Genomic DNA, 57,671 nt, shown 5'->3' with positions numbered 1-57,671 from the left:
TGCGCGAAGCCCTGTCACAAGTGGTGGATGCCGGTACCGCCAAGCGGGTCGCCGGCAGTTTCAAACTGCCCGACGGCAGGCCGCTGGCCATGGGCGGCAAGACCGGCACCGGCGACAACCGTATCGAAGCCATCGGTTCCGGCGGACGGATCCTGAGCTCCAAGTCCCTCAACCGCACGGCGACCTTCGTGTTCTACATCGGCGATACCCATTTCGGCACCCTGACGGCGTTCGTGCCGGGGCGTTCGGCCGAAAATTTCACCTTCACCTCGGCACTGCCGGTGCAGGTGCTCAAGGGCATGGCGCCGATCCTCACGCCTTACCTGCAACCGGGCACCCACACCATGTGCCAGCCACCCGAGGTCACCGCCGGCCGCTGAGAGAACTCAATGGAAGGATGGCGGTACATATGTATTTTTCACTCTTGGATTTTGCGAGAACGGTGCCGGCAACGGCGCCGATTCAAACCGATTTTTGCGCTTTTTTTTGACCTCATGCCTACCTAGTCTGGTCGTCCGATTCATGATCAAAGGACGATCAGACAATGCCCATTACCCCCTCGGCGATTCAAGGATCAGACCCGCTCGACATCCCCCCGTTCGACAAAAGCATCCACTTCCATCAGGTCAGAAAGGCCATTCCGGCCTGGCTGCTGAACACCTCCCCATCGCGCGTCGACGCCCTTAAATCCGTCAGGCTGACGTTGCCCGACTGGCACAGGAACGCGTCAACCACCGCTCACCGCAAGCTGAAAAAAGCCATCCAGCTCGGCTGGACCGCGCAAAACACCGCCGATAAGGCATTGAGTGATGTGCAGGATGTTTCCGCCTTTGCCAAACCCCTGTTGGAGCAAGCGCTGAAGGACCGCTTCGGCGTCGATGACGATGTCGAGGACACCTGGCTGCGCCTGTATGCCCCGGTGAAGACGGCCTGGTGGGTGCATGATTTTTCTGGCGGCACCACCAGTCGCACTGTCTCGCTGCTGGATGCCGCGCTGCACAACTTTTCCCGGGACGAGTCGTTTACCCAGGACTCGGAGTTCATCACCCGCCCCGACAAACGCGGGCATTTCAACGTCAAACCGCTCAAGCAAAAACTGAGCATCGAGCAGTTCAAGTCCCTGTGTCGCGAACTGGACATCGGCGCCCGCTACCAACAGCACCTTAAAGACACGTTGCTACCCACCGAAAAAGCGACGAGCAATGTCCTGCGACACAAAGTCATTCTCAGCCAGAAAAGCGCGCTGAATGTCGCCGCGCATATGGCCCTGATGAAGCACGACATCGACCAGGAGGCCTTTGATGTCGTGCAAGGCATGCTCGAAGATCGTTCACGGCTGAAGTGGAACGGCAAACCCATCGCCTATTACAACCTGGCAATGATGGACACGCGTTTGAGCGGCATCATCCTGATCGCCGAGGACACTGCCATCGCCAGCGGCCCGGTCCCGGTGATTGCCTATGTTCCCCATGATCCGCTGCACCCGCTCAAGCAATACCCTTCGTCACTGGAATTCATGGCTGAACTGACACGCCAGCTGCGCGATGGCGCATCCGCCAACAGCTATCAACAGTTCTTCAGTCAATTCGTGCCCCATGAGCAACGCGGGCATTTTTTCGCCGGGTTGAACGCGCGTCTGAGCACGGTGAAGTGGCAACCGGTGGCCGCCGGTTCCAACTTGCCGAGCTGGCGCGAAACCCCTGTGGATAAACCCGCTCTGCAATTCAGTGTGTCGAGTATCAAGACCGACCGCGAGACGACCTTCAACAATGACCTGTGGGGCTACCGTTACCGACAGACCCTCAACAAGGTGTTCAACGATGGCCGGGAGATCGCCATCGCCACCGAATACGCCGACCGCATGGCCCGCTGGGCCTGGTGGGACAACCTGGAAAAAATGCTCTCGGACATCCTCAACGTTGCCTTGCTGGTGGCGACACCGTTGGTGCCTGGCCTCGGTCAACTGATGCTGGCGTACACGGCCTGGCAACTGACCGATAGCGTGGTCGAGGGCCTGGTCGACCTGGCCGAGGGACACTTGGCCGAAGCCGGTGAGCAGGCCCTCGGCGTGCTGGAAAGCGTGGTCCAGTTGGGCGCGTTCGCGGCGGCAGGCGCCGCCGGCAATGTGGTACAGGCGAAGCTTTCGCCGTTTTTCGAAGGCCTGAAACCGGTGCAACTGGCAAACGGTGAGACGCGCCTGTGGAACCCTGACCTCAGCCCCTATCAACGCACCGACGTGGTTTTGCCCGAGGGCGCCCGGCCTGATGACCAGGGTATCCACCCGCATCAGGGCCGGCGCATCCTGCGCCTGGACGATCAACACTTCGAAGTGCTGGATGACGCAGTCACCGGGCAACCACGCATACGCCATCCACAGCGTTTCGATGCCTACGCCCCGACCCTGCGCCACAATGGCCATGGGGCCTGGGTCTGCGAAACGGAAAACCCGCGCGAATGGGAAGGCAAAACCCTGATGCGCCGCCTCGGCCACAGCACCGAGGGTTTCGACGATGAACAACTGGAGCAGATCCGCCAGATCAGCGGCACCGAGGAAGGCGCGTTGCGCCGGATGCATGTTGAAAACGCCCCGCCGCCACCGCTGCTGACCGACACCCTGCAACGCCTGTCTTCACCGCCCATCGCGCCCGCTGCGTTACCCGCTGAAATCGCGCCGCTGTTCAGCGACTTCCCCGAGCTGCCGGCGACCGTTGCCGAACAAATCCATGCGCATGCCAGCGCCACGGAACGTCAGCGGATGACCGAGGAAAACCGCCTGCCTCTGCGCCTGAGGACCCAGGCACGGGAGCTGCAGTTCGAAACGCAAACCGTACGAGCGGCCCAGGGTCTGTACCCGAGCGCGGCCATCACGCCCGACACCGAGCGTCTGGTGCTGGGCACCTTGCGCTTCAACACCGACGCCTTCGGCGACCTGCGCCTGGAGATTCGTCAGGGCACCTTCGATGGCGATCTGCGTTACAGCGTCGGCCCCGAGGACGCCACGCGGGTGCGGGTGCTGATTCGCGACGAGGCCGGGCAATATCAGGTGCGTGATGGCGAGGATCAGCCGATCCATGAAGCCGATGATTTTTTCGAAGCCGTCCTGCAGGCCACGCAAGAAAATGGACAAAACGCCCTGGGCTACAAACCGGGGGATGCTGAACAGTTCAGGGAATGGGTCATGGCCAAATCGGCCCCGCCCAGCGAACGCCGGACCGTACTCGCCGACCCGCCCATTCGCCCGGTGGCCGAGCATGAAACGATGTTGTTGGTGCGTGGAGGGTGGCTGAGCAAGGAAGGCCTGACACTGCACGAACGCATTCAGGATCTTTATCCGCATTTCAGCGAGGCCGAGGTCGACAGCTTCGCCGCTGCCCTGACCGAACAGGGCGAGCCAATGAAGCTTCTTGAGGAACAGGAAAACGATCTCAACCAATTGCGCAATCTCATTGATTTGTGGGAGGCGCAGTCGGCCGGGCTGGATGCCGACAACCCGATGCCTATGCGCCGCGTTCGACGACACATTGCCGATTGTTTACTCGCCTGTTTCGAACGAAAAAATACCGAGCTCGGCAGCCGTACCGAACCCCATGGCTATGCGCTGGATCTGTCGCGGGAACTGCTTCCGATCAATCTAGAGTCCGAATGGCCGGAACGACCGCAGCTGAAAAAGTACCTGGACAAAGTCACTGTCCTGAAACTGGATAACACGCGGTTTTCCGCCAAGGCCAATGGCTTATTGAAAGATTTCCCCAACCTGCGCGAACTCAGCGCCAGCCGATGTGAGCTGACGAGCCTGCCCGAAAACATCGGCACCCTGCAGCGGCTCGAACGCCTGCGCTTGAGTGACAATCAAATCGTGCTGGACGCCACCGCCGTCGAGCAACTCAAACACCTGACCTATCTGGAGATTCTGCGTCTGGACAAAAACCCGCTGGGCAGGCCTGTCGATATCTCGCGCATGCCCCGGCTGAAGGTCGTCGGGCTGCGGGACACGGTCATGACCACCTGGCCCGAAGGTACGTTGAACAAAACCAGGCCCCGGGGTTTTCTGCTGGACCTTCGGGACAATCCGATCAGCCTGATTCCCGAAGTGGTCCCAGGCTCACCGCAGGCCTGGGTCGTGGCGCGCACCCGGCTGAATGTCGGCAACCTGTCGGAATCCAACCAGGTTAACTATCAGGCCATTCGTCGCTCGGTGGCGTTGCCTCCGGAGCCCGTGGTGCCCGCCAACAGCCAGGCGGACTGGGTGGTCAATTCCAACTACAGCGCGGACCATTGGAACGACGTGCCCGGCTGGGGCGTCGACCGGGCCAATCACTGGTCGCAGCTGGTCGACGAGCCTCAGGCCAAGCGCTTCCTGGAAGTATTGCTAGATACCCGCCTGAGCCGCGACTTCCAGGCCGGCGGCCCGGCCCGGGATCAACTGGTGCAACGCGTCTGGCGCATGCTCGATGCCGTCTACGTCGACATGCCCCTGCGCGAGAAGCTGTTCACCATGGCTGTCGCGCCGGTGGATTGCGCCGACGCCGGTGCGCAGTTGTTCAATCACATGGGCATTGATGTACTCGCCTACGAGGCCCACGCGTATTCCACCGACCCGGCGCAGCTGGAGCAGAAGCTGGTGACCCTGGCCAAAGGCGCGGCGCGGCTGGAACAGGTCAACGAGGTTGCCCGCGCCGATGTCGCCAGTCGTGGCGGCAACCCGGACGAAGTCGAGGTCTACCTGGCCTATCAAACCGGATTGGCAGAGCGCCTCGACTTGCCCTGGCAGTCGAAGGGCATGCTTTACCGGCCGGTGTCCGGCGTTACTGACACGATGATCGATCAAGCCTATGACACGGTGCAGGCCCTGGGTGAAGGCGACGGTCTGGTGGACCGAATGCTCGAACAGGATTTTTGGCAAACGCATTTGAACGAGCGCCATGCGAGCGAAATGCAAGCCAACAAGACTCGCTATCAGGAGCTGTCGGATCAACTGGACACCCTTCGCGATACCCAGCGCGAATGGGCCGAATCGACGTCGGATACTCAGCGCGCCGCACTGCGCAGCCGGCTCAGGGAGCTGATGAACGACCTACCGGCACCGGACACAGTAGTCTTCGCCGATGAGCCGTTCAGCGATGCGGTTTTCGACCGCCTGCTGGTCGATCTCGGTGACGCCGAGAAAGAGCTGTCGAGGCGTTTGACTCGTCAAGCCATGAAGCGCGCCGGCCAGTAAAAAGCACAAACATGAGTGTCACGCGGCGTTAATGCTGGATGTGCCTGCCTCATCGCGAGCAGACAGAACGCCGCCCGACTCGCTCCCACAGGGGATCGGTGGTTGCCACACGATTTGTGTACGACACCGACCCCTTCGACGTTGCCCTCACTGTGGGACACCCGGGCGTTGAGCGAATCCTTGCGACTGATGCGGTGATTCAGCGCCAGCGATGAATTGCTGGTCTGGCCGGTGAATACATTGCGTTGGCGCACGCGGGTGCCATCGGGCAGCGTGTCGTAAGTGTTGGTGGTGTCGAGCCAGCTACGGTTGTGGCTGATTACCAGGCTGCCGGCACCGTAGTTGTAGAGACCTTGCAGGTCGGCACCGGTGCCGTGGTCTTCGGTCTGGTAGAGGTTGGCGTAGACACTGGTGCTGTTGCCCAGGGTCCAGTCAATGGAGCTGCCGTACTGGAGCGTTTCCCGCACCTGGCGTGCCGACAAACCGAGAATCACCCGTGGATGCAGCAAATAGTTGATCGAGGCGCCCGCCGTGGCATCGCCGCTGCTTTGTTGATCCCAGTTGCTGAACAGTTTGCTTTCCTGCCCGGCGAACAGGTTGTAGCGCCAGCGCTCATCGTGGTTGCGCCAGTTGCTCGGTTTGTAGATCAGCTCCTGAGTGGTCGAGGTGACTTGACCGTCTTCGATCAACCGCACTTCCACTTCATAAATGCCGCCGGGCAATGGCCGCGTGTCGAGGGTCTGCAAACCGGCCGGGACCGCCTGTGTATTGATCAACAGGCCATCGCGATAGATCTCCACGGACGCCTGGCGGTTGGCCGTGACATACACCGGGTATACGCTGGGTTTCGGGCTGTCGATGGCCAGGCTGTCAGAGCTGCCATACATCACGCCCACGGCGGTGTCGGGACTGGTGCCGAACGAACGGGGCTGGCGAGTCAGGCCTTCGGAGTTGGGCGTGAAGTAGCCCAGCCGGAAGAAACGGCCCTCCAGTTCGCGCTGGGTGAAAAGCTCCTGCACGGCGTGATAGGTCTTGTCATCCGGCCCGCCCAGGCGCGCCAGCTGCATGTTGAAGCTCTGGCTCCAGTTGCCCAGGCTGCCGCTGGCCTCCAGACCGAAACGACCACCCAGGTCTTGATCCTGACCGCCGTTGAGATTGAGTTGGTTACGCACCATCAGGCCGCTGCTGCCGCCTTCCGGTTGAGCGTAGAAACGCTTGGCTTCGCTATCGCGCTCGGCATTTTCGGTGACGATCGACAGCAATGAATTTTCCAGGTTGTAGTGAACCGCCAGCATTTGTTCCGGGCATTGCCCCTTGCACGCCCCGAGGGCCACGCCGGGCTTGAGGATGTAAGACCAGGCCTGGCGCTCCCCTGCACCGAAACGGCTTTCACTGGTGTCGGTAAAATCGAGCAACGTCACCCGGTCATCGCGGGACAACACAATCATCGCCTCGCCGAGCGGTTGCTGATCGAGTTCGACCCGAACCGCCAACGGAACGTCGAAGAAATGCTCCTCGAACTCTGCCGGCAAGCCTTTGGCCTGAGCCAGCAAAGTTCGCGGCGTATGATCAATAGAAGTGGGCGCCGCAAATGCACTGCTACATAACAGCAACGCAAGCGCTGCCGCGATGGGCGTCATCGGGAACATGAACAAGTACTCTGATTACGAGAAAGTCAAAGCCCGGTCGACAGACAGAGTTGTTTGTCGACCGGTTACGTTACTTGAAGCAAGTAAGCGTTTTACCGTCGTGTTTAAACTTAGACGGAAGGTTCAACCACCAACATGACAACGCCGGTGTAGTCGCCCGAATCAGGTTTGCCACCGACCGCACTGATCTTGAACGGCGCGCGATAACGAGTATTGGATTCGGTATCGCCCACAACTTCTTGCGAAGTGGTTGTCAACGCTTTGCCGTTGAGTTCGACTTTCAAATCGATTGCCTTGTTACCGGCAATCAGCTTCGGCACGCCTTCGAGTCGGGCGTTTACCTTACCGGCGGTGTGAAGGACATCAAAGTGCCCGTCGACGGTTCGCATGGAGCCGGTAGACGGGTTGTAACTCATATCCTGGTCTTTGTTGACCAGATCCGAATCAACCGGGACCGCGTAGAAGTCGTCGGCCGGCACGTGGGCAATCAGGCTGATGGAGTGCTTGGCTTCAGTGGCGGCAAACGCCATGGAAGAACTCAGTGCCAGAACAGCCAGAGGAGCAGCGAACGCGATTTTCTTGAACATCTTTCAGTACCTGTCTTTTAAAAAGGATTAGCGCAGAAAGTTCAAGTTGAGCAAAACCGTCACGAGCAGCTAGTTGCTCAACTGAACTTTCAACGCCGAAAGATGATCGATCAATTTATCTGGAAAGTAAGCAGGCAAATTCCTGCAAGTGCGTAGCCAAAGCACTATCAAGGCAGCAAGAAAAAACCTGAAATTATTTAATTTAGAATGTCTGACTGTAAGAGAAATACTACAAGCCGGACACTAACGACAATGACTCGCAGACACTACCCAAGTTACTTCTGTAAGACCAATACCACAAGCCCCGCATTCAATAGGCCAAAAGATAATATTAGAGAGTTAACACTAATTTAAACTTTTTCACCCGTTTTGGTCACACTATTTTCGCGCTGTTGGCTGGCTCAGCGGCTCGACGATCGGGGCGGCCATCGGTCGGTGGGGATTGCTTTTTTCTTAAGATATATCTTAAGTTGTATCTAAACACGACGAGAGAAAGCACAAATGAGAGACCATCATTCCCCCTACCGCGAACACGGCGACGGCCGCGACGGCTTCGAGAAACGCCCCGGCCGCGAGCGCGGTGGGCGCGGCCCCCGGGTCTTCGCCCCCGGTGACCTGAAACTGCTGTTGCTGGCGCTGATCGCCGAACAGCCTTGCCATGGCTACGACCTGATCCGCCAGATCGAAGGCATGTTCGACGGCGCCTACAGCCCCAGCCCCGGCGTGATTTACCCGACCCTGACCTTTCTGGAAGAGAGCGAAATGATTCAGGGCGACGCTGAAGGCGGGAAAAAACGCTATTGCGTGACCGACGCCGGGCGTCAATCCCTGGCCGAGCAAGCCGTCGCCCTTGAAGGCGTGCGGGTGCGCATCGATGTCAGTAAACGTTCCCTGCGTGGCCATGATCGCCCACCCGAAATCCACGAGGCGGTGCACAACCTGCGCCATGCCCTGCAACTGCACCACGGCCGCTGGAGCGCAGAAGAAATCCGGCGTGTCGCGACCCTGCTCAACGACACCGCCAAAGCCATCGTCGACGGCCCCGCCGTTCAAGCTGCCCAGGAGAAAGCCGAATGACTGAAGTCGTTACCCAAGCCATTCATCGCGTCATGCACGAAATCAAACGCCGGCGCCTGGAAGTGTTGCGGGTGGTCGACCTGACCCCGCGCATGCGCCGGATTACCTTGGGCGGGCCTGAGCTGGCGGGTTTTGTCAGCCTCGGCACGGACGATCACGTCAAACTGCTATTCCCGCAGAACGCGGCGGAACAGGCAGCGCTGGAAACCCTGGTACTCGGCGCCGGCAAAAGCGACGGACCGATGCCGGCCATGCGCGACTACACCCCGCGTCGCTATGACCTGGACACGCTGGAGCTGGACATCGACTTCGTGCTGCACGGCGACGGCCCTGCCTCGACCTGGGCCGAACAGGCCAAGCCGGGGCAGTTCCTGCACATCGGCGGGCCGCGCGGTTCGATGATCGTGCCGGACATGTTCGACAGCTATCTGCTGATCGGCGACGAAACCGCCCTGCCCGCCATTGCCCGGCGTCTTGAAGGCTTGCCGGCGAATCGGCGCGCGTTGGTGATTATCGAAGTGGAAAACGGCAAGGAGCAGCAAGTGCTGGAGAGCGCTGCCCAGGTCAATGTGATCTGGGTGCTGCGCGAGGGTGGCAAGGACCACCTGCTGAGCACCGTACGGCAGATCAAGGTGCCCACTGGCAGCCTGTATGCCTGGGTCGCGACCGAGACCAAGGTGTCGCGGCAGATCCGTCGAGTGTTGCTCGATGAGCATGGGCTGGATGAGCAGTTCGTCAAGGCCGTGGGTTACTGGCGGTTGGATAACACTGACGAAGAGTGACCGGCTTTAGGGCCCCATCGCGAGCAGGCTCGTTCCCACATTGGATCTGTGTGCAGCAAACCTTTGTGGGAGCGGGCTTGCCCGCGATAGCGGATTGGCAGGCACTTCAAAGGCGCCTTTCAGGCCGTCATCGCTGGCAAGCCAGCTCCCACAGGGTTAACGCCGTCGATCCAGGCCAACCATCAACAACGCAATCAACACAAACCCCGCCAACAATCCCCCGGCATTGATGAACACCTGTGGATAACCCAGCTTCTCCACATCAACGAACGGATAGGGATAAACCGCCAGCAAATGCCCGCGCAGCAGCGAATAGCCGAAGTACAGCAGCGGATAAATCACCCACAACGCGATGTGTCCCAGCCGCAATAGGCCCTTGGGCACACAACACCACCAATACACCAGGAACAGCAGCGGCATGATGTCGTGCAGCAGCTCATCGGCCAGCCACTGCCAGCCCTGGGGATGCCACAAATGGCGCAGTAACAGGTTGTAGGCCAGGCTGACCACGGCGATGCTCACGGCAACGCCGCTACTGACCGACGATTGCAAAAACCAGCGCCGTGCAGCGGATTCGCGGGACGTCAATTCACAGGTCAGGACCGTCGCCACCAGCGTATTGCTCAGCACGGTGAAGTAGCTGAAAAAGCTCATCAACCCACCCAGCAGACTGGCGCCCAGGGTCCACCGCGAATAGAAAATCAGGTACATCTGGATGCTCAGGCCGGCCCAACCCAGGACCGCTGCCACGGCAACAAAATGACGTCGCGCGACAGACCCGGTCGCCATCGGGTTGACCCTGTTCAGAGCGGGCGCTTGGTGCGCATCAGCTTGACGTAGAGGCGCTCGACCTTCTCCCGTGCCCAAGGGGTTTTACGCAGGAACGTCAGGCTCGACTTGATGCTCGGATCACTCTTGAAGCAGCGAATATCGATGCGCTCGGCCAGCCCGGACCACTCATAATGCTCAACCAGGGCGTTGAGGATCTGTTCCAGGGTCACGCCGTGCAGCGGGTCAGTGTTGTGTTCGGTCATGCCGGGCCTTCGAGCAGAGTGAGGATTGGAAGCCGCGCACCTTAGCCGAGGGCTTCTTCGGGTGGAAGCGCTCTATCAACTGTAGGTGATCTTGGGATCCTGCAGGAGCGAGCTTGTTCGCGAAAAACGCAATGACACCGCTGGGCATCTGGTTTTGCGCGTTTTCGTTCAAGTCCACCGCGAGCAGGCTCGCGCCTACACTGTTACGGATTGCGAAAGAATGCATCTCAACAAAGCGCTTTCTCTATTTGTAACAGAACATTATCCTTGCACCGGCCTTAGCTGAAACGCTTCCGCTAATACGCATCTTGCCTGCCGTTTCCAATCATCCCCAGAAAAAGATCAAGAATTTCCCCTCTATGCCTGATTTACAATCTCCGAAAGACAGCGCTGTCTTTACGCCTGTCGCCTGCCGAAACGCCTTGAACCTGATCGGCGGATTGACCGCGATGAGCCTCGTCACCTGCGCCCAGGCTGCGGCAGCCTTTGATAGCGACTCACCGTGGATGCTCGGCGATTGGAACGGCACGCGCACCGAACTGGCGGAAAAGGGCTACGAATTCAAACTGGATTACACCGGCGAAATGGGCAGCAACCTGCACGGCGGCTACGACCATGACAGCACCGCGCGCTACAGCGACCAGTTCGGCCTCGGTACGCATCTGGATCTGCAGAAGATCCTCGGCTGGAACGACGCCGAATTTCAGCTGACCGTGACCAAACGCAGCGGCAACAACATCAGCAACGACCGGATCAACGATCCGCGTGTCGGCGGCTTCACCTCGGCTCAGGAAGTCTGGGGGCGTGGCCAGACCACGCGCCTGACGCAGATGTGGTATCAGCAGAAATTCCTCGACCAGACACTCGACATCAAGGTCGGCCGCTTTGGCGAAGGCGAAGACTTCAACAGCTTCCCTTGCGACTTCCAGAACCTGGCGTTCTGCGGCTCCCAGGTCGGCAACTGGGCCGGCGGCATCTGGTACAACTGGCCGGTCAGCCAATGGGCGATGCGGGTCAAATATCACCTGACGCCCGAGCTGTACGCACAGGTCGGTGCCTACGAGCAAAACCCGTCGAACCTTGATCGTGACAACGGCTTCAAACTCAGCGGCAGCGGTACCCAAGGCACGGTCCTGCCGGTGGAGCTGGTGTGGACGCCGAAGCTCAACGGCCTGCCCGGCGAGTACCGCGCCGGTTACTACTACAGCAGCGCCAAGGCCACCGACGTCTACAAGGACAGCAACGGCCAGCCCGCGGCCCTGAGCGGTGAGGCCTACCGCAGCGCGTCGAGCAAACACGGCGTATGGCTCGGCCTTCAGCAGCAGGTCACCAGCGTCGCCAGCGATAACAGTCGCGGTTTGAGCCTGTTCGCCAACGGCACGATGCACGACAAGAAGACCAACGCCATCGACAACTATGTCCAGGCCGGCCTCGTCTACAAAGGCCTGTTCGATGCCCGCGCCAAGGATGACATCGGCTTCGCCATGGCCCGCGTCCACGTCAACCCGGCGTATCGCAAGAATGCTGAAGCGACCAATCAGGCCCACGCCGTCTTCGATTACGACAATCCGGCCTTTCTGCCGCCCCAGGACACCGAATACAGCGCCGAACTCTATTACGGCGTGCACGTCACCCACTGGCTGACCGTGCGCCCGAACCTGCAGTACATCCGTCATCCCGGTGGCGTGAACCAGGTCGATGACGCGCTGATTGGCGGGATCAAGATCCAGTCATCGTTCTGACCCACGCCACAAAACCTGTAGGAGCGAGCCTGCTCGCGATGGTCGTCAACGATAACGTTGGTTGCCTGACACCCCGCGTAGTTTTCGGGTCCATCGCGAGCAGGCTCGCTCCTGCAGGTGGTTGCATCAATCAAACCGTTTTTATCTGAACCATGCCCGCGCCGGATCGTCATCTACAGTGAACTGGCGCGGGACAACTTGAAACGTCACGGAGAATCACACTATGAGCACTGAGGGTGCCTTGGGTCGAAGCCGTCTATTGCCGACCTTGCTCGGCATACTGCTTCTGCTAATGGGCCTGGCCATGCTGGCCGGGGGGATCAAGCTGAGCATGCTGGGCGGCTCGCTGTACTACCTGCTGGCCGGTATCGGCATTGCGTTGACCGGCGTTCTGCTGATCGCCGCCCGTCGCGCAGCCCTGGGCCTGTACGCGCTGGTGCTGTTCACCAGCACCGTCTGGGCCTTGTGGGAAGTGGGCCTCGACTGGTGGCAACTGGTGCCGCGTCTGGCGCTGTGGTTCGCCCTCGGCATCGTCATGCTTGTGCCATGGTTCCGTCGTCCACTGCTGCGTGACGGCCCCGCGACACTGGGCACCGGTGCGTTGAGCGTGGCCGTGGTGCTGGCCGGTGCCACCGCCCTTGCCAGCCAGTTCACCCACCCCGGTGAAGTCCTCGGCGAGTTGGGCCGCGACAGCGCCGACATGACCAGCACGGCGCCAACCATGCCCGAAGGCGACTGGCAGGCCTATGGCCGCACCGAATTCGGTGATCGCTACTCGCCGCTCAAGCAAATCACCCCCGGCAACGTCGGCAAGTTGCAGGAAGCCTGGCGCATTCGCACCGGCGACCTGCCGACCGCCGATGACCCGGTGGAACTGACCAACGAGAACACCCCGCTCAAAGCCAACGGCATGCTCTACGCCTGTACCGCCCACAGCAAGGTGCTGGCGCTGGACCCGGACACCGGCAAGGAAATCTGGCGCTTCGACCCGCAGATCAAGAGCCCGGTGGGCTTCAAGGGCTTCGCCCACATGACCTGCCGTGGCGTGTCGTACTACGACGAAGCCGCTTACGCCAAGTCTGAAACCGCTGCGTCCGCCGTCATCTCCGAGGCCGGTAAAGCCGTTGCCCAGGCTTGCCCGCGTCGCCTGTACCTGCCGACCGCCGATGCGCGCCTGATCGCACTGAATGCCGACACCGGCAAGATCTGCGAAGGCTTCGGCAACAATGGCGTGGTGGACTTGACCCAGGGCATCGGCCCGTTCACGCCGGGTGGCTACTACTCCACCTCGCCGGCCGCGATCACCCGCGACCTAGTGATCATGGGTGGCCACGTCACCGACAACGAGTCGACCAACGAGCCGTCCGGTGTGATCCGCGCCTACGACGTGCGCGACGGTCACCTGGTGTGGAACTGGGACAGCAACAACCCGGACGCCACCGAGCCTTTGGCACCGGGCCAGACCTACAGCCGCAATTCGGCGAACATGTGGTCGCTGGCCAGCGTCGACGAAAAACTCGGCATGGTTTACCTGCCGCTGGGCAATCAGACGCCTGACCAGTGGGGCGGGGACCGCACCCCTGGCGCCGAAAAATTCAGCGCCGGCCTGGTCGCTCTGGATCTGGCCACCGGCAAGGTGCGCTGGAACTACCAGTTCACCCACCACGACCTGTGGGACATGGACGTCGGCAGCCAGCCAACCCTGCTGGACATGAAAACCGCCGACGGCGTGAAACCTGCACTGATCGCACCGACCAAGCAAGGCAGTCTGTACGTCCTCGACCGTCGCGACGGCACGCCGATCATTCCGATCCGTGAAATCCCGGTCCCGCAAGGCGCCGTGAAGGGTGACCACACCGCACCGACCCAGGCCCGTTCGGACCTGAACCTGCTGGCCCCGGAACTGACCGAAAAAGCCATGTGGGGTGCCAGTCCGTTCGACCAGATGCTGTGCCGCATCCAGTTCAAGGAACTGCGTTACGAAGGCCAGTACACCCCGCCATCGGAACAGGGCAGCCTGATCTATCCCGGTAACGTCGGTGTGTTCAACTGGGGCGGCGTGTCGGTCGACCCGGTTCGCCAGCTGTTGTTCACCAGCCCGAACTACATGGCTTTCGTCTCGAAGATGGTACCGCGCGCCCAAGTCGCGGCCGGTAGCAAGCGCGAGAGCGAAACCTCTGGCGTGCAGTTGAACACGGGCGCCCCTTACGCGGTGATCATGCACCCGTTCATGTCGCCGTTCGGCGTGCCATGCCAGGCGCCGTCCTGGGGTTACGTGGCCGGTATCGACCTGACCACCAGCAAAATCGTGTGGAAACGCAAGAACGGCACCAGCCGCGACAGCTCGCCGCTGCCGATCGGCCTGCCCCTCGGCGTGCCAAGCATGGGTGGCTCGATGGTCACTGCCGGCGGCGTCGGCTTCCTCAGCGGCACCCTGGATCAGTACCTGCGCGCCTATGACGTCAACACCGGCAAGGAACTCTGGAAGTCGCGCCTGCCGGCCGGCGGCCAGGCGACACCAATGACCTACACCGGCAAGGACGGCAAACAATACGTGCTGCTCGTGGTCGGCGGTCATGGTTCGCTGGGGACCAAGATGGGTGACTATGTGATTGCGTACAAACTGCCCGAGTAAGTTTTAGCGGCAGTAAAACGAAAGGCGACGCCCTCACAGGCGTCGCCTTTTTTGTGCCCGCAGATTTCATACCACCACACGCCCCACCCCTGTAGGAGCGAGCCTGCTCGCGATGGTGTATCCGCTACGTTGGTGTCAACTGACACGCCTTCGAGAGCAGGCTCGCTCCTACAGGTGGACGTGTCGCCGTGAAATCCAGCTAACCTGAATCCCTGCTGAATACACCTTTGAATGACTGGTTAATGCCCAGGCATCATTGAAACCACCGCCAACCTGCCCCATCTAAGACCCATACTCCATTGCGCAGGTGCCCCATGAGCGACCAGCAAGAATTCCCTGAAGACCCGAGCGAATACGCCGACCCCGAAAACGCCACCCAACACTCCACCGGCAAAGGCCTCGCCCTGCCTGGCCAGAACCTGCCGGACAAGGTCTACATCATCCCGATCCACAACCGACCGTTCTTCCCGGCCCAGGTGCTGCCGGTCATCGTCAATGAAGAGCCCTGGGCCGAAACCCTGGACCTTGTCGCCAAATCCGATCACCACTCCCTGGCCCTGTTCTACATGGACACGCCCCAGGAAGACCCGCGTCATTTCGACACTTCGGCCCTGCCGCTCTACGGCACGCTGGTCAAGGTGCATCACGCCAGCCGCGAAAACGGCAAGCTGCAGTTCGTCGCCCAGGGCCTGACCCGCGTGCGCCTGAAGACCTGGCTCAAACACCATCGCCCGCCGTACCTGGTGGAAGTCGAATACCCGCACCAGCCCACCGAGCCGACCGACGAGGTCAAGGCCTACGGCATGGCGCTGATCAATGCGATCAAGGAACTGCTGCCGCTCAATCCGCTGTACAGCGAAGAGCTGAAGAATTACCTCAACCGCTTCAGCCCCAACGATCCGTCGCCGCTGACCGACTTCGCCGCCGCCCTGACCTCGGCCACCGGCAGCGAACTGCAGGAAGTGCTCGACTGCGTACCGATGCTCAAGCGCATGGAAAAAGTCCTGCCGATGCTGCGCAAGGAAGTCGAAGTCGCGCGCCTGCAGAAAGAAATCTCCGCCGAAGTTAACCGCAAGATCGGCGAACATCAGCGTGAGTTCTTCCTCAAGGAACAGCTCAAGGTCATCCAGCAGGAACTGGGGCTGACCAAGGACGACCGCAGCGCCGACCTCGAACAGTTCGAACAGCGACTGGTGGGTAAAGTCCTGCCGGTGCAGGTGCAGAAGCGCCTGGAAGAGGAAATGAACAAGCTGTCGATCCTCGAGACCGGCTCGCCGGAGTATGCCGTCACCCGCAATTACATCGACTGGGCGACCTCGGTGCCGTGGGGCGTGTACGGCGAGGACAAACTCGACCTCAAGCACGCGCGCAAGGTGCTGGACAAGCACCATGCCGGCCTCGATGACATCAAGGACCGCATCCTCGAGTTCCTGGCGGTCGGTGCTTATAAAGGCGAGATCAGCGGCTCCATCGTGCTGCTGGTCGGCCCGCCGGGCGTGGGCAAGACCAGCGTCGGCAGATCCATCGCCGAATCCCTCGGCCGGCCGTTCTACCGCTTCAGCCTCGGTGGCATGCGCGACGAAGCCGAGATCAAGGGCCATCGTCGCACCTACATCGGCGCGCAGCCGGGCAAACTGGTGCAGGCGTTGAAAGACGTCGAGGTGATGAACCCGGTGATCATGCTCGACGAGATCGACAAGATGGGCCAGAGCTACCAGGGCGACCCGGCCTCGGCGCTGCTGGAAACCCTCGATCCGGAGCAGAACGTCGAATTCCTCGACCACTACCTCGACTTGCGCATGGACCTGTCGAAGGTGCTGTTCATCTGCACCGCCAACACCCTCGATTCGATTCCCGGGCCATTGCTCGACCGGATGGAAGTGATTCGCCTGTCGGGCTATATCACCGAAGAAAAAGTCGCCATCGCCAAGCGTCACCTGTGGCCGAAACAGCTTGAGAAGGCCGGCGTGTCCAAGGGCAGCCTGAGCATCAGCGACAGCGCGCTCAAGGCATTGATCGACGGTTATGCCCGCGAAGCCGGTGTCCGTCAGCTGGAAAAAAACCTCGGCAAACTGGTGCGCAAAGCGGTGATGAAGCTGCTCGACGACCCGAATGCCGTGATCAAGCTCGGCCCCAAAGACCTTGAAACCTCACTGGGCAAACCGGTGTTCCGCAACGAGCAAGTGCTGTCGGGCATCGGCGTGATCACCGGGCTGGCCTGGACCAGCATGGGCGGCGCCACCCTGCCGATCGAAGCAACGCGCATCCACACCTTGAACCGTGGTTTCAAACTCACCGGGCAACTGGGTGATGTGATGAAGGAATCCGCGGAAATCGCCTACAGCTACGTCAGTTCCAATCTGAAGTCGTTTGGCGGTGATCCGAAGTTCTTCGACGAGGCGTTCGTGCACCTGCACGTACCGGAAGGCGCCACCCCGAAAGACGGCCCGAGCGCCGGCGTGACCATGGCCAGCGCCCTGCTCTCGCTGGCGCGTAACCAGCCGCCGAAGAAAGGCGTGGCGATGACCGGCGAACTGACGTTGACCGGGCACGTGCTGCCGATTGGCGGGGTACGTGAAAAAGTCATCGCGGCGCGGCGGCAGAAGATTTTCGAGCTAATCCTGCCGGAGGCCAACCGGGGCAATTTCGAGGAACTGCCGGAGTATCTGAAGGAAGGCATTACCGTGCACTTCGCCAAGCGCTTTGCGGATGTGGCGAAGGTACTTTTCTGATAGTCCTGTAGTGACTGTTTGATTGCTTTCGCGGGCAAGCCCGCTCCCACAGGATTTTGCGGTGAACACAACATGTGTGAGCACCGCTGAACACTGTGGGAGCAGGCTTGCCCGCGAAGGCGTCCTCCCTGCCACCACATCCTTCTGCGACTGTTACACCCTGTCTCATCTCAGTTATGCTCACCGTTCGTCGTGAACGCCGGAGCCACTGACCTTATGTCCCCCACTCGCCTGTTTGTCCCCCTCGCCCTCGCGCTGCTGGCCGCCTGCGCCACGCAACCGAAGCAGAATGTGACCGTGGAAAAACAAAGCGAATGCCCGGTGAAGCTCACCAGCGGGCAAAACCTGATCCTGACCCTGCCAAGCAACCCGACCACGGGTTACCGCTGGGCCATCCAGGATTCGGCCGGTGGCGTGTTGCGTGCGCTCAGCCCCGAGGTCTATACCAACCCGGAAGATGCCGGTGTGGTCGGCGCCGCCGGGATTTCCACCTGGCGCTTTCAGGCCTTCACCACCGGGACCGGGCGTTTGCGTCTGACTTCGCAACAGCCTTGGGCGCCGGAAGTGCTGCCGGTGGACGCCTTCGACTGCAACATATCGGTTAACTGACCGTGGGCTGGCTGATTCTGGCGCTCATGGGCGCGGTGACGTTCCTCTACGGCCTGAGCGTGCACGCCGCGCTGCTCTGCCTGTTGGTCAAGCCACTGCCCGTCCTGGCGCTGCTCGGCTGGCTGCACGATGCGCCACCGAGCGAGTATCGGCGCTGGATCAGCCTCGGATTGATCTTCTCCCTGCTCGGCGATGTGCTGCTGGCGTGGCCGAGGGACCTGTTCGTATTCGGGCTCGGGGCGTTTCTGGTTGCGCATCTGGCTTACCTGAAAGCGTATCTGAGCGATTGTCGGCGCCTGGCCTTGTTGCCATTGATCCTGGCCTCGGGTGTGGGCGTCGTGCTGCTGGGGATTCTGATCGCTCACGGGCTCGGGCCGTTGCTGATCCCGGTGATCGTCTACGGCCTGGCGATCAGCGCGATGCTCTGGCGTGCGCTGGCGCGACTCGGCACCGATGTGCCCAAGCGCTCGGCGCTGCTGGCAGCGGTTGGTGCAGTAGCGTTTGTGTTTTCGGATAGCGTGATTGGCATCAGCCGCTTTGTCGTGCCGTTCAATGCCGCGCCTTATGTGATCATCCTCAGTTATTGGCTAGGGCAATGGGGAATTACGGCGTCGGCGTTTCCTCAAGAGTTCGCTCACCCACGACCCTAACACCGTCTGTCGGAACTAGTATTTCTGACAGTTAAGATCCCCGCACGCCTTCGTTAACTTAATTACTCCATTAAAACGGAGTTAATTATTATGGAATTTTCATCAAACAAAACAGATCGAAAAACCATTAACGGCTTCGACGACGTCATTCAAACAAAAGACAAGCCCACTGGTATTTTTGCACTAACTATAACCTCGCCTAAAAATAATGAGTCCATTGGTGATGAAGATCTCTATTGGGCTGGAACAGGCGGCACGCCTGGAAAAGCGGTATATATCGAAAGATCTGACAGCCCGAATGTATGGCATTGGGCTGGCGATGTTGGCCCATCAGGAAACTGGAGTAAAAAGATAGACGGCTTCCCTCACCCTGCACTCACTATTCGCGCGCGCCATTTTGGGTCAGATGAGATCTCCAACTCAGTAACATACAGCGTTTACGCCTCCCCACCCGTTATATATACGCCAATGAACACAGCGCCTATTTTTGACAGGAACCAGCAGTTCGCAGGCAAAGCACTTGCCAACTCCATTATCGAAATTGAAGCATTCCATCAAAGTACGCCAAACCAAGTCCACTTAGGATCCGGCGTCACGAATCTCGGGGAATGGGGACTTGAATGGAGGGTAGTTACAAACTGGAGTTTAACTAGAGGTGTTTACACCTTGAAGATAAGACAAACATGGGGAGAATTCGGAGAATACATTTCAGATTGGACCACCTCAACTCAACATCCTGCCCACTTTCCATAAAGCACTCACCAGATTATTGCGCTGTTTTTATCTCTCGGCTATGGAGGTAACGGGACATTACAGCGTCGGCGTTCACTCATAAATTGCGCTGCCCCCATCGCGAGCAAGCTCGCTCCCACAGGCACAGCGCCGTCCTTGTGTGAGTGAGCTTGCTCGCGATAGCAATATCACTGAACACACAGACTTTGCAGGCTGCCTGGCGGTTTATCAGACAACCCGCGCATCCCCGCGCCAACTTGGCTAAAATGCCGGCCTTTTCCACCTACGCCGCTGGAACCGCCGTGAGCAAAGAACCCGATCGCCTTTTCGCCCAGCCTTTGGCCCAGGTGCCTGACTTCGCCTTTAACGAGGACGTGGTGCGGGTGTTCCCGGACATGATCAAGCGCTCGGTGCCAGGTTATCCGACCATCGTCGAAAACCTTGGCGTGCTCGCCGCGCAGTTCGCCCAGCCCAACAGCGTGCTGTACGACCTGGGTTCGTCGCTGGGTGCCGTGACCCAGGCCCTGCGCCGTCATGTGCGCACCGATGGTTGCCGGGTGATCGCTGTGGATAACTCGGCGGCCATGGTCGAGCGCTGCCGCGAGTACCTCAACGGTCAGGACTCCATGTTCCAGGAATTGCTGCCGGTCGAAGTGATCGAAGGCGATATCCTCGCCCTCGACTTCCAGCCAGCCTCGGTGGTGGCGCTGAACTTCACCCTGCAATTCATCGCCCCGGAGCAACGTACGGCGTTGCTGTCGCGCATCCGTCAGTCGCTGCTGCCCGGCGGTGCCTTGATCCTCTCGGAAAAACTGCGCTTCAACGACCCCGAAGAGCACGCGCTGCTCACTGATCTGCATGTCGCGTTCAAACGCGCCAACGGCTACAGCGAACTGGAAATCGCCCAGAAGCGCAGTGCCATCGAAAACGTCATGAAGCCCGACAGCCTCGAAGAACACCGCGAACGCCTGCTGGCCGCCGGGTTCTCGAAAGTCGTGCCGTGGTTCCAGTGTCTTAACTTTGCCTCGTTGATTGCCTTGCCATGATTGATCTGTCCCCCCTCGCCCGCCGTCTGGCCGGTACACCGCTGGCCGACTGGGCCAACACCCTGCAGGCACAACTCGACAAGAAAATGGAAAAGGGCCACGGCGACCTGGAGCGCTGGCAAAGCGCGCTCGACGCCCTGCCGAAGATCCAGCCGAGCGAAGTCGATTTGCTCAACGGCTTGAAACTCGACACCGATTGCGACGATGAAACCCGCGCGCAAATGCGTACGGCGTTGATGGGGCTGTCGCCATGGCGCAAAGGGCCATTCGATCTGTTCGGTGTGCACGTCGACACCGAATGGCGCTCGGACTGGAAATGGTCGCGAGTGGCTCCGCACCTGGACCTCAAGGGCAAACGCATCCTCGATGTCGGCTGCGGTAACGGCTATTACATGTGGCGCATGCTCGGCGCCGGCGCAGACAGCGTGATCGGTGTCGATCCGAACTGGCTGTTCTTCTGCCAGTTCCAGGCCGTGCAGCGTTTCCTGTCCGAGCCGAATGCCTGGCATCTGCCGTTCCCGTTCGAAGACTTGCCGCCGAACCTGGAAGGCTTCGACACGGTGTTTTCCATGGGCGTGTTCTACCACCGCCGCTCGCCGATCGAGCACTTGCTGGCGCTGAAGGATTGCCTGGTCAAGGGCGGCGAACTGGTGCTGGAAACCCTGGTGGTCGAAGGCGACAAACATCAGGTGCTGGTGCCGGAAGACCGTTATGCACAGATGCGCAACGTGTGGTTCCTGCCGTCGGTACCGGCGCTGGAATTGTGGCTGCGTCGTGCCGGTTTCAGCGATGTGAAGTGCGTGGATGTGAGCGTGACCACGGTCGAGGAACAGCGCGGCACGGAGTGGATGAAGTACCAGTCGCTGAGTGACTTCCTTGATCCCGAAGATCACAGCAAGACCATTGAAGGGCTGCCGGCGCCGATGCGGGCGGTGATTGTTGCCAGAAAATAATGCAGAAACTTGTAGGAGCGAGCCTGCTCGCGATGGACTTGAAAGCGCCGCGTTCATTCAGAAAGCCCGCGTTATCGTTGTCCACCATCGCGAGCAGGCTCGCTCCTACAGGGGGTCGGTGTTTAGTCTGAAGGTTTGGCGCGCCGCGCCTTGAAAAACTCGCTCAACACCGCCCCGCACTCCTCGGCCAACACCCCGCCTTCATACAACACCCGGTGATTCAAGAAGCCTTGGGTGAAGAACTGCCCCTGGCTCTGCACGATCCCCGCTTTGGGCTCCAGCGCGCCATACACCACCCGCGCAATCCGTGAGTGCACGATCAGCCCGGCGCACATGCTGCACGGCTCCAGGGTCACGTACAGCGTGCTGCCCGGCAGGCGATAGTTGCTCACGGCCTGGGCGGCGGCGCGGATCGCGACCATCTCGGCATGGGCGCTCGGGTCATTGCCGCTGATCGGGCAGTTGAAGCCGCGACCGATGATTTCGCCGTCCTGTACCAGCACCGCGCCCACTGGCACTTCGCCGAGAGCGGCGCCCTGGGCAGCCAGGGCCAGGGCTTCACGCATGAAGTCGCGATCACGGCTGCGGTCGATGATGGCGGCGGGACGAATCTGTCGCATCACGCCACCTCGATGGCGGCCATCAGGCCGGTTTCCATGTGGTCGATCACATGGCAATGGAACATCCACACACCCGGGTTATCCGCCACCAGCGCCACTTGCGCGCGCTCGTTCTTGCCCAACAGGTAAGTGTCGGTGAAGTACGGGATGACCTTGTGCCGGTTCGAGGCGATGACTTTGAAGCTCATGCCGTGCAGGTGAATCGGGTGCTGGTATTGAGTCATGTTTTTCAATTCGAAGAGGTAACTCTTGCCCTTCTCGAGCCTGGCAATGGGCCGGTCGGCACAGGTCTTGTCAGTGATGTCCCAGGCTTTGCCGTTGATCTGCCACAGGCTCGGCGGCTTGCCATTATCGACGTTGACCGACACCGAGCCCACCCACTCGAAATTGAAGTTGAGTTTCTCGGCATTGGCCAGGTCCGGTTCGGCCACCGGGTTTGGGGGCAGCGCCGGTGGCCAGTCGGTCGGCGCATCGGTATTGGCCACGGAGCGCAATGTTGCCAACCGTACAGGGCCGTTGCGCAGCGACAACTCTTCACCGGCCGGCGGGGCCTTGATCGCCAGGCAAATGCGCATGCCGGGACCGAGCCAGTATTCCTTGCCGAGCGGACGCGGCTCGACCGGATTGCCATCCAGCGCATAGATCTGCGCTTCGACGTCAGGGATGTTCAGGCGATAGGTCAGGGTGTTATCAAGGTTGAGCAGGCGCACGCGGGTGATCTGTCCGGCGGGCAAATCGATGACAGGTTGAGAGACCCCGTTGATGGTCGAAAGACGCCCCGCCGTACCGCCACGGGCCGCCTCGCGAGGAACGCTGAACGTGACGAAAGCGCCTTCATCATCGACGTGCCAACTCTTGAGGCTCAAGGTTTTTTCGTACTTGAAACCGGTCGGCTCGCGCTCTTCGATGATCAGCGGGCCAACCAGTCCACGACCGAGTTCCTCGCTGCTGCTCACATGGGGGTGATACCAGTAGCTGCCAGCATCCGGCACGCGGAATTTGTAGTCGAAGTATTCGCCCGGCAGCACCGGCAGTTGCGAAACATACGGCACGCCGTCCATTTCCAGCGGCAGGCGGATGCCGTGCCAGTGGATGGTGGTGGCAACCGGCAGGTGGTTGATGAAACGCACCCGCAACCATTCGCCTTGACGCACGCGCAACTCGGTGCCCGGCGCCGACGGGCCGAAGGCCCAGGCTTCGGTTTTGTGTCCAGGCACCAGCTCGACGTCCAGCGGCGCGGCGATCAGCTCGTAGTCATGGCCCGCCTCGGCGTCGGCCATTTTGCCCAGCCAGTAACGCGACGCGCCGCCGGCTCCCACGCCAACCACTACAAGACCGGCCAGACCACCGAGTATTTGTCGACGGGTAAAGGACATGGACTCAACTACCTCACGTATCAGCTTCGGGCCCTGGGCCCGCAAAAGGCGAATACGATACACCTGCAATTGCGAAACAGTAAGGGTGATGTGTGGCCGCACACCCGCTGTGGGCATAACTATGTAGTGCACTTGCCTCGAAAAAACCGGCCATCCTCGACATCCCGTTATCTCATGGAAAGAGAGCGCATGAACCCGAACGAAACACAGCCGCTGCCCAATGCCGCCGACAAAGCCGCGCTCAAGGCGATCGCCACCACCGTCATCCAGACGTGCCCAAGCCTGCAAGACACGGCGCACGAAGTCGCCAGCGACTTACTGAAAAAATCCGGCATTACCGACCTCGATCCCGATCAGGTGTACTTCCACCGTTTCGACACAGCCGAAAGCAGTTCCAAAGCTTTCACCGGTTGGGAGCACGTCCCCGCCACGCTGACATCCACCATGACCCTGACGCAGTTGGTGATCCAGCGCTTTCGCGTCGGCGACCAGGACAACGCTGACCTGCTGGACGTCTATTCAGGCTTTTATACCGCTGGCCCGAAAGCCGCGAGGTTCAACGAAACCAACGAAGTACGCCTGCACGGCAACGAGGTGCTGAAGGCGTTCTGGGACATCGATTTCAGCACGCTCTATACCAACAAGTTGACTGCGTTCTGGAAGCAGTCCGGCACCGACTTCCGAACCCTGGCCAAATGCAATTTTCTGATACAGGCCGTAAAAGCCAGGGACAAACGGCAGTTGAGCGACGATGACTTCCAGTTCGTCACAAACGCCGTGATGGGACCGATCAACTGGCCCGTCGACCTGCAAATGCTGCGGGCTCAACACCCTTGCGCCGACAGTGTTCGGGCTCTGGACGTCGACGGATACGTGGCCACCAATATCCTGCGTTTTGTCGCGCCCAAGGGTCGCCAGATCGTGTACATGCCCGGTGAAACCGTCGCTTTCAAAGTGCTGGAAACCGCGACGGACATGCACTACTGGATGTTGCAGCAGATGAACGAAGAAGGCGCTCGCCAGGGCTTCATGACCCACTTTTCCCTGGCTGATCGTCAGGCCATCGACAAGAACATCACCGATATCATGAACCGGCTGGTGAGTACCTGGGGCAAGTACGACCATCACCTGATCAATCAAAAAAACCAGGTCATCACCGGCGACGCATTCAGCTGGTTGAGCAACTCGACCCAAAACGCAATGTTCGCCGAAGCCGAACTCTCGCTGACGTCCAATGGCGATCTGCGCAAGAAACTGTGGATCGGTTACCTCAGTGCCGGATTAAAAGTATTTGGCCCCATGGCGGTGGTCGGTTGGCCGATTGCCCTGCCGGTGGTCGGCGCCAGTATTGCCAGCCTGGGCTTGAACATCGATCAGGCAGTCAATGGCAAAACCGCCGGGGATCGCAAGGCCGGCGTTCTTGGCGCCGTGTTCAGCGGCATCGATTTGCTGTTCAACCTCCTGATGCTCAAAGGCCCGGGATCGCTGGAGGAAATCGGCCCCGACATCGAAGCAGCCGAAGCCAGGGAAATGGCCGATCTGGTTGAATCAACCACCCCTGCCGAAACCGCCGGATCGAAGGTCAAACCCATTGAAGGAGCATCAGAGGCTGTCACGGGCTCGACTGAGGGCAGGCCAGCGCCAGCGGTGCCGGACGCCTTCAGGATTAATGAAGTGCTCAGCGACAATGCCCTGGTGCGTGAGCCAGGCAAATTCGAGGGTACGTATCGGCTCGCCTCGAATCCTTCGTCCGCCATCAAACTCAACGGCAATGCCTATTACGTGCGCTATGAAAACAGCCTCAACGGGCGAGGATACTGGGCGATCATCGACCCGGCCAATCCCGACGCCTTCGGGGATTCGATTCCAGTACGGTTTGTGAATGATTCGGGAGAATGGGAAGTCGTTCCAAAACTGGGCCTCAGAGGCGGGATGCAAGCACCGGCCGTCTCCTCCCCCGCCGTCGAGGAATGGTCACAACGACCAGGCGTTCACGTGCCGGGGCTTGACGACCCTGAAATGAGGGCATGGGCGCTTGGCGGACCCGACGTCCGCAGCCCGTTCAGACGGATCTGGTCAGTGGCCGGCATCGACGTGCACAGCGTACTCATGTCCGATGCCGGCGAAGAGGTCGTCACGCTCAGCGAATTCGAGATGGCCCAGGAAGAACCTCGTCGCAACCTGATCAGCGACGCCAAGGCCTGGTACGAGCTTCACCCACCGACGCAGAGCCAACCGGCACTCTCTGCACAAGCGTTTGCCACGCCCGGCGAACTGTTTGAAACGGCCTACGCGAAAAAACCGGGCCTGGTCGTCGGCGAGAGCCGGGGCAGCATCGGCAGCAAACAGTTCCTCATCGAAAACATGCCAACGCTCGCTCAAAAGGGTGTGAAGACTCTGTACCTGCAGGAGCTGCTGGCCAACGTCAATCAACTCGAACTGGACACCTTTGCGCGCACCGGTGAAATGCCTGCCGAGCTGGAAAACTACCTGAACAAACTCGACATCAAGGCCGGCAACGACCCCACAGGCGAATTCAATCTGCTGGCGCTGGTCAAAGCCGCCAACGCCCAAAAGATCCGGGTGCAGGCCCTCGACATGTCGACGACCTACAACATCAACAAAGAAGCGATTGACTGGGAATCCGGCTACCAGATGGCCAGGAGTTTTTTTGCCAGCGAGGTCATCCGGTTCAACGAAGCATTAAAAGAGCCGGCCAAATGGATTGCCTTGGTCAATCAGGAAAACATGGCGACATTCAGAGGCTATCGCGGCATCAGCGAACAGACCGACGCCCTGAGCATTCGTATCGGTGAGGTAGCGCCGGGGCAAGCGCAACCCATCAACACCGATCCGGGGTTGGCTGTGGAGCATGCGGACTATCCGGATTCCCCGGTTTTTTACGTATCGGATGGCATGGACTTCGACAGCGTCCATGCACTGATCAAAGGTGACGTGCTCGTGCAGGTGGAAACTCTATGGGCATACAGGTCCCCGCAACAACTGCGAGCGCTGTTGCCTGAACCGGGGATGTTCACCTTTCAGCGCTACCGCAGCAGCGTCCTTGTGGTATATCGCAATGCCAACAACGGGATGGCAGACAGCGTCATCAGATCCACGCCGGGTGGACGGCTGAATCTGGATACCCCGCTTCGCCCAGCCTACGAGTCCATGACCGTGGACAACCTCGAAGAGCTCAAGCAAGCGTTGGTTGCAAAGGGCATGAAGCCCATGGGCTGGCCCGCCGAACTGGCAACTGAACTCGATTCGTCCTTGTCAGAAACCACTCACCCCATCGAGATACCGGATCACTGGCAAGCCAATGAACTGCTTGAGGGGCGGACACCCGTGAGTGATGCCGGAAAATTCCAGGGCATCTATCAACTCGACTCCAACCCCTCCAGCGCGATCTTGCTCGATGACATGGCCTACTACGTGCGTTACGAAGCCGATCCCAACGGAGGCGGCACCTGGGCCATCATCGATCCTGAAAATCCCAACGCATTTTCAGGTTCCCTCCCGGTGCGCCTCAATGCCGAGGGTCAATGGGAGCTGACGCCCAGAGGCGGGCTCAAGGGGGGTGGCAACCGGCATCCGGGAGGGTCTCGCGCTTCAGCCTCCGCGCCTGCTCCGGCTTCGCCCCCTGTTCAAGAACCATCACAGGCCATCCCGCGCCGCCCTGCCACGCAATACGATGCAGCTAACCGATTCCGTGTCAGACAAGTTGCGATGGGCCAGAAAGAAACCCATGTCAAAGTGGTCCGTCAGCCAGACGGCAGCTTTCGCACAGAGCCCACTTACGAGAAATACATCGCGGCCCCGCGCGCCAAGCTGTCGCAAGACGCCCGTCAATTCTTTTCCCGCAGTGAATTCACCGCCTCATTACCTCCTCGTCCTCCGCTTCCTGGCGTGACGCCAGCAACCACTGCCGAAGAATTGATTCCAAAGGTATTTAAAGCGGCACCGGGCCTGGTCATCGGTGAAAGCCAGGACCGCATTGGCAGCATGCGGTTTCTCATTGAGAACATGCCGGCCCTGGCCCAACAGGACGTCAAGACGATCTATTTCCATCGCCTGCTCAACGATTTCAACCAAGTGGAGCTCGATCAATTTTTCGAGAGCGGGGCAATACCCGATGATCTCAGGGTGTATTTGCAAAAACTGAAAAGCGATCCCACCGGGAGATTCACCCCGCTTGAAGTGGTCAAGGCGGCTCAACAAAATAACATTCGGATTCAGGCAACCGACTGCCTGGCCAGTTACCGTTACCCCGGCTCATCACTCCCCGACATGCATGAGCAAGCCATCAAGACCTACCTTACCCACACCATCATGGAGGCCGACAAAACGATCAACGGAGCAGGAAAATGGGTAGTGCTGACGGACCAGGAAAACGTCAACACCTTTCGCGCAATGCCCGGGATCAGCGAAATGCAGGGCGGTATTGGCTTGCGCATCGAAGAAGTGCTGCCGGAAGAAAGCCTGCTGATTGAAACCGATCGAGGCGTCGAAGTGGGCCGCGGTTTTGCAGACCAGCCCGAGTCCACCGGCGGAAATTACGACACCCTGCACGCTGACTTGAGCTTGCAGATGCCACTGCCGTTGCTCGAAAGGACGCCGGAGGAATTGAGCCGGATGTTATTCAGGCAAGGCATGTTCACGTTTCAGAAATCGAACGGTAGCTGGGCGCTGTTCCATCGCAGCAGAGACGGCCAAGTGGTCCGAACAGCGGTCGAGCGCACGGCTGATGGCAGCTACCTGATCCATCGCCCCGCCTGGACCGAAGTGCATCAAGTGCCTTACGCCAGCATCGACGAGCTGTCCTGGGGTCTTAGCCGTATGGGCATGAACCTCCAGGGGCGCGTGCCGGTGTAACTCATCGGCGGATTCACTGTGGGACTCAACCCCTGAAACGCAAGAAGCCCCCGATCTCACGATCGGGGGCTTCTTTTGTCGCTATCGTTAAGAGCCTGTGTTCACAGGCTCAATTACGATCATTCCCACTCAATGGTCGCTGGCGGCTTGCTCGACACGTCGTAGGTGACGCGAGAGATGCCTTCGATTTCATTGATGATGCGACCGCTGACGGTTTCCAGCAGTTCGTAAGGCAGGTGTGCCCAACGCGCGGTCATGAAGTCGATGGTTTCCACGGCACGCAGGGCCACGACCCAGGCGTAACGACGGCCATCGCCGACCACGCCAACCGATTTCACTGGCTGGAACACCACGAAGGCCTGGCTGACCTTGTGGTACCAGTCGGCCTTGCGCAGTTCTTCGATGAAGATGTGGTCGGCGCGACGCAGCAGGTCGGCGTATTCCTTCTTCACTTCACCGAGGATCCGCACGCCCAGGCCCGGGCCCGGGAACGGGTGACGGTAGACCATGTCGTACGGCAGGCCGAGTTCCAGGCCCAGTCGACGGACTTCGTCCTTGAACAGCTCGCGCAGGGGTTCAACCAGCTTGAGGTTCATTTCTTCCGGCAGGCCGCCCACGTTGTGGTGCGACTTGATCACGTGGGCCTTGCCGCTCTTGGCGCCAGCCGACTCGATCACGTCCGGGTAGATGGTGCCCTGGGCCAGGTACTTGATGTTGTCCAGCTTGCAGGATTCGGCATCGAACACGTCGATGAAGGTGCGGCCGATGATCTTGCGCTTCTTCTCTGGATCGCTTTCGCCAGCCAGGTTGTTAAGGAACTGGTCTTCAGCGTTGGCGCGGATCACCTTGACGCCCATGTTCTCGGCGAACATGGCCATCACTTGCTCGCCTTCGTGCAGGCGCAGCAGGCCGTTGTCGACGAACACGCAGGTCAGCTGGTCGCCAATGGCCTTGTGCAGCAGCGCGGCAACCACCGACGAATCCACACCACCGGACAGGCCGAGCAGCACGTTGTCGGTGCCGACCTGGGCACGCACCTGGGCGATGGCGTCTTCAGCGATTTTCGACGGGGTCCACAGGGCTTCACACTCGCAAATGTCGAGGATGAAGCGCGACAGGATACGGCCGCCTTGCTTGGTGTGGGTCACTTCCGGGTGGAACTGCACGCCGTAGTAACGACGATCGTCGCTGAACATGCCGGCGATCGGGCAGCTTGGGGTGCTGGCCAGGATGTGGAAGTCTTCCGGCATCTTGGTGACCTTGTCACCGTGGCTCATCCACACGTCGAGGCCGAACAGGCCGTCGGCGTCGATGTGGTCTTCGATGCCGTCGAGCAGGCGGCTCTTGCCGACCACGTCTACGCGGGCATAACCGAACTCACGCAGCTCGGAACCTTCTACCTTGCCGCCCAGTTGCTCGGCCATGGTCTGCATGCCGTAGCAGATACCGAAGACCGGTACGCCCAGGTCAAAGACAGCTTGCGGGCAGCGAGGGCTGTTGGCTTCGTGCACGGACTCGGGGCCACCGGCGAGGATGACGCCTTTCGGAGCGAATTCGCGAATCGCTTCCTCGTCCATGTCGAACGGATGCAGTTCGCAGTACACACCGATTTCGCGAACGCGACGGGCGATCAGCTGGGTGTATTGGGAACCGAAGTCGAGGATCAGGATGCGGTGAGCGTGAATATCGAGGGCCATGGGAGAGACTCTGAAAAGCAGTTGCAAGCTTCAAGCTGCAAGCTGCAAGTAATCGGAAGCCGCGCGGTAACTGCATTAACTCAGCACCGCTTGCGGCTTATAACTTGTGGCTTTTAGCTGTCGGCGTCAGCCGACTCGATAGTTTGGCGCTTCTTTGGTGATCTGCACGTCGTGAACGTGGGACTCGGCCATGCCAGCGCCGGTGATCCGCACGAACTCAGGCTTGGTGCGCATTTCTTCGATGTTGGCGCTACCGGTGTAGCCCATGGAAGAACGCAGGCCGCCCATCAGTTGATGGATGATGGCGCTCAGGCTGCCCTTGTACGGAACACGCCCTTCGATGCCTTCCGGAACCAGCTTCTCGGCGCCTGCCGAAGAGTCCTGGAAATAACGGTCGGAGGAGCCTTGAGCCTGGGACATGGCGCCCAGCGAACCCATGCCGCGGTAAGCCTTGTACGAACGGCCCTGGAACAGTTCGATCTCGCCCGGCGCTTCTTCGGTACCGGCGAACATCGACCCCATCATCACGCAGGAGGCACCGGCAACGATGGCCTTGGACAGGTCACCGGAGAAACGGATGCCGCCGTCGGCGATCAACGGAACGCCAGTGCCTTCAAGGGCAGCGGCGACGTTGGCGATGGCACTGATTTGCGGGACGCCGACACCGGCGACGATACGGGTGGTGCAGATCGAGCCAGGACCGATACCGACCTTGACCGCGTCAGCGCCGGCTTCGGCCAGGGCCTTGGCGGCAGCGCCGGTGGCGATGTTGCCGCCGATGACCTGCACTTCAGGGAAGTTCTGCTTGACCCAGCGAACGCGGTCGATCACACCTTTGGAGTGACCGTGGGCAGTGTCGACCACCACCACGTCAACACCGGCGCTGACCAGGGCCGCGACGCGATCACCGGTGTCTTTACCGGTGCCGACGGCGGCGCCAACGCGCAGACGACCTTGATCGTCCTTGCTGGCCAGCGGGTAAGCCTTGGCTTTTTCGATGTCGTTGACGGTCATCATGCCTTTGAGGGCGAACTTGTCGTCGACGATCAGCACGCGCTCGATGCGGTGCTTGTGCAGCAGTTCGCGGACGTCGTTCTTGTTGGCGCCTTCCTTGACCGTGACCAGACGCTCTTTAGGCGTCATCACTTCACGGACGCGGGCGTCCAGACGGTTTTCGAAACGCACGTCACGGGAGGTGACGATGCCGACCAGGTCGCCATCGTGCAGCACTGGAACACCGGAGATGTTGTGCATGCGGGTCAATTCGAACAGTTCACGCACCGTGGCGTCAGCCTCGATGGTGATCGGGTCCTTGACCACGCCGGCCTCGTAACGCTTGACCTTGCGGACTTCGGCAGCTTGCTGCTCGATGGTCATGTTCTTGTGGATGATGCCGATACCACCTTCCTGAGCCATGGCAATTGCCAGACGGGCTTCAGTGACGGTGTCCATGGCAGCGGAAACCAGTGGGATATTCAGCTCGATGCCACGGGTAAGGCGGGTCTTGAGACTGACTTCGTTAGGAAGCACCTCGGAATAACCAGGCACTAGGAGAATGTCGTCGAATGTCAGAGCTTCTTGGCTGATACGCAGCATCGCGGGGGCTCCCGAGCGGGAAAATGGAAGCGCGCCATTATAGTCAGACACCCCCTCGGGTTCAATGTAAAACTCTGTCTATTATCAATGTGGTGATCGACGGGGCATCTAACGCCGTAAATCTATGTAGGAGCGAGCCTGCTCGCGATGGACTCAAGAACGCCGCGGGGAACCAGACTCCCCGCGTTATCGTTAACGACCATCGTCGGAACGCCGCCCGGAGCCGGCTCGCTCCTACACGTGTTCAAAGTTCGACTTTGACCCAACTGACAGGCTGGTCGAGCCAGTCGGCAAACTCGTCGAGAAAGCTCTGCTTGAACCCGGCCTCGGCCCAGTTGTTGAAGATGAAGCCCAGGTTGGAAAAGCCGCATTCCTGCAGGAACAGAAAACCGTTGATGTCGTCTTCGTGCCCGCATTCCGGACAAGTGAAGTTATCGGTACGCCCCGGCATCCAGTCTTCCAGACTTTCGAACAAGGCCTCACCCACCTCCTTGCGACACTCGGCACAACCCGCCTCGCCAAGAAAACCCTTGGCCGGTGTGTAAATGCAGCGCTTGGTCACGATCTCCAGACCGTTGATCTGTTCGCCAAACGGCAGGGCTTCGGGGTGCAGGACCACGTCGCGGGCGCCCTCGGCGATGGCGTGGGCCATGCGGTTGCCGGTGCGACCGCAGGTGGTCAGTTCTTCCTTGATGATGTTCTTGCGCACCAGCCAACGCACAATCGCCCGGGCCCGGGGCTCGTGTACCGGCAGGGTGGAGATTTTCGGGACGATGATGCTTTGGGAATTCATGGGTACAGGCCTGGAGCATTGATAAATGACCTGTAGGAGCGAGCCTGCTCGCGATGGACTCAAGAACGCCGCGGGGAACCTGATTCCCCGCGTTATCGTTAACGACCATCGCGAGCAGGCTCGCTCCTACAGGTAAAGCATTGGCGCGATGCCCATAGAAGGTATAGGCCCGCCAGCGAGGTTTTTACAGTTCCACGACCACCGCCTGCGACGCACGGGTCGCCTTGGCGCGAGCGGCTTCGATCGACTCATCGCGAGCCAATGCCACGCCCATGCGGCGCTGGCCGTTGACTTCAGGCTTGCCGAACAGACGTAGCGCGGTATCCGGCTCGCTCAACGCGGCGCCCAGGTTGGCGAACGCGGTCTGGGTCGACTGCCCTTCCACCAGGATCACCGCCGAAGCCGAAGGCCCGAACTGACGGATCAATGGAATCGGCAGACCCAGAATCGCCCGGGCGTGCAGGGCGAACTGCGACAGGTCCTGGGAAATCAGCGTGACCAGACCCGTGTCGTGCGGGCGCGGCGACACTTCACTGAACCACACCTGATCGCCCTTGATGAACAGCTCCACGCCAAACAGACCACGGCCACCCAGGGCTTCGGTCACGGCTTTGGCCACGCGCTGGGATTCAGCCAGGGCAATCGGGCTCATGGCTTGTGGCTGCCAGGATTCCTGGTAGTCGCCCTTCTCCTGACGATGGCCGACCGGCGCGCAGAACGTGGTGCCGCCAACATGGCGCACGGTCAACAGGGTGATTTCGTAATCGAAGTCGATGAAACCTTCGATGATCACTCGGCCTTTACCGGCGCGGCCGCCTTCCTGGGCGTAATCCCAGGCGTCCTTCACGTCATCGACGCTGCGCAGCAGGCTCTGGCCCTTGCCCGACGAGCTCATGACCGGTTTCACAACGCACGGAAAACCGAGGTCTTCGACCGCTTTGCTGTAATCCTCGAAGGTGTCGGCGAAGTGGTAAGGCGAGGTCGGCAGGTCCAGCTCTTCGGCGGCCAGGCGACGGATGCCTTCACGGTTCATGGTCAACTGCGCGGCGCGCGCGGTCGGAATCACGGTGAAGCCTTCGGACTCCAGCTCAACCAGGGTCGCGGTGGCGATGGCTTCGATTTCCGGCACGATGAAGTGTGGCTTCTCGGCTTCGATCACCGCACGCAGGGCGGCGCCATCAAGCATGTTGATCACGTGGCTGCGATGGGCAACCTGCATGGCCGGTGCGTTGGCATAACGATCCACGGCAATCACTTCAACGCCCAGGCGTTGCAGCTCGATCACCACTTCCTTGCCCAGCTCACCACAACCACACATCAATACGCGGGTTGCAGTCGGCGACAATGGAGTTCCGATACGGGTCATCTGAAGGTCCTCAAAGGAGCGGATCATCAAGGATACGGCGCAATACGCGCGATCCATGGGGAGAAAGCGCGGCATTTTACATGAACCGCAGGGTTTGGCTTCAGCTGACGACGGCCTGTTTGCGCAAGCGCCAGGCCATGATCAGCCACACGGCGGTGACCCCGGCGAACTTCGAACCCAGGGCGGTGAGGATCACACCCGGGGTCAGCGCACCGATCATGCCGAAGAAAATGAAGGTATCGAGGGGAATGCTCAGGGCCGAACTTATCCACAGGCGATCATGCAGCGGACGCTTGGTGACGCTGAACACCAGCCAGTCAATGCACTCGGAAACCGCGAACGCCGTGGCGCTGGCCAGGGCAATGGACGGATCGGAGGTGATATAGGACAGCACCAGCGCCGCCAGCATGGCTGCGATGGCACCATGACCGAAGCGGGTTTGCACCATGTCGCGCAATACGAACACCAGACCACCCCAGGCCGACCAGATGATGTCCAGGTGCGGCGCGGTAGAAAAGGCGTAGTTGATCAGCACGACGCTGCTGATGTAGGCGATGAGGAAGAGCATGGTGCGTGGGACTACCTGTCAATTTTGTGCGCAGGATACTGTAGGAGCGAGCCGGCTCCGGGCGGCGTTCCGACGATGGTCGTTAACGATAACGCGGGGAGTCTGGTTCCCCGCGAAGCTCTTCAGTCCAACGTCGGAACGCCGCCCGAAGCAGGCTCGCTCCTACAAGGGGCCCGCCTCATTTGCCCGATTTTGTGCCGATCATCCACACCAACCCACTGGCCTTGGCTCGCTCATGACACAAGCCCAGCACCGTGCGGCGTTCGTCGTTGGTCATGCGGCTCCAGCGGGTAATCTCTTCGACCGAGCGCTGGCAGCCCGTGCAGATGTCATCGTCGTCCAGCGCACAAATATTCACGCAGGGCGATGACACAGGGCGTTCGGTGGTGGTCATTCTTCCTGCTCAACCAGATCGCGGGCGTAACGCTGGGCGTTATGCACGTAGTGAGCGGCGCTGGCCTCAAGCATTTTCTTCTGCGGTTCGGTCAGTTCGCGCACCACTTTGCCAGGCGAGCCCATGACCAGCGAACCATCCGGAATTTCCTTGCCTTCGCCAATCAGCGAGTTGGCGCCGATGATGCAGTTCTTGCCGATTTTCGCACCGTTGAGAATGACCGCGTTGATGCCGATCAGGCTGTAATCGCCCACGGTGCAGCCGTGCAGCATGGCATTGTGGCCAATGGTCACGCCGGTGCCGATGGTCAGCGGGTAGCCCATGTCGGTGTGCATCACGGTACCGTCCTGGACGTTGCTGTTCTTGCCGATCAGGATCAGCTCGTTGTCGCCCCGCAGCACAGCGTTGAACCAGACGTTGGCGCCCTCCTCCAGTTTGACCTTACCCACCAGCACGGCATTGGGCGCGACCCAGCTCTGTGGGTGGGTCTCGACACGGGCGTCGCCCAGGCGGTATTTCATTGTGTTGTCCTCAAGGCTCAGGCAGCGGCGTGTTCAGGCCATTCGAGTGATGGCATCAGGTATTGATAAAGCTTTTCGGCGGTTGATGCAGGCTGATTTTGGCGTCATAGAGCAGGTTGATCAACTCGACGATCATGATCGCCGTCAGCCCCCAGATCTTGTATTCGCCATAGCGATAACTCGGCACGTACCAGCTGCGGCCCTGATAATCGATGCGGTGGGTATGTTCGCGCGGGTCCTTGCGGAAGAACTCCAGGGGCACGCTGAACACCGCGGCAATCTCGGCATCGTTGGCCTGGTATTCGACGAAGTCGGGAATCACCCCGACATAAGGGGTGACCTTGATGCCGTGCAGGGAAATCAGCGGGCTGAGCGGGCCGATCACTTCGACCAACCCTGGCGGCAAACCAATCTCTTCTTCGGCTTCGCGCAGTGCGGTGAAAATCAGGTCGGGGTCTTCGGGGTCGCGTCGGCCGCCGGGAAAGGCCACCTCGCCGCCGTGGGTCGAGAGTCCGCTGGCACGCAAGGTCAGCAGCAGTTCCGGCTCGTCACTGCGGGTGATGGGCATCAGTACGGCGGCCTCGGGGAAACGTCGGTCGGTCTCCAACGTGCGCGGTGTGTGGTTGCTTACCCGATGCAGTAGCTCGTCCAGCATGAGTGTTCTCGATCTGTGCCTTACCCTGCATCATGCACCAATCGCCTCGGTCGCCCAACCCCCCGGAGAGCGGCGTGTCGCGAAACGACAACTTGCCGACAGACACCGCCGCACGCCAAGATAGGCGCAGCATTCAGGAACTCAAGCATGAAATTTTGCAGTCAGTGCGGCAACCCGGTGACCCAGCGCATTCCCGAAGGTGATTCGCGCCTTCGCTTCGTTTGCGACAGCTGTCAGACCATTCATTACCAGAACCCCAATATCGTCGCCGGTTGCGTGGCGACCTGGGGCAACAAGGTATTGCTGTGCCGACGCGCCATCGAGCCACGCCTGGGCTATTGGACCCTGCCCGCCGGCTTCATGGAAAACGGCGAGACCATCGAGCAGGCGGCGATTCGCGAAACCGCCGAGGAAGCCTGCGCCCGGGTGCGCAACCTGAGCATCTACACCCTGATCGACGTGCCGCACATCAACCAGGTGCATGTATTTTTCCGCGCCGAACTGGCGGACCTGAACTTCGCCGCCGGCCCTGAAAGCCTGGAAGTGCAATTATTCGACGAAGTCGACATTCCTTGGGATGAGCTGGCTTTCCGCACGGTGGGCCGTACCTTAGAATGCTTCTTCGCTGACCGGCGGGCCGAGGTCTACCCCGTGCGGTCCGAATCGATCCCGCCGCTCGCTCAGCCTGCCAACTAAAAAAACATCTATAAATGAATAGTCGCGACACCTTTTGGGGAATCGTTTCAATGCGCTGGTTGCTTGCCCTGTTTTGCTTGTCTTTCATCACGGTATCCCAGGCTTCTGCCGTGGAAACGCTGAACGGCAAGGTCATCGAGAAAGTCCTGGTTCTCAAGTCTGCTCATCAATTGCAATTGATCAATGACGGCAAGCCGATCAAGACCTATCGCATTTCCCTGGGCAAAAACCCCAGGGGGCCGAAACTGATGGAGGGCGACAAACGCACGCCGGAGGGTTTCTACTGGATCGACTGGCGCAAGACCAGCAACAACTTCAATCTGGCGATGCACATCTCTTACCCGAACATCACTGACTCTGCCCGCGCGCGCCGCGAAGGTGTCGCGCCAGGCGGCATGATCATGATCCACGGCACCCCGGATACCGAAGACACCCCGGAAGACCTGTTCCACACCCTGGACTGGACCGACGGCTGCGTGGCCATGCGCAACAGGGACATGCGTGAAGTCTGGAACCTGGTGCCGGATGGCACGATGATCGAGATTCGTCCGTAGCCCTGTACCGAGGGAGCCTGCTCCCTCGGTACAAAAGCCTCCCTGGGTCGATACTGCGCTGACCTGCAGGATCGCAAGTGAATACAGGCAACAAAAAACCCGCTGAAATCGCTTTCAGCGGGTTTTTCATTTCAGCAGCCTGGAAGATCAGAAATCCTCCAGCCGCCACACCTCATAAGCCGGTGTCTCGTAGGGATGGCTGTCTTTCAAGGCAGCCACCACCGAACGGATCAACTCATCGGCCACGACCAGCTCAACCTTCCATTCCTCGGCCTGTTCGACCTGCCCTGCCTCACCCAGGAACGGCTGACTGCCCTCCAGTGGACGAAACTGGCCTTGGCCCAACACCTGCCATGCGCAGTGATCGTAAGCGCCGATCCGTCCGCCACCGGCGGCGAATACGGCACTTTTGACCACTTCGACATGGCTGTCGGGAACAAAAAAGCTGAGCTTGTACACGGCCCTTAGTCCACCCGCTCTTAGTTCACCCACACGCGCGCATTACGGAACATGCGCATCCAAGGGGCGTCTTCGTTCCAGTCATCCGAGCGCCACGAGTTCTGCACGGCGCGGAACACGCGCTCCGGGTGCGGCATCATGATGGTCACGCGACCGTCGCGGCTGGTCAGACCGGTGATCCCGCGCGGCGAGCCGTTCGGGTTGGCCGGATAGTTTTCGGTGACCTTGCCGTGGTTGTCGACGAAACGCATGGCTACGCAACCGGACAGATCGGCTTCCAGCAACGCTTCTTCGCTGGCGAACTCGGCATGGCCTTCGCCGTGAGCAATGGCGATCGGCATCCGCGAACCGGCCATGCCTTGCAGGAAGATCGAGTTCGACTCCTGGATCTGCACCATCGCCACACGGGCTTCGAACTGCTCGGAACGGTTACGCACAAAGTGCGGCCAGAACTCGCTGCCCGGAATCAGCTCGTGCAGGTTGGACATCATCTGGCAACCGTTGCACACGCCGAGGGTGAAGCTGTCGTTACGCTCGAAGAAGCCCTGGAAGGCATCGCGGGCACGGCTGTTGAACAGGGCCGACTTGGCCCAGCCTTCACCGGCACCCAGTACGTCGCCGTACGAGAAGCCGCCGCAAGCGACCAGGCCCTTGAACTCGTTCAGGTCGACACGGCCGGCCAGAATGTCGCTCATGTGCACGTCGATCGCGCTGAAACCGGCACGGTCGAACGCCGCCGCCATCTCCACCTGACCGTTGACGCCCTGCTCACGCAGCACGGCAACCTGTGGGCGAATGCCTTTCTTGATGTAAGGCGCGGCGACGTCCTGGTTGACGTCGAAGCTGAGCTTGACGCTCAGGCCCGGGTTGTCTTCTTCCAGGATCACGTCGAACTCTTGCTCGGCGCAGTCGGCGTTATCACGCAGGCGCTGGATCTGGTAGCTGGTCTCGGCCCACTGGCGTTGCAGCAGGCGGCGTTGACCTTCGAACACGGTGTCGCCATTGAAGACGATGTCGATCTGACCGTTGTTGATCGGCTGCCCGATCACCGCCACGCATTCAGCCAAACCAGCCGCACTGAACTGTGCGAGTACGCTTGGCGTCGCGTCCTGACGCACCTGGATCACTGCGCCCAGTTCTTCGTTGAACAGGATGCCGTTGATCTCGGAGGCATCCTCGGCAACGCTGTCGAGCACCAGGTTCAGGCCGCAGTGACCGGCAAAGGCCATCTCGACCACGCTGGTCAGCAGACCACCGTCGGAACGGTCGTGGTAAGCCAACAGGTGACCGTCGGCGTTGAGGCCCTGGATCACAGCGAAGAAAGCTTTGAGGTCTTCGGCGTCATCGACGTCCGGGGCCTGCTTGCCCAGCTTGCCGTGGGTCTGGGCGAGGATCGAGGCGCCCATGCGGTTCTGGCCGCGGCCCAGGTCGATCAGGATCAGATCGGTGGTGCCCTTGTCCATGCGCAGTTGCGGGGTCAGGGTCTGACGGATGTCAGTCACTGGCGCGAAACCGGTCACGATCAGGGACATCGGCGAAGTGACAGCCTTGTCCACGCCTTCATCGTTCCAGCGCGTGGCCATGGACATCGAGTCCTTGCCCACCGGAATGGTGATGCCCAGCTCAGGGCACAGCTCCATGCCGACCGCTTTCACGGTGTCGTACAGACGCGCGTCTTCGCCCGGGTGACCGGCAGCCGACATCCAGTTCGCCGACAGCTTGATGTCGGAGATCTTGGCGATGCGCGAGGCCGCGATGTTGGTCAGGGTTTCGCCGATGGCCATGCGGCCCGACGCCGGAGCGTCCAGCAGCGCCAGCGGAGTGCGCTCGCCCATGGCCATGGCTTCACCGGTGTAGACGTCGAAGCTGGTGGCGGTGACGGCAACGTCGGCCACCGGAACTTGCCACGGGCCGACCATCTGGTCACGGGCCACGAGGCCGGTGATGGTGCGGTCGCCGATGGTGATCAGGAAGCTTTTGCTGGCCACGGCCGGGTGATGCAGTACGCGCTCGACGCACTCGCCGATATCGAGGGTCGACGGATCGAAATCGTCGCCCACCTCGTTTTCACGCACCACCGAACGGTGCATGCGCGGGGCCTTGCCCAGCAGCACTTCGAGCGGCATGTCCACCGGGCTGTTGCCGAAGTGGCTGTCGGTGACAGTCAACTGCGGTTCAGCAGTAGCTTCGCCGACCACGGCGAACGGGCAACGCTCGCGTTCGCAGATCGCCTTGAAGCGCTCGAAGTCAGCCGGGCCAACCGCCAGAACATAACGTTCCTGGGATTCGTTGGACCAGATTTCGTGCGGGGCCATGCCCGGCTCGTCGTTTGGAATGTTGCGCAGTTCGAAACGGCCACCACGATCGCCGTCGTTGACCAGTTCCGGGAAGGCGTTGGACAGACCGCCCGCCCCCACATCGTGAATGAAGCTGATCGGGTTCTTGTCGCCCAGTTGCCAGCAACGGTCGATGACTTCCTGGCAGCGACGCTCCATCTCAGGGTTTTCACGCTGTACGGAAGCGAAGTCCAGGTCCGCCGAACTGGTGCCGGTGGCCATGGAGGAAGCCGCGCCGCCGCCCAGACCGATCAGCATCGCCGGGCCGCCGAGCACGATCAGCTTGGAGCCAACGACGATTTCGCCTTTCTTGACATGTTCTTCACGGATGTTGCCCATGCCGCCGGCCAGCATGATCGGCTTGTGGTAACCGCGAACCTCATCACCGTGCGGGGTGGAGATGGATTGTTCGAAGGTACGGAAGTAACCGGTCAGTGCCGGACGGCCGAATTCGTTGTTGAACGCCGCGCCGCCCAGAGGGCCTTCGATCATGATGTCCAGCGCGGTCACGATGCGCTCAGGCTTGCCGTATGGCACTTCCCATGGCTGTTCGAAGCCCGGGATCTGCAGGTTCGATACGGTGAAGCCGGTCAGGCCAGCCTTCGGCTTGGCACCGCGACCGGTTGCACCTTCATCACGGATCTCGCCACCGGAACCGGTGGACGCGCCCGGGAACGGAGCAATCGCGGTCGGGTGGTTGTGGGTCTCGACTTTCATCAGGATGTGCACCGGCTCCTGCACCGCGCCGTACTGGCGGGTTTCAGGGTCCGGGAAGAAACGACCGGCCACGGAGCCGACGATCACCGATGCGTTGTCCTTGTAAGCCGACAGAACGCCTTCGCTGTGCATCACGTAGGTGTTCTTGATCATGCCGAACAGGCTTTTTTCCTGGCTCTCGCCGTCGATGTCCCAACTGGCGTTGAAGATCTTGTGACGGCAATGCTCGGAGTTGGCCTGGGCGAACATCATCAGTTCGATGTCGTGCGGGTTGCGCTGCAAGCCGACGAAGGCGTTGACCAGGTAGTCGATTTCGTCTTCCGCCAGGGCCAGGCCCAGCTCGGTGTTGGCTTTTTCCAGCGCGGCGCGGCCACCACCCAACACGTCGATCGCGGTCAGGGGCTTGGGTTCGGCGTGGCTGAACAGGCCGGCAGCCTGTTCGAGGTTGCCCAGGACGATCTGGGTCATGCGGTCGTGCAGCACATCGGCAATCAGCTGTGCTTCTGCGTCGCTGAACTGGCCGGCAACGTAGAACGCAATGCCGCGCTCCAGGCGCTGGATCTTGGTCAGCCCGCAATTGCGAGCGATGTCGCTGGCCTTGCTCGACCATGGCGAAATGGTGCCAAACCGCGGCAACACCAGAAACAGACGACCGGTCGGCTCCTGGACCGGAACGCTTGGACCGTATTTCAGAAGGCGCGCAAGCACCTGCTGTTCGTCGCCGGTCAGGACGCCGGTAACTTCGGCGAAGTGAGCGAATTCAGCATACAGGCCACTGACAGCCGGGACCTTCTGGCTCAGTTGCTCAAGGAGTTTGCTGTGGCGAAAGGCAGAAAGGGCAGGAGCGCCGCGCAGGATCAACATCTTCGGGACAGCCTCGGGAAGGGGTGTGCTTTGAGGCCGTGCATTCTAGCCTAAACAGCCCGCGACATCACCCGAAACGCTACGCACGGTTGCACCCGGACGTCGGAGCGGGTGTCCGACCGGAAAACCGGCGCCGATCGGGGCGCTCGGCTCGAGTTATTTTGACGGGTTAAAAATCGGGTTATAGCCCATTCCTGCGGGCTCCAAGTGGGTTTTTCGCCTTCTAGCAGACAAGCCCATTGCTGTCGAGATATGGCGCTCGTGGTCCTTTGCGTATACTGCGCAAATGTTTTTCCCAACGGCTTTGCGTCCGCGGTACGCCAAATGGCTGATCGCAACCGGACTCTTCCTGATGCTCAGTGGCTGTGTTGATAAACCCAACACACTGGAGCGCGTAAAGGAGGATGGCGTGCTGCGGGTGATCACCCGAAACAGCCCCGCCACCTACTTCCAGGATCGCAACGGTGAAACCGGCTTCGAATACGAGCTGGTGAAGCGCTTCGCCGACGATCTGGGGGTCGAACTCAAGATCGAGACCGCCGACAACCTCGACGACCTGTTCAACGAGGTGGGCAAACCAAAAGGCCCGGTATTGGCCGCCGCGGGACTGGTCAGCAGCGAAGCGCGCAAGAAACAGGTGCGATTTTCCCACTCCTATCTGGAAGTGACCCCACAGATCATCTATCGCAACGGTCAGTCGCGCCCTACCGAAGCGAAAGATCTGGTGGGCAAGAAGATCATGGTGCTCAAGGGCAGCACCCACGCCGAACAGCTGGCGCAGCTGAAAAAGCAATTTCCCGGCATTGAATACGAAGAGTCCGACGCCGTTGAAGTCGTCGACCTGTTGCGCATGGTCGATGAGGGGCAAATCGACCTAACCCTCGTGGACTCCAACGAAGTCGCGATGAACCAGGTCTACTTCACCAATATCCGGGTCGCCTTTGACCTCGGTGACGCCAGCAACCAGAGCTGGGCGGTGGCGGCCGGGGATGACAACAGCCTGCTCAACGAGATCAACGCCTACCTCGACAAGGTCAAGAAGAACGGCACCCTGCAACGCCTCAAAGACCGTTATTACGGGCATGTCGACGTCCTTGGCTATATGGGCGCCACCACCTTCGCCCAACACTTGCAGCAACGCTTGCCCAAGTACGAACAGCACTTCAAGGCCTATGCCAAGAAAGAGAAAGTCGACTGGCGCCTGCTGGCGGCCATCGGCTATCAGGAATCGTTGTGGCAACCGGCCGTCACGTCAAAAACCGGCGTGCGGGGCCTGATGATGCTGACCCAGAACACTGCGCAGGCCATGGGCGTGTCCAACCGCCTCGACCCCAAGCAGAGCATCATGGGCGGCGCCAAGTACCTGGCTTACATGAAGGATCAACTGGACGAGTCGATCCAGGAACCGGATCGCACCTGGTTTGCCCTGGCGGCCTACAACGTCGGCAGCGGCCACCTGGATGACGCCCGCAAACTGGCAAAGCGGGAAGGCCTGAATCCGGACAAGTGGCTGGACGTGAAGAAAATGCTGCCGCGGCTGTCCGAGAAGAAGTGGTACAGCAAAACCCGATACGGCTATGCCCGTGGCGGTGAGCCGGTGCATTTCGTGGCCAACATCCGCCGCTATTACGACATCCTGACTTGGGTCACGCAGCCGCAACTTGAAGGCGATCAAGTGGCCGAGGGCAAGTTGCTCGTGCCGGGGATCGACAAGACCAAGCCGGCTCCGGAACCGGCACCGCTTTAACAGGCCCATCCAACAATGGTGGGAGCGAGCCTGCTCGCTCCCACAGGGTTTTGTGGTGTTCTCAGGCTTTTGCGGCCGCCGCCAGAATCAGCGCCTTCATCTCCGAAACAGCCGACTTGAAGCCAACGAACAACGCATGGGCCACCAGCGCATGGCCGATGTTCAGCTCGTTGATACCTTTGATTGCCGCAACGGCTTCGACGTTGTGGTAATGCAGGCCATGGCCGGCGTTGACGATCAGGCCCTGGGCCAGACCAAACGCCACGCCATCGGCAACCCGCTTGAGTTCTTCAGCCACCTCGGCAGGCGTCTCGGCATCGGCGTAACGCCCGGTGTGCAGCTCGATGGCCGGCGCGCCCACACGACGGGACGCCTCGATCTGACGCTCATCGGCATCGATGAACAGCGACACTTCCGAGCCGATCTTCGACAGGCGCTCCACCGCCGCCTTGATACGGGCTTCTTGCCCAGCCACGTCCAGACCACCTTCCGTCGTCAGCTCCTGTCGGGTTTCCGGCACCAGGCAAATGTGCGCCGGGCGAATCCGCTCGGCGAACGCCATCATTTCTTCGGTGACGCCCATCTCGAAGTTCATGCGGGTCTGCAGCACGTCCTTGAGCAGCAACACATCGCGCTCCTGAATGTGACGACGGTCTTCACGCAAGTGCACGGTAATGCCATCGGCGCCCGCCTCTTCCGCATCCAGTGCTGCCTTCACCGGGTCCGGGTAGCGGGTACCCCGAGCCTGACGCAAGGTGGCAACGTGGTCGATATTCACGCCAAGAAGAATGCGGGTGCTGGTGGTCACGGAAGCGCTCCAGAAGAAGAGAAAGTTCGGTGCACAGCATACATGGGGAATTTACGGTTTTCGAAACAACTCTCGGGAAACCAGCGGCCGACCGCCCAAATGAACGGCCAGCGCCTGCCGCATCAAGCGCTTGGCCGCCGACAAGGCACCCGGCGCGCTCCAGTCAGCATCGGCCATGGCCAGCAATTCCGTGCCATTGAACAGGCCCGGTTGCAACAGATAGACCCGCTCCAGTCCCGCATCCACTTGCAAGCGATAAAGGCCGTCCGGCGCGATGGGGGCGTCGTGGATGTCAGTGATCAGAGAAAAGCCGTAACCGAGGTCATCGAGCAACCGCCATTCGAATGAGCGCAGCAGCGGTTCCAGCGGACGACCTTCAGCCAGGGCCAGCAGGGTGGCGGCGTAATGATCGAATACGGCGGGATGCGGATCTTCGGCGGGCAGCAGGCGAATCAGCAACTCATTGAGATAAAGGCCGCTGAACAGGGCTTCTCCATTGAGCCAGGTGGAAACGCCGGCGCTTTCCATGCGCCCCACGTTTTTGAGCTCGCCACGCCCCCGAAACTCCACTTCCAGTGGAACGAATGGCCGTGCCAGCGTCCCGGCCTTGCCTCGCGCACTGCGCAATACAGCCCGCAGCCGACCTTGCGGCGTGAGGAAGTCCACCAGCGCACTGCTTTCGCGGTAGGCGCGGGAGTGGAGGACGTAGGCGGGTTGGCCAATTGGCTGGGTTGCGGACATGGATGTCTCACTGAAGGCATGCCGTTTTGAAATCAACACAAACCAATGTGGGAGCGGGCTTGCCCGCGATGGCGGATTCACCTTCAACATCTCTGCTGAATGTTACATCCTCATCGCGGGCAAGCCCGCTCCCACAAGGTTCTACGGTGTAGTGCAAGCCTGATTTACAGGTCGCCGTAACCCAGCGAACGCAAGGCGCGTTCGTCGTCGGACCAGCCGCCCTTCACCTTGACCCAAAGGTTGAGCATGATCTTGGAGTCGAACAGCAGCTCCATGTCCTTGCGCGCCTCGGTGCCGATACGCTTGATGCGCTCGCCCTTGTCGCCAATGATGATTTTCTTCTGGCCGTCACGCTCGACGAGGATCAACGCGTGAATGTGCAGGGTTTTCCCCTGCTGCTTGAACTCTTCGATTTCGACGGTGATCTGGTATGGCAGCTCGGCACCCATCTGGCGCATGATTTTTTCGCGAACCAGTTCAGCGGCAAGGAAACGGCTGCTGCGGTCGGTGATCTGGTCTTCCGGGAAGAAGTGATCGTTTTCCGGCAGATGCCCGGCAATCACCCGCTCCAGCGCGTCGAGGTTGTGCCCGTGCTGGGCCGAGATCGGGATGATCTGCGCGTTCGGCAACTGTTCCTGCAACCAGGACAGGTGCGGCATCAGCTCCGCCTTGTCTTCGATGCGGTCAGTCTTGTTCAGCGCCACGATCAGCGGGCCGGTCACGTATTGCACGCGCTCAAGGACCATCTGGTCTTCTTCGGTCCACTTGGTGCGGTCGACCACGAAAATCACCACGTCGACGTCTTTCAACGCCGCCGATGCGGTCTTGTTCATGTAGCGGTTCAGGGCCTTCTCGCCACCCTTGTGCATGCCAGGGGTGTCGACATAGATGGCCTGCACATCGCCTTCGGTCTTGATACCGAGCATGTTGTGACGAGTGGTTTGCGGCTTGCGCGAGGTGATCGCCAGTTTCTGACCAAGGATGTGGTTCAGCAACGTGGATTTGCCCACGTTCGGACGGCCGACGATGGCAACATAGCCACAGCGCGTTGCGGTTGTATCAGTCATTGCCATTCTCCACACCCAGGGCAATCAGTGCTGCGGCGGCCGCTACCTGTTCGGCAATGCGACGGCTCACACCCTGACCTCGGCTTTTTTCATTCAGTAAGGTGATTTCGCATTCGACGAAGAACGTCCGGCAATGCGGCTCACCCTGGATATCCACCACTTCGTAACGCGGCAGCTCGCAACCACGGGACTGCAGAAACTCCTGCAGGCGGGTTTTTGGATCCTTGTTGGTGTCGACCAGTGTCAGGCCTTCGAACTCGCCGGCCAGCCAGGCCAGCACGCGTTCGCGCGCCACTTCCATGCCGGCATCGAGGTAGATCGCACCAATGAGCGCTTCCAGGGCATCGGCCAGAATCGACTCGCGACGGAAACCGCCGCTCTTCAATTCGCCGGAGCCCAGGCGCAGATATTCGCCCAGATCGAAACCACGGGCCAGTACGGCCAGGGTCTCACCCTTCACCAGACGGGCACGCAAACGCGACAACTGGCCTTCGCGGGCCAGCGGGAAGCGATCGAACAATGCCTCGCCAGCCACGAAGTTGAGAATGGCATCACCGAGGAACTCCAGGCGCTCGTTGTTGCGCCCGGCAAAGCTGCGGTGAGTCAGGGCCAGGACCATCAGTTCCTGATCCTTGAAGGTGTAGCCGAGCTGACGCTCGAGACGGCTTAAAGAGACGCTCACGGTTTACCCACGCTGAGTTCGTGGTTGGATTCCACCGCCATCGCCGGGGTTCGGCGCAGGCTTGGGACAATTAACGCTGTGTTCAAAAATAACGTCCTGAATATCGTTGTTTTCATGCTGCCGGCGTCGATTGTGTCGACTCCAGAAATGCATTCGGCGCTGTGTTCAACAGCGCCGTGTTTGATTACTTGATCAGGCCAACCCGCGAGAAATTCGGCAGGTGACTGAGTTTGGGTTCCGGCCAGCTCATCCAGACTGCAAAGGCCTTGCCGACGATATTCTTGTCGGGAACCATGCCCAGCAGATCCTTGGGAATGTTCGGATCATCCCAGTAACGACTGTCGTTCGAATTGTCGCGGTTGTCGCCCATCATGAAGTAGTGCCCGGCAGGTACGGTCCATGAACGGTCCGGCGTAGCACGGTAACGACTCATTTCCTTGCGGATCAGGTGCTCGGCGGCGCCGAGTTTTTCCTTGTAGAGCTCGGCGCTCCCCAAGGTGCCCGGCTCGGAGCCGACCAGTTGCTCAGCGATCGATTCACCGTTGACGAACAGGCGCTTGTCAACGGTGTAACGAACCTGATCACCCGGCAGACCGACTACACGCTTGATGTAGTTGACGTTTGGATCGCTCGGATAGCGGAACACCATCACATCGCCGCGTTGTGGCTCACCGACTTCGATGACTTTCTTGTCGATCACCGGCAAGCGGATCCCGTAGGAAAACTTGCTCACCAGGATGAAATCGCCGACGTCCAGGGTCGGTTTCATCGAGCCGGAAGGGATCTGGAACGGTTCCACCAGGAACGAACGCAGCACCAGCACGATGAACAACACCGGGAAGAACGACTTGCCGTATTCGACCAGCAGCGGTTCTTTGTTCAGCTTCTCGACCACCATCACATCAGGCTGGCTCACGCTGCCCTGATAGGAGGCAATGGCGGCACGCCGACGCGGCGCCAGGAAAAGCAGATCGAGCAACGCCAACAAGCCGCAGACGAATACGGCGATGACCAGCAACAGCGGGAAATTTAGTGACATAGGACCTAACTATCCAACCTGAGCACTGCAAGGAAGGCTTCTTGTGGAATTTCCACGTTACCGACCTGCTTCATGCGTTTTTTACCGGCCTTTTGCTTTTCCAGCAGTTTTTTCTTACGGCTAACGTCACCGCCGTAGCATTTGGCCAATACGTTCTTTCTGAGTGCCTTGACGGTTGTCCGCGCCACAATCTGACCACCAATGGCGGCCTGGATTGCCACGTCGAACATCTGCCGCGGAATCAGCTCTTTCATCTTCTCGGTCAACTGGCGACCTTTGTAGTGCGCATTGTCCTTGTGCACGATCAGCGCCAGGGCGTCGACCTTGTCGCCGTTGATCAGCACATCCAGTTTCACCAGATTAGCCGATTGGTAACGGTCGAAATGGTAATCCAGCGAAGCATAGCCGCGACTGGTGGACTTCAGGCGGTCGAAGAAGTCCAGGACCACTTCGTTCATCGGCAGGTCGTAGGTCACCTGGACCTGGGTACCGAGGAACAGCATGTCATGCTGAATGCCGCGTTTCTCGATGCACAGGGTAATGACGTTGCCCAGGTGCTCCTGCGGCACAAGAATATTGGCCCGCACGATCGGCTCGCGCATGTCTTCGATGGAAGACAGGTCCGGCAGCTTCGACGGGTTATCGACGTAGATCGTTTCGCCGGACTTGAGCAGCAGCTCGAAAATTACCGTCGGCGCGGTGGTGATCAGGTCCAGGTCGTATTCGCGCTCCAGGCGCTCCTGGATGATTTCCATGTGCAGCATGCCGAGGAAACCGCAACGGAAACCGAAGCCCAGGGCATCGGAGCTTTCCGGGGTGTATTGCAGCGACGAGTCGTTCAGCGTGAGCTTTTGCAGCGCCTCGCGGAAGTCTTCGAAATCGTCGGAGCTGACCGGGAACAGACCGGCATACACCTGAGGCTGAATGCGTTTGAAACCTGGCAGCACATCGACGTCCGGCGTCGAGCTCAAGGTCAGGGTGTCACCCACTGGCGCACCGTGAATGTCCTTGATGCCGGCGATGATGAAGCCCACTTCACCGGCTTTCAGGTCAACGGTAGCGGTGTGTTTGGGATTGAAGACACCGACGCTGTCCACCAGGTGGATCTTGCCGGTGGACTTGACCAGAATCTTGTCGCCTTTCTTCACACGGCCATGGCGTACGCGCACCAGGGACACAACGCCCAGGTAGTTGTCGAACCAGGAGTCGATGATCAACGCTTGCAGCGGATCTTCGATGTTGCCGGTTGGCGCCGGAATGGTGGTGACCAGGCGCTCGAGCACTTCATCGACGCCCAGACCGGTCTTGGCACTGCAAGTGACCGCGTCGGTGGCATCGATGCCGATGATTTTTTCGATTTCTTCTTTAACGCGGTCCGGATCGGCCTGTGGCAGGTCGATCTTGTTCAGCACCGGCATCACTTCCAGGCCCTGCTCGATCGCCGTGTAGCAGTTGGCTACCGACTGTGCCTCAACACCCTGACCGGCATCGACCACCAGCAACGCGCCTTCACAGGCCGCCAGCGAGCGGCTGACTTCGTAGGTGAAGTCAACGTGGCCGGGGGTATCAATGAAGTTCAATTGATAGGTGATGCCATCACGGGCCTTGTAATACAGGGTAACGCTATGCGCCTTGATGGTGATGCCGCGTTCACGCTCAAGGTCCATGGAGTCGAGGACCTGCGCTTCCATTTCACGCTCGGCCAGGCCGCCGCACATCTGGATGAAGCGATCGGCCAGCGTCGACTTGCCATGGTCAATGTGGGCGATGATGGAGAAATTGCGGATATGACTCAAATCACTCACGGATCAACACTCAAAAAGGCTGCAGGCATAGCCCGCCGAAAAATAGCCGGGAATTGTACCTGATCCACGGCGCTAGCGTCACGTTCGCAGGTCAGACGGCCAGTACAAAAACGCCCCGGTCTTGCGACAGGGGCGTTTTTTATGACCAAAGAAGCCGGGAACGCCCCGCCATCAACCGGCGCGACGCAACAACCACAGCCCGGCCAGGGCGCAGGTACCGGCCGGCACCAGCACCGCAAACAGCGGCGAGAAACCGAACACCAGGCTCGAAGGGCCCAGCAAATCCTGGGCAATGCGGAAAGTGAACCCCACCAGCACGCCGGTAAACACCCGCTGACCAAGGGTCACCGAACGCAACGGGCCGAAAATGAAGGAAATCGCCATCAGCACCAGCGCGGCAGTGACCAACGGTTGCAACACCTTGACCCAAAATGCCAGCCAGTAACGACCATTGTTCAAGCCCTGGTCCGCCAGATAGTGGATATACCCCCACAGACCGCTGATCGACAACGACTCGGGTGTCATCACCACGGTATTGAGCAATTGCGGGCTCAATGCCACGTCCCAGCGCTCCACAGGGGCAGTCACCACCTCAGAGCTTTTATCGTGGAACAGCGTGGTGGTGATATCGGTCAGCTGCCAGTGCTCCTTGTCGAAGTCTGCGCGCTTGGCGAAGCTGGCCGACAACATATGCCGCTCGGCGTCAAAGCGATAACGGGTCACACCGTACAAAATGCCATTGGGCTGAACGGAGTTGATGTGGATGAACTCATCGCCCTGACGGTGCCACATGCCGTGCTTGGCACTTTGCGCGTCACCACTGCCCTGGGCCAGCGAACGATTGGCTTGCGCGAGGTTTTCACTGGCGGGGGCGACATACTCGCCGATCAGCACGCCGGCAAGCATCAGCACCAGCATGGGCTTCATGACCGCCCAGACGATTCGGCCGATCGACACGCCGGCCGCGCGCATGATGGTCAACTCGCTGTTGCTGGCCAGGCTGCCGAGGCCGATCAGGCAACCGATCAGCGCCGCCATCGGCAACATGTCGTAAAGACGGCGCGGTGCAGTCAGCAGTACATAACTCGCGACATCGGCCAGGGTGTAGGTATCACTGATCTCGCCCATTTCATCGATGAACGCAAACAACGTTGCCAGCCCAAGGATGATTCCCAGCACAGCCAGGATCGCAATGAGCACGCTGCTACCAATGTAGCGGTCGAGCTTAACCACGGGCCACCTCCAGCGCGCTGCGGCGACTCGCCATCTTCAAGCGCAGGGGTTCCCAGTAAAGCAGGCCCAGGCCGATGACCAGGAAGATGGCATGCACCCACCACAAGCCCAACGCCACCGGGATCTTGCCCTTGTCGAGGGCGCCGCGTGCGGCAATCAGCAGGGTCAGGTAAGCCATATAAAGAAGAATCGCCGGCAACAGTTTGAGGAAGCGCCCCTGGCGCGGATTGACTCGCGACAGCGGCACCGCCATCAGGGTCACGATGAAGACCAGCAAGGGCAAGGACAGGCGCCACTCAAGTTCGGCGCGCATACGCAAGTCATCGCTATGGATCAAGACACTGGTGCTCAGCGCATCACGGTCGGTGACTTCGTCGCTGACATCCGGCTTGGGCAGCAATACACCGTACTCGTCGTACTTGATCGCACGATAGTCGGCCTGCCCCGGATTACCGTCGTAACGGTAGCCATTGTCGAGGATCAGGTAACGATTGCCATCAGGCTTGATTTCCTGCCGGCCCTTTTCGGCCACCAGGACGGAAATCCCGCGATCTTTCCCGTCGGATGAGGCGTTCTTTTGCGAAATGAATACGCCGCCAAGGTTGATCCGATCTGCCGACAACTGCTCGGTGTAAGTCACTCGCGTACCGTCGCGCAACGCCTGAAAGCGCCCCGGCTCCAGGGTATCGAACTCGGTCAGGGCATCTTGTTTGTTCAGCAGCAGCTGGAACTGATTGGCACCTTGTGGCGCCAGGCTCAGGCTCAGCCACGCCACGATCAGCGCCACCAGCGTGGCCGGAAAAAGGGTCATGACAAACAGACGCTGCTGGCTCATGCCGGTCGCCGAAAGCACGGTCATCTCGCTTTCCAGATACAGCCGGCCATACGCCAGCAGAATCCCCAGGAACAGCCCCAAGGGCAGGATCAGCTGCAGGAATCCCGGCAGGCGGAAGCCCATGATCAGAAACAGTGAACCCGGATCCAGAAGGCCCGAAGCGGCCTGGGCGAGGTATTTGATGAAGCGTCCACTCATGATGATGACCAGCAGCACGGCGCTGACGGCGCTCAAGGTCAACAAGACTTCGCGGGATAGGTAACGGAAGACGATCAAACCAGACACTCCAGGATTGTCAGGCGAAGGCAGCCAAACAAACAAACATATCAGGCAACCCGCAGGGCAGAGCCGCCGAAAAAGATGGCGCATTATCCTGTGATTGGGTGCGCCTGTCACTGCGCAATGCATGGAAGCGCCTGTAGGACCGAGCGTGCTCGCGAAGGGCGACGTCCATCTCTCGCGAAGCCTGAAACCCCGCCGCGGCCTCAAGTTCTTCGCGAGCAGGCTCGCTCCGACAATCGTACAACCGAGGGTTGTCAGGCGCCGCTAGCGAGGTTCAAACTGCGGCCTTCGTCGCCGGTCGGTACTGGCGCCTTTCTATTACTTTCTATTTAGATGCAGGCAGGCGACGCACATTCGGTGTCGAGCGCTTGCGAGTTGACCATCAATTCAGGGACCCGGACATGGAACTGGTTGTAAAGAGCGTTAACCCGGAAACGTTGAAAACCGCCACGTTGGTGGTCGCCGTCGGTGAAGGCCGCAAACTCGGCGTCGCCGCCAAACAACTCGACGAACTCAGCGGCGGTGCGATCAGCGCCGTGCTCAAGCGTGGCGACCTGGCCGGCAAGGTCGGGCAGAGCCTGCTGCTGCACAGCCTGCCCAACCTCAAGGCCGAGCGCGTGCTGCTGGTGGGCGTGGGTAAAGATGAAGAACTGGGCGACCGCCCGTTCCGCAAAATCATCGCCGGCGTACTCAATACCCTCAAAGGCCTGGCCGGCAGTGATGCGGTCCTGGCCCTGGACGAAATCGTGGTCAAGGGCCGCGACAGCTACGGCAAGACCCGCCTGCTGGCCGAAACCCTGGTGGACGGTGAATACCAGTTCGATCAGTTCAAGAGCCAGAAAGCCGAACCACGCGCCCTGAAGAAAGTCACCCTGCTGACCATCAAGGCCGCCCAGGCTGAAGTGCAACGCGCCGTGACCCACGCCACCGCCATTGCCAACGGCATGGCCTTCACTCGCGACCTGGGCAACTTGCCGCCAAACATCTGCCACCCGACGTTCCTCGGTGAACAAGCGAAAAACCTCGGAAAAGAGTTCAAGGACCTGAAAGTCGAAGTCTTCGACGAGAAGAAGATCAAGGCACTGGGCATGGGCTCGTTCTATGCCGTTGGCCAGGGCAGCGCCCAACCGCCGCGCCTGATCGTCATGCAATACAACGGCGGCAAGAAATCCGAGAAGCCCTACGCCCTGGTCGGCAAAGGCATCACCTTCGACACCGGCGGTATCAGCCTCAAGCCAGGCGCCGGCATGGACGAAATGAAATACGACATGGGCGGCTCTGCCAGCGTGTTCGGCACCCTGCGTGCCGTGCTCGAGCTGAAATTGCCAATCAACCTGGTGTGCATCCTGGCATGCGCCGAGAACATGCCGAGCGGCAACGCTTCTCGCCCGGGCGACATCGTCACCACCATGAGCGGCCAGACCGTGGAAATCCTCAACACCGACGCCGAAGGCCGTCTGGTGCTGTGCGATGCCCTGACCTACTCCGAGCGCTTCAAGCCGCAAGCCGTCATCGACATCGCCACCCTGACCGGTGCCTGCGTGGTTGCCCTGGGCTCCCACACCTCGGGCCTGCTGGGCAACAACGATGAACTGATCGGCCAACTGCTCAGCGCCGGCAAGGCTGCCGACGACCGCGCCTGGCAACTGCCGCTGTTCGATGAGTACCAGGAGCAACTCGACAGCCCGTTCGCCGACATCGCCAACATCGGCGGCCCGAAAGCCGGCACCATCACCGCAGCCTGCTTCCTGTCGCGCTTCACCAAAAACCTGAACTGGGCGCACCTGGACATCGCCGGCACTGCCTGGACCAGCGGCGGCAAGGACAAGGGCGCCACTGGCCGTCCGGTTCCCCTGTTGACCCAATACCTGCTGGACCGCGCCAAAGCCTGAAACCGATGATCCCGGGCGGCGTTGCTTGCCAGTGACGCCGCCCCGGCTCAGGAACCGCAATGACCAAAGTCGACTTCTATATCCTGCCCAGCGCCGATCCTTCGGCACGCCTGGATTTCGCCTGCAAGCTCACTGAGAAAGCCTGGCGCATGGGGCACCGCATCTACCTGCATTGCAGCGACGCCTCCCAACGCGACGATCTCGACGCACGCTTATGGGCGTTCAAAGGCGAGAGTTTCGTGCCCCACGGCCCTGCCGAAAGCGAACCGGACAGCCTGATCGTCCTGGGTCTTGGCGAAGACTGCGGTCAGCACCAGGATCTGCTGGTCAATCTCGACCTGAAAGTGCCGGCCTTTGCCCAGCGCTTTGCCCGCGTGGCAGAAGTGGTGGTGGAAGACCCGGTGATACGCCAGGCCGCGCGGGAGAGTTTCCGTTTCTACCGCGAACAGGGCTATCCTCTGCAAGATCACCGTTTACAGCGACTCTGAGCATTCCGATGGACACTCCAAAACCGCTGCAAAAGTCCGTGCACCTGCTGGACGACCTTGAGTCGATCCGCCAACTGCTCGGCGATGACAACCTGCAACCACCGCTGCTGACCGACACGGTCGAAGAAGGTGAACAGGAACAGATTCCGATGCTGTTCGATACCGTCAGCGCCCCCGCGCCGACCGTCGAACCGAAAGCGCCCGCGCCAGCCGCCGAGCCGGCACCGAGCGCCAGCAAGGGCGCCGACGCCCTGCTGTACCTCGACAGCGAACTGCGTGCCGCCGCGCAATTGATCATGCAGGACGTGATCGACGACTTCGCGCCGCACATCGAAACCGAAATCAAACGCCGCTTGAATGCGCGGATGGAACGGTTGCTGAGCCAGTACAACGATTGAACAACCTGCGCCAAGCGCGCCTGTGTGGAAGCGTGCCTGCTCGCGATGGCGTCTTGATTTTCACCGACGATATCGCCTGCCGGACTGCTTTCGCGAGCCAGCTCACTCCACAAACAGCCTCCAACAACTGATTTGTGCGGGGTCATAGAGATTGGTCACCGAATGCCTTTATCATGCGCCCCATGATTAAAGATCCCTTTGCAAGACTTGGCCTGGACCGTGAAGTCCTGACCGTCAGCCAGCTCAACGGCCGTGCACGGGTGTTGCTCGAAGACGTGTTCAGCAACATCTGGGTCGAAGGCGAAATCTCCAACCTGGCCCGTCCGGCATCCGGCCACGTGTACTTCACGCTCAAGGACAGCGGCGCCCAGGTGCGTTGCGCACTGTTCCGGCAGAACGCTGCGCGAGTGCGACAAGCATTGAAGGATGGCCTGGCGGTCAAGGTACGCGGCAAGGTCTCGCTGTTCGAGGGGCGCGGGGACTACCAACTGATCCTCGACACCGTGGAACCTGCGGGCGATGGCGCGTTGCGGCTGGCCTTCGATGCACTGAAGGAAAAACTCAGCGCCGAAGGCCTGTTCAGTGCCGAGCGCAAGGTACCGCTGCCGGCCCATCCACAACGGATCGGCATCATCAGTTCACCCACCGGCGCGGTGATCCGCGACATCATCAGCGTGTTCCGCCGTCGCGCACCTCAGATACAACTGACGCTGATCCCTACGGCCGTTCAGGGCCGCGAAGCCACCGCGCAAATTGTTCGCGCGCTGAAACTGGCCGATGCCCGCGGCTTCGACGCCTTGATCCTGGCCCGAGGTGGCGGCTCGCTGGAAGACCTCTGGTGCTTCAACGAAGAAGCAGTGGCCCGCGCGGTCGATGCCTGCGTAACGCCGATCGTCAGCGCCGTCGGCCATGAAACCGATGTGTCGATCAGTGACTTCGTCGCCGACGTTCGCGCCCCGACCCCATCCGCCGCCGCTGAATTGCTCGCACCGGACTCCAGCGATCTGGTCCGCCGGGTCGAAAGCCTGCACCGACGGTTGGTGATGCGCATGCGCGACCGTTTGATGCGCGACCGCCTGCGTCTGGAAGGGATCTCCCGGCGACTGCGCCATCCGGGTGAGCGCCTGCGCCAGCAAGCGCAACGCCTGGATGATCTGGACATGCGCATGCGCCGCGCCTTTGAACGCAGCCTCAACACTCGCCGTGAACGGCTGATCCGCCTGGAAACCCGCCTGGCCGGGCAACATCCCGGTCGGCAACTGGCGTTGTTGCGCCAGCGCCTCGACAGTCTCGCCGAACGCCTGCCCCGCGCCATCCGCGAGGGGCTGAAAAACCGTCGCCTGCAGTTGCAAAGCCAAATGCAGACACTGCATGTGGTCAGCCCCCTGGCGACGCTGGGCCGCGGTTACAGCATTTTGCTCGACGAGCGCGGCAACGCGATTCGCAACGCCGCGCAAACCCATAACGGTCAACGTCTGAAAGCCAAACTGGGCGAAGGCGAACTGCAAGTGCGGGTTGAAGACAATCACCTGACGCCTGTCACCCTTTCATTACTGGATTGATCCATGCCGCGCCTTTTAGCTTCTCTGCTATTGATGTGCCTGACCCTGAACGCCCACGCCGACAGCTATATCACCCGCCTGTTGAACAAACCGGTGCCGGGCGGCGTCGCGGTGGTGGATCTGGGCACCTCAGCGCAAGCGCCGAAAGCCAGCTATCAGGGCAAACCGGTACTGGTGGTCAAGGAGCAGAACAATTGGCTGGCCATCGTCGGCGTACCGCTGACTGTTAAACCGGGCGCCCAGTCCATCAGCAGCGGCGGCCGTACGCTGAGCTTCACCGTGGGCCAGAAAAAATACCCGGAACAACGCATCACCTTGAAGAACACGCAGCAGGTCAACCCTGACCCGGAGAATCTCAAGCGCATAGAACGCGAGCTGGCAGAGCAGATTGCCGCCTATCGCACGTTCAGCCCGAATACCCCCAGCAACCTGCTGTTGGACAAACCGGTCAACGGGCCGCTGTCGAGCAAGTTCGGGGTGCGCCGTTTTTTCAATGGTGAAGAGCGCAATCCCCACGCAGGCCTGGACTTCGCGGTGCCGGCTGGTACACCGATCAAAACCCCGGCCGCTGGCAAGGTGATTCTGATCGGCAATTACTTCTTCAACGGCAACACCGTGTTTGTCGACCATGGCCAAGGCTTCATCAGCATGTTCTGCCACATGTCGAAAATCGATGTGAAGGTCGGTCAGCCATTGGCGCGTGGTGATGTGGTCGGCAAGGTCGGCTCGACCGGTCGGGCGACCGGGCCGCATATGCACTGGAACGTCAGCCTGAACGACGCGCGGGTAGATCCGGCAATTTTCATCGGGGCGTTTCAGCCTTAAGCTGGCAGCGGTGCAGCCGGTCCGCTCGCGATGACGGCATCACCGGCGCCGCTTACTCAGCGTCCAGGTCCTCTATCCCGTGGGCTTCCCGGTCGGCCAGGCAGTGCTTGATCCATTCCCGGGTTTCCTCCGAGAACCCGGTCAGCTCTTCAGCCGTGACCAGCTCACGGGCGCATAGCCCGAGCAAGTGAGAACGCGCTTCATGCCGCGAAAACCTGAACACCCCAAACGCCCAGTACAACTCCTTTTGACCGGCCTGGAGCAATTCCTCGCTCGCCTCTATCCGCTCATAAGGTGAGAGGTTTTTATCCAGCACTGTCTTTTCGACATCCGCCATGATCCGCACGCACATCCGCTCATGGGCGACCGGACGCAGCACGCAATAGAGCTTCCAATCGGACTCGTTCATCGCCGACTCCTGCTTGTCAGTCGAGGCCATAAGCATAGCTGCACGGGCACGGCCCGATGCCAAAATCCTCGATTGCGCATCACTCAAACCCTGCGCAAGCAACTGAACAAACAGCACCATTCAGCACAATAAAATCTCGATAAATACATAGACACGAGTATTCCTCTCAATTTTTTTCGACTGCTTGCCATCTTTCTCCCCCGCGGTTAGGGTTGAAGGCATGAAAACTCCTCACACCCTCATTCAGCTTCGCCAGCACCGCAGCCTGTGCCTTGTCAGTGCACGACTGCCGGGCTGATCGCGGTGCCTCGTCTCACGCCTTACC

45 protein-coding genes and 1 pseudogene (1 of these 46 cut by a window edge) are annotated in these 57,671 nt (G+C 60.2%); 21 read left to right on the top strand and 25 right to left on the bottom strand.

Annotated elements, in window-relative coordinates; translation table 11 throughout:
• Both GQ39_RS30510 and GQ39_RS30505 read left to right on the top strand, forming a co-directional pair.
• Positions 1–380, top strand: the 3' end of a protein-coding gene (locus GQ39_RS30510) for a transglycosylase domain-containing protein (RefSeq protein WP_047538215.1). The gene continues 2,740 nt to the left of window position 1, outside the view; only the last 380 of its 3,120 coding nucleotides appear in the window; its start codon lies beyond the left edge, outside the window; it ends in the stop codon at positions 378–380.
• Positions 381–544: 164 nt separating this feature from the next.
• The gene (locus tag GQ39_RS30505; protein ID WP_047538211.1) at positions 545–5,218 is read left to right on the top strand and encodes an NEL-type E3 ubiquitin ligase domain-containing protein; all 4,674 of its coding nucleotides are present in this window, start codon (positions 545–547) and stop codon (positions 5,216–5,218) included.
• A gap of 122 nt (positions 5,219–5,340) precedes the next feature.
• On the opposite strand, the pseudogene GQ39_RS30500 reads toward GQ39_RS30505, so the two are convergent.
• Together GQ39_RS30500 and GQ39_RS30495 are read right to left on the bottom strand one after the other, a co-directional pair.
• Positions 5,341–6,867: pseudogene (locus tag GQ39_RS30500) on the bottom strand (TcfC E-set like domain-containing protein); the annotation flags it as partial.
• Between the two features lie 110 nt (positions 6,868–6,977).
• The gene (locus tag GQ39_RS30495; RefSeq protein WP_047538208.1) at positions 6,978–7,454 is read right to left on the bottom strand and encodes a CS1 type fimbrial major subunit; all 477 of its coding nucleotides are present in this window, start codon (positions 7,452–7,454) and stop codon (positions 6,978–6,980) included.
• A gap of 501 nt (positions 7,455–7,955) precedes the next feature.
• Between GQ39_RS30495 and GQ39_RS30490 the strand changes: the two genes are divergently transcribed.
• Together GQ39_RS30490 and GQ39_RS30485 are read left to right on the top strand one after the other, a co-directional pair.
• Complete coding sequence (locus tag GQ39_RS30490) at positions 7,956–8,531, top strand: PadR family transcriptional regulator (protein ID WP_047538204.1); 576 nt, start codon at positions 7,956–7,958, stop codon at positions 8,529–8,531.
• Positions 8,528–9,313: a siderophore-interacting protein gene (locus GQ39_RS30485; RefSeq protein ID WP_047538201.1), complete on the top strand. Its 786-nt coding sequence runs from the start codon at positions 8,528–8,530 to the stop codon at positions 9,311–9,313. Before GQ39_RS30490 ends, GQ39_RS30485 begins: the two co-directional genes overlap by 4 nt.
• Before the next feature lie 156 nt (positions 9,314–9,469).
• On the opposite strand, the gene GQ39_RS30480 is transcribed toward GQ39_RS30485, so the two are convergent.
• Both GQ39_RS30480 and GQ39_RS30475 read right to left on the bottom strand, forming a co-directional pair.
• Entirely contained in the window at positions 9,470–10,102 is a 633-nt protein-coding gene (locus tag GQ39_RS30480; RefSeq protein ID WP_047538198.1) for a Pr6Pr family membrane protein, read from the bottom strand.
• 14 nt (positions 10,103–10,116) lie between these two features.
• On the bottom strand, positions 10,117–10,347 hold the full coding sequence (locus GQ39_RS30475) for a VF530 family DNA-binding protein (protein ID WP_007985772.1): 231 nt from the start codon (positions 10,345–10,347) through the stop codon (positions 10,117–10,119).
• A 359-nt stretch (positions 10,348–10,706) separates the two neighbouring features.
• Between GQ39_RS30475 and GQ39_RS30465 the strand changes: the two genes are divergently transcribed.
• The 8 genes from GQ39_RS30465 to cmoB all read left to right on the top strand — a co-directional run bounded on the left by GQ39_RS30465 (position 10,707) and on the right by cmoB (position 21,446).
• Positions 10,707–12,089 (top strand): carbohydrate porin, encoded by a 1,383-nt coding sequence (locus GQ39_RS30465; protein WP_047538185.1) that lies wholly within the window; start codon positions 10,707–10,709, stop codon positions 12,087–12,089.
• 223 nt (positions 12,090–12,312) lie between these two features.
• Entirely contained in the window at positions 12,313–14,724 is a 2,412-nt protein-coding gene (locus tag GQ39_RS30460) for a glucose/quinate/shikimate family membrane-bound PQQ-dependent dehydrogenase (RefSeq protein ID WP_047538182.1), read from the top strand.
• Between the two features lie 314 nt (positions 14,725–15,038).
• Positions 15,039–17,456: an endopeptidase La gene (gene lon, locus GQ39_RS30455; RefSeq protein ID WP_047538179.1), complete on the top strand. Its 2,418-nt coding sequence runs from the start codon at positions 15,039–15,041 to the stop codon at positions 17,454–17,456.
• Positions 17,457–17,672: 216 nt separating this feature from the next.
• Positions 17,673–18,065 (top strand): protease inhibitor I42 family protein, encoded by a 393-nt coding sequence (locus GQ39_RS30450; RefSeq protein WP_047538177.1) that lies wholly within the window; start codon positions 17,673–17,675, stop codon positions 18,063–18,065.
• Between the two features lie 2 nt (positions 18,066–18,067).
• Positions 18,068–18,715 (top strand): lysoplasmalogenase, encoded by a 648-nt coding sequence (locus tag GQ39_RS30445; RefSeq protein WP_047538176.1) that lies wholly within the window; start codon positions 18,068–18,070, stop codon positions 18,713–18,715.
• 90 nt (positions 18,716–18,805) lie between these two features.
• A complete protein-coding gene (locus tag GQ39_RS32810) occupies positions 18,806–19,468 on the top strand; it encodes a hypothetical protein (protein WP_152614033.1) in 663 nt (220 codons plus the stop codon).
• A 245-nt stretch (positions 19,469–19,713) separates the two neighbouring features.
• Positions 19,714–20,493, top strand: coding sequence for a carboxy-S-adenosyl-L-methionine synthase CmoA (cmoA, locus tag GQ39_RS30440; protein WP_177318187.1), 780 nt, complete (start codon positions 19,714–19,716; stop codon positions 20,491–20,493).
• Complete coding sequence (gene cmoB, locus GQ39_RS30435; protein ID WP_047538172.1) at positions 20,490–21,446, top strand: tRNA 5-methoxyuridine(34)/uridine 5-oxyacetic acid(34) synthase CmoB; 957 nt, start codon at positions 20,490–20,492, stop codon at positions 21,444–21,446. The genes cmoA and cmoB overlap by 4 nt, the downstream gene beginning before the upstream one ends.
• A gap of 122 nt (positions 21,447–21,568) precedes the next feature.
• Here cmoB and tadA read toward each other — a convergent pair whose 3' ends face one another.
• Complete coding sequence (gene tadA, locus GQ39_RS30430) at positions 21,569–22,066, bottom strand: tRNA adenosine(34) deaminase TadA (RefSeq protein WP_047538171.1); 498 nt, start codon at positions 22,064–22,066, stop codon at positions 21,569–21,571.
• A complete protein-coding gene (locus tag GQ39_RS30425; RefSeq protein WP_047538170.1) occupies positions 22,066–23,442 on the bottom strand; it encodes a multicopper oxidase family protein in 1,377 nt (458 codons plus the stop codon). The genes tadA and GQ39_RS30425 overlap by 1 nt, the downstream gene beginning before the upstream one ends.
• A 189-nt stretch (positions 23,443–23,631) precedes the next feature.
• Between GQ39_RS30425 and GQ39_RS30420 the strand changes: the two genes are divergently transcribed.
• On the top strand, positions 23,632–28,317 hold the full coding sequence (locus tag GQ39_RS30420; protein WP_047538167.1) for a membrane-targeted effector domain-containing toxin: 4,686 nt from the start codon (positions 23,632–23,634) through the stop codon (positions 28,315–28,317).
• Positions 28,318–28,436: 119 nt separating this feature from the next.
• Here the strand turns inward: GQ39_RS30420 and guaA are convergent, their stop codons facing one another.
• The 8 genes from guaA to GQ39_RS30380 all read right to left on the bottom strand — a co-directional run bounded on the left by guaA (position 28,437) and on the right by GQ39_RS30380 (position 35,907).
• Positions 28,437–30,014 carry a glutamine-hydrolyzing GMP synthase gene (guaA, locus tag GQ39_RS30415; protein WP_047538165.1) on the bottom strand — a complete coding sequence of 526 codons (1,578 nt, stop codon included), beginning with the start codon at positions 30,012–30,014 and terminating at the stop codon, positions 28,437–28,439.
• A 126-nt stretch (positions 30,015–30,140) separates the two neighbouring features.
• On the bottom strand, positions 30,141–31,610 hold the full coding sequence (gene guaB, locus GQ39_RS30410; protein ID WP_047538163.1) for an IMP dehydrogenase: 1,470 nt from the start codon (positions 31,608–31,610) through the stop codon (positions 30,141–30,143).
• Positions 31,611–31,854: 244 nt separating this feature from the next.
• Entirely contained in the window at positions 31,855–32,403 is a 549-nt protein-coding gene (locus GQ39_RS30405; RefSeq protein WP_047538160.1) for a hypothetical protein, read from the bottom strand.
• 184 nt (positions 32,404–32,587) lie between these two features.
• Entirely contained in the window at positions 32,588–33,769 is a 1,182-nt protein-coding gene (gene purT / locus GQ39_RS30400; RefSeq protein WP_047539338.1) for a formate-dependent phosphoribosylglycinamide formyltransferase, read from the bottom strand.
• A gap of 100 nt (positions 33,770–33,869) precedes the next feature.
• Entirely contained in the window at positions 33,870–34,337 is a 468-nt protein-coding gene (locus GQ39_RS30395) for a VUT family protein (protein WP_047538156.1), read from the bottom strand.
• A 178-nt stretch (positions 34,338–34,515) separates the two neighbouring features.
• A complete protein-coding gene (locus tag GQ39_RS30390; RefSeq protein WP_047538153.1) occupies positions 34,516–34,731 on the bottom strand; it encodes a DUF1289 domain-containing protein in 216 nt (71 codons plus the stop codon).
• Positions 34,728–35,252 carry a gamma carbonic anhydrase family protein gene (locus GQ39_RS30385; RefSeq protein ID WP_047538150.1) on the bottom strand — a complete coding sequence of 175 codons (525 nt, stop codon included), beginning with the start codon at positions 35,250–35,252 and terminating at the stop codon, positions 34,728–34,730. The genes GQ39_RS30390 and GQ39_RS30385 overlap by 4 nt, the downstream gene beginning before the upstream one ends.
• A 55-nt stretch (positions 35,253–35,307) precedes the next feature.
• A complete protein-coding gene (locus tag GQ39_RS30380; protein ID WP_047538148.1) occupies positions 35,308–35,907 on the bottom strand; it encodes a CoA pyrophosphatase in 600 nt (199 codons plus the stop codon).
• 147 nt (positions 35,908–36,054) lie between these two features.
• On the opposite strand from GQ39_RS30380, the gene GQ39_RS30375 reads away from it, so the two are divergent.
• Positions 36,055–36,603, top strand: coding sequence for an NUDIX hydrolase (locus GQ39_RS30375; protein WP_047538145.1), 549 nt, complete (start codon positions 36,055–36,057; stop codon positions 36,601–36,603).
• A gap of 50 nt (positions 36,604–36,653) precedes the next feature.
• A complete protein-coding gene (locus GQ39_RS30370) occupies positions 36,654–37,157 on the top strand; it encodes a L,D-transpeptidase family protein (RefSeq protein ID WP_047538142.1) in 504 nt (167 codons plus the stop codon).
• A 147-nt stretch (positions 37,158–37,304) separates the two neighbouring features.
• Here the strand turns inward: GQ39_RS30370 and cutA are convergent, their stop codons facing one another.
• Both cutA and purL read right to left on the bottom strand, forming a co-directional pair.
• The gene (cutA, locus tag GQ39_RS30365) at positions 37,305–37,616 is read right to left on the bottom strand and encodes a Nif3-like dinuclear metal center hexameric protein (protein WP_047538138.1); all 312 of its coding nucleotides are present in this window, start codon (positions 37,614–37,616) and stop codon (positions 37,305–37,307) included.
• Positions 37,617–37,636: 20 nt separating this feature from the next.
• The gene (purL, locus tag GQ39_RS30360) at positions 37,637–41,533 is read right to left on the bottom strand and encodes a phosphoribosylformylglycinamidine synthase (protein ID WP_047538136.1); all 3,897 of its coding nucleotides are present in this window, start codon (positions 41,531–41,533) and stop codon (positions 37,637–37,639) included.
• A gap of 286 nt (positions 41,534–41,819) precedes the next feature.
• On the opposite strand from purL, the gene mltF reads away from it, so the two are divergent.
• The gene (mltF, locus tag GQ39_RS30355) at positions 41,820–43,280 is read left to right on the top strand and encodes a membrane-bound lytic murein transglycosylase MltF (protein ID WP_047538134.1); all 1,461 of its coding nucleotides are present in this window, start codon (positions 41,820–41,822) and stop codon (positions 43,278–43,280) included.
• A gap of 61 nt (positions 43,281–43,341) precedes the next feature.
• Here mltF and pdxJ read toward each other — a convergent pair whose 3' ends face one another.
• The 8 genes from pdxJ to lptF all read right to left on the bottom strand — a co-directional run bounded on the left by pdxJ (position 43,342) and on the right by lptF (position 51,766).
• Positions 43,342–44,088 carry a pyridoxine 5'-phosphate synthase gene (gene pdxJ, locus GQ39_RS30350; RefSeq protein ID WP_047538133.1) on the bottom strand — a complete coding sequence of 249 codons (747 nt, stop codon included), beginning with the start codon at positions 44,086–44,088 and terminating at the stop codon, positions 43,342–43,344.
• A 51-nt stretch (positions 44,089–44,139) separates the two neighbouring features.
• A complete protein-coding gene (gene recO, locus GQ39_RS30345) occupies positions 44,140–44,829 on the bottom strand; it encodes a DNA repair protein RecO (RefSeq protein ID WP_047538132.1) in 690 nt (229 codons plus the stop codon).
• A 164-nt stretch (positions 44,830–44,993) separates the two neighbouring features.
• Positions 44,994–45,896: a GTPase Era gene (gene era, locus GQ39_RS30340; protein WP_047538131.1), complete on the bottom strand. Its 903-nt coding sequence runs from the start codon at positions 45,894–45,896 to the stop codon at positions 44,994–44,996.
• Positions 45,889–46,578, bottom strand: coding sequence for a ribonuclease III (gene rnc / locus GQ39_RS30335; RefSeq protein ID WP_008056598.1), 690 nt, complete (start codon positions 46,576–46,578; stop codon positions 45,889–45,891). Before rnc ends, era begins: the two co-directional genes overlap by 8 nt.
• Positions 46,579–46,762: 184 nt before the next feature.
• Complete coding sequence (gene lepB / locus GQ39_RS30330; protein ID WP_047538129.1) at positions 46,763–47,617, bottom strand: signal peptidase I; 855 nt, start codon at positions 47,615–47,617, stop codon at positions 46,763–46,765.
• 5 nt (positions 47,618–47,622) lie between these two features.
• Positions 47,623–49,422: a translation elongation factor 4 gene (gene lepA, locus GQ39_RS30325; RefSeq protein ID WP_047538127.1), complete on the bottom strand. Its 1,800-nt coding sequence runs from the start codon at positions 49,420–49,422 to the stop codon at positions 47,623–47,625.
• A gap of 171 nt (positions 49,423–49,593) precedes the next feature.
• Positions 49,594–50,655, bottom strand: coding sequence for an LPS export ABC transporter permease LptG (lptG, locus tag GQ39_RS30320; RefSeq protein ID WP_047538125.1), 1,062 nt, complete (start codon positions 50,653–50,655; stop codon positions 49,594–49,596).
• Positions 50,648–51,766 (bottom strand): LPS export ABC transporter permease LptF, encoded by a 1,119-nt coding sequence (lptF, locus tag GQ39_RS30315; RefSeq protein WP_047538124.1) that lies wholly within the window; start codon positions 51,764–51,766, stop codon positions 50,648–50,650. The genes lptG and lptF overlap by 8 nt, the downstream gene beginning before the upstream one ends.
• Before the next feature lie 407 nt (positions 51,767–52,173).
• Here lptF and GQ39_RS30310 point away from each other — a divergent pair, with 407 nt between their 5' ends.
• From GQ39_RS30310 to GQ39_RS30290, 5 genes are all read left to right on the top strand, one after another.
• A complete protein-coding gene (locus tag GQ39_RS30310) occupies positions 52,174–53,664 on the top strand; it encodes a leucyl aminopeptidase (RefSeq protein ID WP_047538123.1) in 1,491 nt (496 codons plus the stop codon).
• A 59-nt stretch (positions 53,665–53,723) separates the two neighbouring features.
• Positions 53,724–54,152, top strand: coding sequence for a DNA polymerase III subunit chi (locus GQ39_RS30305; RefSeq protein ID WP_047538122.1), 429 nt, complete (start codon positions 53,724–53,726; stop codon positions 54,150–54,152).
• A gap of 8 nt (positions 54,153–54,160) precedes the next feature.
• The gene (locus tag GQ39_RS30300; protein WP_047538121.1) at positions 54,161–54,550 is read left to right on the top strand and encodes a hypothetical protein; all 390 of its coding nucleotides are present in this window, start codon (positions 54,161–54,163) and stop codon (positions 54,548–54,550) included.
• A 182-nt stretch (positions 54,551–54,732) separates the two neighbouring features.
• Positions 54,733–56,112, top strand: a complete 1,380-nt coding sequence (gene xseA, locus GQ39_RS30295; protein WP_047538118.1) for an exodeoxyribonuclease VII large subunit — start codon at positions 54,733–54,735, stop codon at positions 56,110–56,112.
• A gap of 3 nt (positions 56,113–56,115) precedes the next feature.
• Positions 56,116–56,937 (top strand): M23 family metallopeptidase, encoded by an 822-nt coding sequence (locus tag GQ39_RS30290; RefSeq protein WP_047538116.1) that lies wholly within the window; start codon positions 56,116–56,118, stop codon positions 56,935–56,937.
• A 52-nt stretch (positions 56,938–56,989) separates the two neighbouring features.
• On the opposite strand, the gene GQ39_RS30285 is transcribed toward GQ39_RS30290, so the two are convergent.
• A complete protein-coding gene (locus GQ39_RS30285; RefSeq protein WP_047539337.1) occupies positions 56,990–57,346 on the bottom strand; it encodes a hypothetical protein in 357 nt (118 codons plus the stop codon).
• Between the last annotated feature and the right edge of the window lie 325 nt (positions 57,347–57,671).

The organism is Pseudomonas sp. 11/12A (assembly GCF_000800055.1).
Taxonomy (GTDB): Bacteria; Pseudomonadota; Gammaproteobacteria; order Pseudomonadales; family Pseudomonadaceae; genus Aquipseudomonas; species Aquipseudomonas mohnii.
Note: the sequence above shows the minus strand (reverse complement) of the source record. Positions and strands in the feature narration are given on the sequence as shown.

Coding starts and splice junctions, on each gene's coding strand:
- GQ39_RS30505 (WP_047538211.1), top strand. CDS start 545: ATGCCCATTACCCCCTCGGCGATTCAAGGATCAGACCCGCTCGACATC.
- GQ39_RS30405 (WP_047538160.1), bottom strand. CDS start 32,403: ATGAATTCCCAAAGCATCATCGTCCCGAAAATCTCCACCCTGCCGGTA.
- cmoB (WP_047538172.1), top strand. CDS start 20,490: ATGATTGATCTGTCCCCCCTCGCCCGCCGTCTGGCCGGTACACCGCTG.
- xseA (WP_047538118.1), top strand. CDS start 54,733: ATGATTAAAGATCCCTTTGCAAGACTTGGCCTGGACCGTGAAGTCCTG.
- lepB (WP_047538129.1), bottom strand. CDS start 47,617: ATGTCACTAAATTTCCCGCTGTTGCTGGTCATCGCCGTATTCGTCTGC.
- GQ39_RS30475 (WP_007985772.1), bottom strand. CDS start 10,347: ATGACCGAACACAACACTGACCCGCTGCACGGCGTGACCCTGGAACAG.
- lon (WP_047538179.1), top strand. CDS start 15,039: ATGAGCGACCAGCAAGAATTCCCTGAAGACCCGAGCGAATACGCCGAC.
- GQ39_RS30310 (WP_047538123.1), top strand. CDS start 52,174: ATGGAACTGGTTGTAAAGAGCGTTAACCCGGAAACGTTGAAAACCGCC.
- GQ39_RS30490 (WP_047538204.1), top strand. CDS start 7,956: ATGAGAGACCATCATTCCCCCTACCGCGAACACGGCGACGGCCGCGAC.
- GQ39_RS30460 (WP_047538182.1), top strand. CDS start 12,313: ATGAGCACTGAGGGTGCCTTGGGTCGAAGCCGTCTATTGCCGACCTTG.
- purL (WP_047538136.1), bottom strand. CDS start 41,533: ATGTTGATCCTGCGCGGCGCTCCTGCCCTTTCTGCCTTTCGCCACAGC.
- GQ39_RS30380 (WP_047538148.1), bottom strand. CDS start 35,907: ATGCTGGACGAGCTACTGCATCGGGTAAGCAACCACACACCGCGCACG.
- GQ39_RS30370 (WP_047538142.1), top strand. CDS start 36,654: ATGCGCTGGTTGCTTGCCCTGTTTTGCTTGTCTTTCATCACGGTATCC.
- GQ39_RS30385 (WP_047538150.1), bottom strand. CDS start 35,252: ATGAAATACCGCCTGGGCGACGCCCGTGTCGAGACCCACCCACAGAGC.
- GQ39_RS30480 (WP_047538198.1), bottom strand. CDS start 10,102: ATGGCGACCGGGTCTGTCGCGCGACGTCATTTTGTTGCCGTGGCAGCG.
- purT (WP_047539338.1), bottom strand. CDS start 33,769: ATGACCCGTATCGGAACTCCATTGTCGCCGACTGCAACCCGCGTATTG.
- GQ39_RS30465 (WP_047538185.1), top strand. CDS start 10,707: ATGCCTGATTTACAATCTCCGAAAGACAGCGCTGTCTTTACGCCTGTC.
- mltF (WP_047538134.1), top strand. CDS start 41,820: ATGTTTTTCCCAACGGCTTTGCGTCCGCGGTACGCCAAATGGCTGATC.
- GQ39_RS30375 (WP_047538145.1), top strand. CDS start 36,055: ATGAAATTTTGCAGTCAGTGCGGCAACCCGGTGACCCAGCGCATTCCC.
- GQ39_RS30425 (WP_047538170.1), bottom strand. CDS start 23,442: ATGTCCTTTACCCGTCGACAAATACTCGGTGGTCTGGCCGGTCTTGTA.
- cmoA (WP_177318187.1), top strand. CDS start 19,714: ATGCCGGCCTTTTCCACCTACGCCGCTGGAACCGCCGTGAGCAAAGAA.
- GQ39_RS30300 (WP_047538121.1), top strand. CDS start 54,161: ATGGACACTCCAAAACCGCTGCAAAAGTCCGTGCACCTGCTGGACGAC.
- tadA (WP_047538171.1), bottom strand. CDS start 22,066: ATGCGACAGATTCGTCCCGCCGCCATCATCGACCGCAGCCGTGATCGC.
- GQ39_RS30450 (WP_047538177.1), top strand. CDS start 17,673: ATGTCCCCCACTCGCCTGTTTGTCCCCCTCGCCCTCGCGCTGCTGGCC.
- GQ39_RS30485 (WP_047538201.1), top strand. CDS start 8,528: ATGACTGAAGTCGTTACCCAAGCCATTCATCGCGTCATGCACGAAATC.
- GQ39_RS30495 (WP_047538208.1), bottom strand. CDS start 7,454: ATGTTCAAGAAAATCGCGTTCGCTGCTCCTCTGGCTGTTCTGGCACTG.
- guaB (WP_047538163.1), bottom strand. CDS start 31,610: ATGCTGCGTATCAGCCAAGAAGCTCTGACATTCGACGACATTCTCCTA.
- GQ39_RS30395 (WP_047538156.1), bottom strand. CDS start 34,337: ATGCTCTTCCTCATCGCCTACATCAGCAGCGTCGTGCTGATCAACTAC.
- GQ39_RS30285 (WP_047539337.1), bottom strand. CDS start 57,346: ATGAACGAGTCCGATTGGAAGCTCTATTGCGTGCTGCGTCCGGTCGCC.
- GQ39_RS30290 (WP_047538116.1), top strand. CDS start 56,116: ATGCCGCGCCTTTTAGCTTCTCTGCTATTGATGTGCCTGACCCTGAAC.
- GQ39_RS32810 (WP_152614033.1), top strand. CDS start 18,806: ATGGAATTTTCATCAAACAAAACAGATCGAAAAACCATTAACGGCTTC.
- GQ39_RS30305 (WP_047538122.1), top strand. CDS start 53,724: ATGACCAAAGTCGACTTCTATATCCTGCCCAGCGCCGATCCTTCGGCA.
- guaA (WP_047538165.1), bottom strand. CDS start 30,014: ATGGCCCTCGATATTCACGCTCACCGCATCCTGATCCTCGACTTCGGT.
- GQ39_RS30420 (WP_047538167.1), top strand. CDS start 23,632: ATGAACCCGAACGAAACACAGCCGCTGCCCAATGCCGCCGACAAAGCC.
- GQ39_RS30390 (WP_047538153.1), bottom strand. CDS start 34,731: ATGACCACCACCGAACGCCCTGTGTCATCGCCCTGCGTGAATATTTGT.
- recO (WP_047538132.1), bottom strand. CDS start 44,829: ATGTCCGCAACCCAGCCAATTGGCCAACCCGCCTACGTCCTCCACTCC.
- era (WP_047538131.1), bottom strand. CDS start 45,896: ATGACTGATACAACCGCAACGCGCTGTGGCTATGTTGCCATCGTCGGC.